The organism is Acinetobacter pseudolwoffii (assembly GCF_002803605.1).
Taxonomy (GTDB): domain Bacteria; phylum Pseudomonadota; class Gammaproteobacteria; order Pseudomonadales; family Moraxellaceae; genus Acinetobacter; species Acinetobacter pseudolwoffii.
The window spans coordinates 1-57,671 of record NZ_PHRG01000007.1; the positions used below are offsets into that span (position 1 = coordinate 1).

Here is a 57,671-nt window from a genome sequence, read left to right on the forward strand (position 1 = left end):
GGTAAAGTAGCAAGCTACTTTTCCCCGCTCGACTTGCATGTGTTAAGCCTGCCGCCAGCGTTCAATCTGAGCCATGATCAAACTCTTCAGTTTAAAATCAGTAGTAGCTTAAAGGCTACCAATCTTGGCTCATCAATTTTCTGACAAATATTTCTCAAATAAACTTCGAGTCATTTCTACCATCAATCAATGAAAATAATTTCGATCGATCAACCAGTAAAAATCCACACAAGTTGTTCTTCATAATCTCTTAATGATCTTCTTGCTACTTCGTCAGCAGCAAGCTAGGTCGGCTATATTACTCTTTATTTCGAAAGAGTCAACAGGTTTAGCTGATTATTTCCAAACTTCTTCAAGACTTCCAGATTTAAACCCTTTGAGCTAAATCCTTGTTTCTCAACAAGTTTTAATCAACATCACCGCCGATGGATGTGCATTCTACAGCATTTCACACCCAACACAACCCCTATTTCTAAATAATTCAGCAAAAAACTAATGACTGTTTATTTATTCTACAAAAAATGCAGGTTTTTCTATTTCCTGAGTAAAAAATATACATTCCAAGGAGGTTTATAGTGTTTATTTACTTATAAAAGCTATTTCTGGTGGATTTCAGATTTATATTGTAATTCATCTTTTCTTTAGTAAGAAAAATATAGATATCAAGACTGATAAATTATTTATATTTCCCTTTTATATAAATGCTGAGGAACGCATACACTTCACCAAAATAAAATAGTATGAAAATGAGAATGCCTCAATATTCCCCATCCTTAAACGCATCATAATCCTTCTTCAGCAAAAGACATAAAATAAAAAACCCATCTCACCTGCATAGCTATATTGAGTGAAAAATAAATTGATATAGAGATACAAGTGATTACATAAACAATTATTAAAAAGGCGACTATAAATAATATTGTGTATTTTTTATACTTATTAAATTTTAGGCATAAAAAAACCGCTTAACGCGGTATCTTTTATCTCGACCATCTTTAAGGAGATGGTCGGAGCAGTAGGATTCGAACCTACGACCCCCTGGTCCCAAACCAGGTGCACTACCAGGCTGTGCTATGCTCCGATTTCAACTTTAAAAGTTGGGGTGAATGACGGGATTCGAACCCGCGACAACTGGAATCACAATCCAGGGCTCTACCAACTGAGCTACATCCACCATCATTTTGATTCTTAACATCAAGCGACCAAATGGCGCGCCTGACAGGATTCGAACCTGTGACCATCCGCTTAGAAGGCGGATGCTCTATCCAACTGAGCTACAAGCGCGTTACTGATGCAAACATCATTTGCCTTGAAGAATTGGTCGGAGCAGTAGGATTCGAACCTACGACCCCCTGGTCCCAAACCAGGTGCACTACCAGGCTGTGCTATGCTCCGATTCATCTCAGCTTTCGTATCGAACATCGTTCGGTACGGTGTGCATTCTAGGCGTGACGCCCGGAGACGTCAACACCTATATTTAAAAAAAACCGAAAAAACGCTTCAAGCGTTTATTTATCAATCGCTTCAGACATTTTTTATACAAATTTTAACGTTTTAGTCCGGCACTAAAGTTCAGCATGCGATCTAGAGGCAGTTTCGCTCGTTCAGCAAGTGCCGGATCGACATAGACTTCCTGATCTCTATGCTGTAACACATGCAAGATACCATCCAGCTCGTTCATGGCCATCCAAGGACAATGCGCACAAGAACGACAGGTCGCACCCTCTCCTGCGGTTGGTGCTTCAATCAGGATTTTATCCGGTACTGCCTGCTGCATTTTATAAAAAATGCCGCGATCAGTCGCCACGATTAAACGCTGATTCGGCAAAGTCTGCGCTGCTTTAATCAGTTGCGAAGTGCTACCCACTGCATCAGCAATTTCAACTACAGACATCGGTGATTCAGGATGTACCAGAACCGCAGCATCTGGATAGAGCACTTTCATATTGGCAATACCGCGTGAACGGAATTCTTCATGCACAATACAGGCGCCATCCCAGAGCAACATCTCTGCATCGGTTTTTTTCTGGATATAACGACCCAGATGCTGATCGGGTGCCCAGATAATTTTTTCGCCCAGACTGTCCAGATGTTCGATAATTTCTACTGCACAGCTTGAAGTGACTACCCAATCGGCTCGGGCTTTCACGGCCGCTGACGTGTTGGCATAAACTACTACGGTATGATCCGGGTGCGCATCGCAAAAAGCGGTAAACTCATCGACAGGACAACCTAAGTCCAGTGAACAGGTCGCTTCCAGGGTTGGCATCAGCACAGTTTTATCGGGTGAAAGAATTTTAGAGGTTTCGCCCATAAATTTCACACCCGCTACCACAAGCGTTGAAGCTGGATGGTCGCGACCAAAACGTGCCATTTCCAGAGAATCCGAAACACAACCACCGGTCAACTCAGCCAGTTCTTGCACTTCAGGATCGCAATAATAATGCGCCACCAAAACGGCATCCTGTTTTTCCAGCTCAGCCTTGATTTGTGCAAATTTGTCTAATTTTTCCTGCTGGCTCATTTGATGTTCTTGAGGAACGCCTAAACGATCTAAATGCGCCTGCACAATCGACTTTGCTTCATTGGCTATTAATTTGGTCGCACTATTCATAACAACTCTTACTCTACCCTAATTATCCGTTATGACACGGACATTTACCCTACACCCTAATCACAATTGGCAAAATGCCATTTTTGACCAGTCATTAAAAATCATAAGATATAAAAAAAGCCCCACAACGGAGGCTTTAGAAACGATCTGAATTATGAACGATAATCTGCATTAATCTTGACGTAATCATAAGACAGGTCACAGGTATAGACCGTGTCTTTCGCTGTACCACGTCCAAGATCAACACGAATCGTCATTTCAGCTTGGGCCATCACACCTGCACCAGCTGCTTCAGTATAGTCTGCCGCCGCACCACCATCTTTACAGATTTGTACATCATCTAACCAAACCTGAATTTTTGCAACGTCTAAATTCGGCACACCAGCATAACCAATCGCTGCCAGAATACGCCCCCAGTTTGGATCAGAAGCAAAAATCGCAGTTTTAACCAATGGCGAATGTGCAATGCTATAAGCCACATCACAGCATTCCTGAATATTAGCACCACCTTCTACCGCAACTGTAATAAATTTGGTGGCACCTTCACCATCACGCACAATCAGTTGCGCCAAGCGTTTCATGGTACGCATTAACACATCAAGCACGACTGCATAACGTGGATCTTCAGTCGAAGTAATTTCAGCCCCCCCGCCTTGACCTGTGGCAATCAAGATGCAGGAATCATTGGTTGAAGTATCACCATCGATGGTAATGCGGTTAAACGACACATTTACTGTTTCTGTTAATAACTGCTGAACCAGTTCACGGCTGATTGGAGCATCGGTTGCCACATAACCCAGCATAGTCGCCATATTTGGACGAATCATGCCGGCACCCTTGGAAATACCGGTCATGGTATAGGTGGCACCATCCAGCTCGAACTGCTCTGAAGCGCCTTTCGGTGTAGTATCTGTGGTCATGATTCCCGTTGCAGCATCGACCCAGGCATCATCACGCAATGAGTCTAGCGCAGGTTGTAAACCGCTGAGCAAACGCTCCATTGGCAATTGCTCGCCAATGACACCCGTAGAGAATGGTAAAACTTCAGCAGCCTGTACCCCTGCCAGTTCAGCCAGCTTGGCACAGGTGGCTTCTGCATTTGCCATGCCTGTAGGGCCGGTTCCTGCATTGGCATTGCCGGTATTGATCACCAGGTAACGCGGATTCCCTACCTGTAAATGCGCTTTAGATACATGCACAGGGGCTGCACAGAAGGCATTTTGAGTAAATACCCCTGCAACATTGGAGCCTGCAGCCAGTTCAAATATCACCAGGTCACGTCGGTTCTGATAGCGCACATAGGCTTCAGCCGAACCAATTTTAACCCCTTTCACCACATGCATCTGTGGCATAGATACGTCACCAACTGCCATTTTAAAGTCCAATATTGAAGTTTCGGAAAAATACAGCTTAGTTGATCTGCAACAAAAAATCGAGCCAAAGCCTGAGTAAGCTTGAGATTTATGATGGATTTTCACAATAAAAAACCAGTCATCAAGACTGGTTTCTGCATTTTAAAAAATCGGGGATTTTAATTTTTCGCAAGTTGCCCTGCTTCATTTAATAAAGCCTGCTTCGCTTGCTGCTGACTCGCAGCAGAAAGTGCCGGATTAGATGCCACAATACGATCTGCATTGGCCGCATTGGCCGGTGCGATCGCAGCGGTCTGCAACACAATCGGGCGATTCTGATTGGCAAAGGTATAACGAATCCCGGTACGCGGGCTGGCCACGGTCACTTGTTCATCTGTACGTTGTACTTGAGCTGTAGTAGAACCCACTGCTTGCTGAACTTTATCAAGTGTCGTGGTGGCTGCAGTTTCTGCAAAACTTAAAGCAGGCATGGCCAAAGCGGCAATCATGAGCGTTTTTAATACTTTTTTCATTCAGGTTATTCCACTTTTCGGTGTTGAATGAGCCATTAAATACCATTTAATCCGCAGGACTGCAAATAGTATTCAGTTTCTGAAAAATCTTTATACATAAAAAGTCAGAGCCATGTGGCTCTGATTTTCAATATCGCTTAGATTCTGCCATGACACTGTTTATATTTCAGGCCTGAACCACATGGACAAGGTGCATTACGGCTTGCCGGCGCTTCAAAGACTGGCGCTACCGGATTTGCCTCAGCATTTTGTTCAGTCGTATTTTCATGTTCATCTGCCAGTAAACCGTCGAACTCATCATGAGATAACTGCAAACGCATTGCCTCAGCCTGTGCCAGCTGCTGCGCTTCCATTTCAGCCAGCTCTTCAGGTGTTGGAACATGAATACGCGATAAATCTGTAACGACATCCGATTTGATGACACCCAGCATATTCACAAACAGGTTATAGGCTTCTTTTTTATATTCCTGCTCTGGATTTTTCTGTGCATAGCCACGTAAATGGATGCCCTGACGCAAGTAATCCATCGCTGCCAGATGTTCTTTCCAGTGACGATCCAGAGAATTCAGCATAAAGTGACGTTCAAGCGATGCTGCAGATTCCGCACCCATTTGTTCACGACGTGAACGGTAACGATTCAGTACTTCATCGCTAATACGCACCACCAAGGCTTCTTCATCGAGACGACGGTCCTGTTCCAGCCATTGTGCGATAGGAAGATCGAGTGACATGTCTTCACGCAAAGCCAATTCCAGACCTTCAATATCCCACTGGTCATGAATCGACTCAGGCGGAATATAATTGGCAATTACACCCTGCATCACTTCACGAATCATTTCTTCAATATAATCTTGCAGCGAATTTTCTGCCAGAATGTCATCACGCTGACTATAAATAATCTTACGCTGTTCGTTATTCACGTCATCGTATTTCAGCAAGTTCTTACGAATATCGAAGTTACGTGCTTCGACTTTACGCTGTGCATTCTCAATCGAGCGAGACACCATTTTGTGTTCAATCGCTTCATCTTCCTGCAAGCCCATGGCACGCATCATACCCACCACACGGTCACCGGCGAAAATACGCATCAAGTCATCTTCAAGCGACAGGTAGAAACGCGATACACCCGGATCCCCCTGACGGCCTGCACGACCACGCAACTGGTTATCGATACGGCGTGATTCATGACGTTCAGAACCGATAATATGCAAGCCACCCGAATCCAGAACAGATTGATGATTAACATCCCATTCCGCTTTCAGACGCGCTTCGTCATCGCTTGTCGGATTTTCAATTTTGGCCAGCAATGCTTTCCAGTTACCACCCAGCAGAATATCGGTACCACGCCCCGCCATGTTGGTGGCAATGGTTACGGCACGCGGCGCACCAGCTTGCGCAATAATATCCGCTTCACGTTCGTGCTGTTTGGCATTCAGTACTTCGTGGGTAATGCCCGCAGCTTTCAGCTTATCGGATAGAATCTCAGATGCTTCGATGGTTGCCGTACCAATCAAGATTGGCGCAACACCGGCTTCATGCACACGCTGAATTTCTTGAATAATCGCGTTATATTTGCCTTCACGATTTAAATAGATTAAATCGTTCTGGTCATCACGGATCATTGGACGATGGGTCGGAATCAGCACCACATCCAGACCATAAATTTCTTTCATTTCCGCGGCTTCAGTATCAGCGGTACCGGTCATACCCGATAATTTTTTATACAGACGGAAATAGTTCTGGAAGGTTGTGGTTGCCAGGGTCTGGTTCTCTGGTTGAATTTCCAGACCTTCTTTGGCTTCTACCGCCTGATGCAAACCTTCAGACCAGCGACGGCCCGGCATGGTACGACCGGTATTTTCATCGACGATAATCACTTCACCATCATTGATGATGTATTGCACGTTACGTTGATATAAATAATGGGCACGAATTGCCGCAGTCACATGATGCAACAGATTCAGGTTCGACGCTGAATACAAGCTCTCGCCTTCAGCCAGCAAGCCCATTTCAATCAGTTCACTTTCAATGGTTTCAAAACCCACTTCAGTGATTTCAACTGAACGCTGTTTTTCATCAATCCAGAAGTGACCACCATCCGGCACTTTCTCTTCTTTCTGTGCCTGTAATTTTGGTGGAATATTATTGATGGCTGCATAAAGCTGTGAAGAATCTTCACTTTGACCGGAAATAATCAGCGGAGTACGTGCTTCATCAATCAGGATCGAATCGACCTCATCAATAATCGCATAGGTTAAACCACGCTGCTTTTTCTCAGCCAGCGAGAACACCATGTTGTCACGCAGGTAATCAAAGCCAAATTCGTTATTGGTACCGTAGGTAATATCGGCACGATAAGCTTCCGCTTTTTCCATCGGATTTTGCATGGAATAAATAATCCCGATGCTTAAACCCAAAAATTCAAATAATGGACGGTTGAGCTCGGCATCACGTTGTGCCAGGTAATCGTTCACGGTAATGACATGCACACCCTGACCGCTGATGGCATTCAGGTAACAGGCCAAGGTACCCATCAGGGTTTTACCCTCACCGGTACGCATCTCTGCAATTTTACCTTCGTGCAAGGTAATACCACCGATCAGCTGCACGTCATAATGACGCATGCCCATGACCCGCTTGGCGGCTTCACGACAGACTGCAAATGCTTCAGGCAATAATTTATCGAGGTTTTCACCCTTATTATATCGTTGTTTGAATTCTTCAGTTTTTGCAGATAAGTCTGCATCGCTAAGGGTAGATATCGTCGGCTCGAGCACATTAATCTTGTCTACGATTTTACGCATGCGTTTGAGTTCGCGCTCATTTTTGGTACCGAAGATTCCTCCGATCAGACTTGCCAACATGAATAGACTCTCTAAATCTTGCTTGTCAAATGAATATGTTCTTAGTCGTTATTATGGTGCTAGAAATTTGAACTACAAGGGTTTTGCTATAAAACCGCTGAAAAAAATCTGATCCTGAGTTCTAGCCCCGAGATCTAAGGCAAAGTAATGTAGCAAACTTTAGCTGTGCAATATAGTCAATTAGACGACTGATTTGTTTGATTCTAGATAGATAAAACAAATGACTTATGTAATTTATTCATAAAGAAAGCTAAAAACACTATTTTTAATCATAAAAAAATTAGTTCATATTAAATCTCATCTCTACATTAAAAGACCAATTGAGGCAAAAGATGAGTTTACGTCTAGGCGACACCGCACCGAATTTTGAACAGCAATCCAGTAAAGGCCTGATTAATTTTTATGATTTTCTGGGCGATAGCTGGGGCATTTTATTTTCACATCCGGCGGACTATACGCCGGTATGTACCACTGAACTTGGCTATACCGCAAAGCTGAAGGATGAATTTGAAAAACGTGGTGTCAAAGCCATTGCCTTATCGGTTGATGATGTTGAATCACATAAGGGCTGGATTAAAGATATCAATGAAACCCAGAACACCACGGTGAATTTTCCGATCATTGCCGATCAGGATCGCAAAGTTTCCGAGCTGTATGACTTTATTCATCCGAATGCCAGCGAAACGCTTACAGTTCGTTCTTTAGTGGTCATCGATCCCAACAAAAAAGTCCGTTTGATTATTACTTATCCTGCATCGACGGGTCGTAATTTCCATGAAATCTTGCGTGTGGTGGATTCATTGCAACTCACCGACAGCCATAAAGTCGCAACACCGGCCAATTGGCAGCATGGCGATGATGTGGTGATTGTGCCTTCCCTAAAAGATGAGACTGAAATTGCACAACGTTTTCCTAAAGGGTATACCGCGGTCACGCCTTACCTGCGCTTAACGCCACATCCTGAGCAAGGATAAGCAGAGCAACGCTCTGCCCTTGCGCAAGGTGAGAAGCTATGCTTCGAGCAACAAATTAAAAGGACTCCTTTTTAATTTTGCGCAAGACAAGCGAAGCGCGTAGTTATAAATAAAGCTTTGCTGTAGTGGTTCGCAAGACAAGCAAAGTAAAAGATAAGAGAAACTCTATTTTCCAGATTTTATGCTTTATCGAATACGACATCGAATAGGACATTGACGTGCCACGGATTCGATTTGTTGATACAGCCTGTCTTTGGATAGGCTTTTTATATTCAAAACCTGATATCCACTTTAAACTTGAAATAACAAAAACAACATCTATGCTCTGTATGAAAATCTGCATATTTCCAATCCTGATGAGCTGCCTCCTGACAGCTTGCATGACTACACCCACTCTGCCTGAACATCAACGTCCTCAGCATTGGGGACAGCCCATTCATCAGGATCATAATTTTCATCAAATCGGCGATTTTGTCTATCGTAGTGAACAGCCTTCAACTGAACTCATTCCTTTATTAAAACAGCATCAAATCGATGTAGTTATTAATTTACGTTCGCGAGATCAAGACAGCATCGTTTTGAGCAATGAAAAATTTCAGTTGCATCATGTACCCATACATACCTGGGCAATTGATCGGAAAGATTTATTGAAAATTATGCTACTGATTCAGCAAGCACAACAAAATCATCAAAAGGTGCTCCTGCATTGTTATCACGGTTCAGACCGAACCGGTGCCAGTGTCGCCATGTACCGGATTATTTTTGAACATTGGCCGATTGAGCAGGCGCTACAGGAAATGAAACATGGCGGTTATGGCTTTCATGCCATTTGGCGTAATATCGAAAATCTATTCACCCCTGAAAATGTAAAATGGATTCGCGAGCAACTCACGAATCCATCTACAGAAACTTTGGTTAATACAAAGAATTAACGCTTATCCAGTGGCACCCAATCATTCACCCAAGCTGATTTCATATTCAGGCTGGCATCAGACGCAATTTTCTTACGAAGTGCATCCGCAGTCTCACGGTCTTTGGATGGCCCCACCATGATGCGTACACCTTTAGAAGTTGAGCTTTTGGTTACTTTGTAACCTTTGGCACGCAGTTTGGCTGCTACAGCATCTGCATTGGCCTCATTTGCGGCCAGTGCCACCTGCACCATCCATTGCTTGTCCTCTTCACCTTCCAGTAACTTACGCGCCTGTTCAGCTTCTGCTTTCTTCTTGGCTTCTTCGGCAGCAGCCTTTTTCTTGGCTTCTTCAGCTTTACGCTTTTCGTCGGCTTTACGTTTTTCCTCAGCAGCTTTACGTTCAGCTTCTTTCTTTTCAGCAGCCTTACGCTCTTCCTCGGTTTTACGTTTTGCTTCAGCCGCCTTACGTTCTGCTTCGGCTTTTTGCTGTTGCTCTAACTTGCGTTTTTCTTCAGCAGCTTTGCTTTCAGCCGCTTTACGCTCTGCTTCTTTCTTGGCTGCATCAGTAGAACTATTGGCTTTTTGTTGTACCAGCTGCTGCTGGGCTAACTTTTTTTCTTGCACCGCTTTTTCTTCAGCCAGACGTTTCTGCTTGACCTGTTCGTCTTCAACCAGTTCTGGTGGAATATTATCGGAACTTTGCTGTCCCAGGCGGTGTGCATTCAGGGCAGCATATTCTTCAGCCGCTTTACGCGCAGCATCTGCTTCAGCCTGCTGTTGCATCGCTAAAAATTCGGCCGCACGCGCCTCCTGTTCTGCAACCGCTTTTTCGCGATCACGGCGTTGCTGTTCAAGTAAACGCTTTTCTGTTTCGACATCGACCGTCAAAGAACCGAGCGAATGATTCACTGCATCCTTAGTTTCCACTTCCGCAACCTGTGCCGGTTTCTGCTGACGGTCCTGCTTGATTTCATCTTGACCTTTCAGGAGTAATGCTGCCAATAAAACACCACCACCGAGTAAAACAACACCGCCCATCCAGCGCTGTTTGTTATTCATTGACATTCTTCCAAATACTCCCATACCGCTTCTAAGGTATGAAATGATCCACATACCAAAATCAGCTGATTATTATCTGTTTGATCCAGTGCTGATTTAAAAGCTAATTTCACATTGTCAAATTGTTCTACCGCCTCACCGCCTAGAGCTTCAGCCAAAACTGTGAGCTCTGCCGCACGTGGGACGGATAATGGTGCAATTTTCCACAATTGAACCGTGTCTTTCAATAACTTGGTGACAGAATTTATATCTTTATCTGCCAACATTGAAAACACACAAACGATATTTTTATAGTTTTGATTGTAATTTAAATAGTTTCGCAACTGTTTCAGCAGAAACTCGACCCCATGCGGATTATGTCCGGCATCAAAAATCACGGTTTTATTCTGGATTTGACAGACTTCAAAACGTCCCGGCAACTTTGCCGTTTGAATCCCTTGTGCAATCGCCTGCTGACTGACGTTTAATCCGCTCAGCAGAATGGTAGCCACAGCGGTAGAAATATTATCTAGCGCCAGTGAACCTGTTGGGAGTTTTAAGGTCGTACCTGAAGAAGCAAATGCCCAGCTTTGCCCATCTTCAAAGGCTTCATAGAAATAATCACGATTCACCGCATATAGGGGCGCGTTGCATTGCTGAGTTTTATCTAAAATGGCTTGTGGAATCTGTTGCTGTCCACCAAACACCACCGGAATATTCGGCCGGATAATTCCGGCTTTTTCAAAGGCAATTTTCTCGATGCTATCACCGAGCCAATCGGTATGATCCAGACCAATATTGGTAATCACTGCTACATCCGGATTAACCACATTGACCACATCCAGACGACCGCCCAGACCGACTTCCAGCACCCAGACATCACATAACTGATCTTTAAAAATCACAAAAGCGGCCAAAGTGGTCGCTTCAAAGAAAGACAGGCTCAAATCACATTCGCGACGAGCCTGGTCCACCTGAACAAAAGCATCCACCAACAACTGATCTTCAACTTCAATGCCGCGCAATTTTACCCGCTCATTGAAACGGTACACGTGTGGAGATTGATACAGCCCGACCTTGAAGCCTTGTGCATTCAAAATCGCAGCCAGTGTGGTGGTGGTTGACCCCTTACCATTGGTTCCAGCCACCGTCAGCACTTTGGCCGCCGGACGTGTCACACCGAGCTTTTCAGCCACCGGAATAACCCGTTCCAGACCTAAATCAATACCCGTAACGTGAACATGGCTCCAATAATCGAGCCATGTACTTAAAGAATCTGTTGCTAGCGGTGCTGTGTTCAATGCAGGTTCATCAATTTCGTAACAATACGGTAAACTGTATCACGTAATGCGTGACGGTGAACAATCTGATCGATTACCCCATGATCAAGCAAATATTCCGCGCGCTGGAACGGTTCTTCCAGTTTTTCACGGACAGTTTGTTCGATCACTCGTTTACCGGCAAAGCCAATCATCGCCTTCGGTTCAGCCAGATGTACATCACCCAGCATCGCCAATGATGCAGTGACACCACCGTATACCGGATGCGTCAATACCACCACATAAGGCAGGCCTGCTTCTTTTAAACGCTGGATAGCAGCCGAAGTACGTGCCATTTGCATCAAGGACAACATGCCTTCCTGCATACGTGCACCGCCTGAAGCAGCAAAGCAGATCAAGGGCTGACGGGCTTCAATCGCACGCTCTGCCGCCTGAACAAAACGGTCACCGACCACTGTCCCCATAGAGCCGCCCATGAAATCGAATTCAAATGCACAGGCAATCATTGGGACATCTTTTAGCAGGCCTTGAATCACGACCAACGCTTCGGTTTCGCCGGTTTTCTTTTGCGCTTCTGCCATACGCTCTGGATAAGCTTTGCTATCGACAAACTTTAACGGATCTTTAGCCTTAAACTCCTGACCCAGTTCAGTCTGTACCTGGTCAAAGAACCAGTTCAGGCGATCACGGGCTTTCATGCGTAAATGCTCATCACACTGCGGACAAACATAGGCATTGAATGACATCGCGGTACGGGTCACCAAAGCATGACATTCAGGACACTCGACCGTAGGCTCGGTAAATGTCGCTTTGTAGATCGTTTGCTCATCAGGTACATGAATGCCTGGAACAATGCGTTCCGTCCATGGGGTCGATGGGCTCAGAATTTTGCCTGATTTCACGGGTTGACTCATACTATAACTCATCGAGCGCTGCTCGAAGCTCCTTGACTTTATTCACCGTCGCAATAACGGCTTGTTCTGGTGCAAGCGTTGCAAACTGCTTTACAAACGCACTTCCCACAATAACTGCATCGGCAGCAACACCCATCGCTTTCGCAGATGCAGCATCGCTGATACCGAAACCTACGCCTACAGGAACATCAGTCACAGCTTTAATCTTTTGAATGCGGGCAGCGGCTTCAGAGACATCTAAAGTTGCTGCACCGGTCACGCCTTTCAAGGATACATAGTAGATAAAGCCAGTGGCCTGTTTCGCTACGTGTTGAATACGTGCATCGGTTGAAGTGGGTGCCAGCAGGAAAATCTGATCCATGTCATATTTTTCCAGTACTTCACCCAGACTTTGTGCTTCCTCTGGCGGTAAGTCCACCAGCAGCACGCCATCTACTCCACATTCGTAAGCATAAGCCACAAACTTTTCATAGCCAATCACTTCGACCGGATTCAGATAACCCATCAGCACCACAGGTGTTTCGCGATCTTTCAAGCGAAATTCTTTCACCATGTGCAGTGCGTCCAAAGTATTGGTTCCGCCTGCCAGCGCACGTTCAGCCGCTAAAGCAATTACGGGACCATCTGCCATCGGGTCGGAGAAAGGAAGACCCAGCTCAATCACATCGACACCCGCCTCTACCATTGCATGGAGCAAAGGTACAGTGACCTCTGGATGCGGATCACCAGCCATCACATAAGAAACTAAAGCTTTACGCTGTTGAGATTTAAGTTGTTCAAATCGTGTGGCTAAACGTGACATAGGGCTGAGCTTTCCTTAACGTGTTTCAAACTTGAGGCATTGACTATGTAAAAATACAAGACGTCGCATTGTAACGCTATTTTTTGTCCAATGAACAGTCTGCGATACCGACCTCGAGTATTTCATTTCCTGTACGAAGATTTCAAAACAATTCGGAAGGGTCTATTTACGATTATTTTGATTTTTTTCACAATGATCAAAGATGCCTAATTTTGCTATTAGCCAAAATCCTGAATATTTAGATAAACTTATTTTTATCATGCAAAAATTAATAAAAATGCAGATGTTAGCGCATTCATTTAAAGTTTTCTGAAATTGCAAAACCTGCTTTATACTAGTCCTATTCTCTTACTTTTTTATCTCCTATGCAGACTGATTCTGAGGCTACAGTGCAGGCACGCGCCATTGCACTGCTGCCGCTTATTGTATTTTTAACCCTATTTTTGGGTAGCGGGATCTATCATTCCCTGATTGGAACCGAATTTGCGTTCTATCAGGTGAAAGCGCCTGTTGCTGCCCTGCCTGCGATTATTTTGGCTGCATTGGTGTATCGCGGCAAACTCAATCAGGGCATTGAAGCCTTTCTAAAAGGGGCCAGTCATCCGAACTTAATTTTGATGTTTATGGTGTTTATGCTGGCCGGTGCCTTTGCCAGTGTCAGCAGTGCGATTGGCAGTGTGGATGCCACGGTACAACTGGGCCTGTCGATTATTCCGCCTGAATTTATCTTGCCGATGCTGTTTATCATCTCGGCATTTATTGCCACGGCGATGGGCACCTCCATGGGCACCATTGCAGCTTGTGCCCCGATTGCCTTTGGTTTTACCCAGGTCACCGATATTAATGTGATCTACGCCATTGGTGCAGTCGTAGGCGGTGCCATGTTCGGTGACAACCTTTCCATGATTTCAGATACCACCATTGCAGCCACCACCAGCCAGCGGGTGCAATTACGTGACAAGTTTAAAGTCAATGTCTGGATTGCTGTACCGGCCTCTATCAGCACCATTGTGATTTATATTTTAAGTACAGGCAGCTCCAGCCCCGTAGAATATAAAGATTTTAACTGGTTACTGGTCTTACCTTATATTGCGGTCTTTGTTTTGGCTTTTAGTCGCCTGCATGTCCTCGCAGTACTGACCATTGGTGTTTTGCTTTCGGGTCTGTTCGGTCTGTTTGCGACGCCTAAATTTAACCTGCTCAAGCTGAATACTTCGATTTATGACGGCTTTGTCGGCATGTTTGAAGTGGCATTACTGTCCATGTTTCTGGGGGGTCTGTCAGCGATCATGCAACGTGAAGGTGGTTTACGCTGGCTAATCGAGCGCATTTATAGCCTGACCCGTCTGTTTAAAGTTGGGCAGCAAAGGGCCGGCGAAATCGGGATCAGCTTTCTGGTGGTATTTTCAAATATCTTTGTGGCCAATAATACCGTCGCAATTATTCTGTCGGGTGATATGGCACGTGAAGTCGCCAAAGAATACGGCGTGGATCCCAAGCGTTCTGCAGCACTGATGGATATTTTCTCCTGCGTGGTACAAGGTCTGATTCCTTATGGTGCACAGTTGCTCCTCGCCTGCTCGATTGCAAAAATCTCACCGGTTGAACTGATTGGCGGCTTGTACTATTGCTGGATTCTGGCCATCTTCGCAATTGCTGCGATTGCGTTGAGATTCCCCAACCTTAAAGCAACCGCTTAATCTCTGTATCATCCTCACATCAAAAAGCGATCTGATTGGGTCGCTTTTTTATTGCTGTGCATGCTTTAACTGTTTCTTGCGCTGGAACAAAGTCTGTCCGGTGGCTGCTTTATAGGCGCGGGCCAAGGCCGACTGGTCGGAATAATCCAGCGCTTCAGCAATCTCGCTCAGACTAAGCCCCTGCTGTAACAAAATCTCACAGCGTTTGATGCGCTGCTGTTGCAGCAGTTTTTTAAATGAGGTGCCATGGGTGCTGAACAAGCGCTGCAAGCTTCGGGTCGACATCCACAACTGACGGGCAAGCTGCTCAATTTTGATCGCCTGTTGCCTGGTTCGCAACTGTTCGGCAATGATTTGCTGTGCTTGCTGCAAGGTATTTTCAACAGGTACTTTTGCTGCAATCGCCTGTTCCGCCTGAAGAGTCAGCAACTGCAATAATATGGGGTCAGCATGCTCAGACCCATGAGCTAACCCCTGTACATCCAGTTCCAGAGCATAATAATCTTGAGAAAACTGAACCTCACAGGCAAAGAATTTTTGATAATGCATTTGTGCCATTTCAGCTGCATGAGCCAGTCGTACACAACGCAATAAAAGTGGCTGCTCTTGCAAAATAACCCGTCCCAGTTGCACCATTGCTGCCATGGTGAGCTCATTTAACAAATTATATTTTTCATCTAAATAGCCCCAATAGAGTTCCATACTGTGTTCATGCTGCTTCAACTGTAAAGGCACGAATTCACTGCCATCAATCACCAGCCGCTGAAAGCGCATGCTATAGCCGATCATTTCCGCGACACTACTGCTACGTGAAACCATATAACCCAGTACACCAAAATGCTCAGGACGAATGACCTGCACGATTTCAAAAATCAGCTGCGGACAGTTCAGATGTTGCCGAGTAGTTAAAATAATATGATTCAACAATTCCAAAGGTACTTGTGTATCAAAAGGCTGATCGATGAGGGTCACAAGCGAGTCACGCACATCTTGCAGAAAGTCGGCAGTTAAGGGTTCAATCCCCACATCACGCAAATAAGTCGCCCAGAGCTGAAGATAACCATTGGATATTTTTATGTCTTGCATGTGCGATTCTCGCTGGCAGCTCTAATCTGACCAGTTTTATTTTCATTTGGCATAAAATGTATAAAAATTGGCAAGCTCTGTCAAAACAATGGCGAGATTCGCCGACATACTGTCAGCATCGTCACAAAAAAGAATCTACAAGATGAACGCCATATTAAAATCCGCCCTACAGCCTGTGGTTCGCACCCAACTTGATTTTAAACTGGATGAAATTCCACGTTACTGGTTCGGCGGCGATCCCTTTATGACACGCATGTTCGATGCCCTGAGCCTGACCTTTCCAGACGGCGAGCGCTATTTTATTCAGAGTGTCCGCCTGTTCCGCGATCAGATCCAGGACCCGGAGCTGCAACAACGTGTCGCGGATTTTATCAGCCAGGAAGCCCAGCACGGCATCGCGCATGACAAAATGAATCAGTTGATGCGCGAGCAAGGCATGCCTGTAGACCAATTTATTGAACGTTTAAATAAAATTTTCAATTATGATCTGAAGCACCGCTCACCCCAGTTTAATATTGCCATTACCGCTGCGGCAGAGCATTTAACGGCGCTTATGGCAGAAACTTTTTATGGACAAAAACAGACCCTGAAAGATGCCCATCCTTTTGTACGGGCATTATTGGCCTGGCATGCCATTGAGGAAATGGAACACCGCGATGTAGCTTTTGATGTGATGAAAAATGTGGCTAAAACCCCAGAATTTACCCGTCGAGCCACCTTAGTCAGCACGACCATTTTAATGTTTAGTTTTACCGTCTACCGTGCCAATGTCATGCTGAAACATGATGGCTTTAGCCTCTTGCAACGCTTGCAGATGAATATCAAGAGCTTACCCTGGTTTTTTGGCCCAAATGGCACATTGACCCGAATGGGCAAACAGTATCGAGACTGGTTTAAAAAAGACTTTCATCCGAGTCAGCACCCAGTGATTGCCCAATACGAGGTCTGGATCAACACCCTAAATGAAACCGGCGATCCGATTCAAGCCGGTGAAGCCTTCTGGCAGGCCGCGAAAGACTAAACGTGAGCATCGCTTAAATCAAAAAACCTTCATTAACTTGAAGGCTTTTTGATTTAAGATGATTTACCATTTGGCATAATGCTGCTCAAGCAAGGCATATTCATTCAGTAAAATAATTTCCTGATCATCCTGCTGAATGGTGCCACAGACTTTGGCCTGCCACTGGCTAAACTGGCTGCCGACCAGACGCAAATTCAGATTTTCATAACGTCGCCAGCCTGTGCTTACAGTCAGATTTAGCTTTTCATCTAGCGATTGAATCGTCCATTGAGTTTCGGATTCCTGCTGAAAGAGCACATCAGCCAATGGATAAATTTTTCCGTTGATCCATAAACAGTTTTCATTACCAAAGCTTTCGTTAACACCGGATGCTAAATTAATTCCAATCCGCTGATTGGTCGCATCCCAAAAGTTACACGACAACCAAAACCAGGCAGTTTCTGGACGTAAAAAGCCACAGGTGTCATCCAGCAAGGCAAAAGTTCGTTCGTTAAATTGAATCTTTTGTTTTTGTTTATTTAAAAAATAGCCTTCGCAACCTAAGGTCGTGAGCTTTTGCGTATAAGTCCAACCATTAATACCAGTTGGGCTACACATACTTAAAGGATCGGTTCCTGCACAAAAGATTCGTGCACTGAGCTGAATTTCGCCGTATTTACTGACATTGATATAGCGCACACCGTTGGCATGCTGAATATCGACCTGAAAAGGCGATTTATGAAAATAACTGTGATTGAATAATGGTTGTTCATCCAGCACAGTATGGCGAGACAGGAGATTAATCGCATTCCATTCCAGAACGTCATTGGTCATATGGTTGTAGACATAGACAAAACTGTGCCCTGCCCATGCAATATCGGCAATCGCCAGCCCAATGGTATAATGTTCGTGCTGAATACTACAAAATTTGAATTTCTTATATTTTAGATGCTTACGCCAGCCTGACAGCACCTGACCATAAGGGTTCTTGTATTGATATGCCTGATAGTCAATACTTTTTGGAAGTTCCTTGAAACGTCCATAGTGCGGTTGTCCATTTGCCTGAATTAAATCCATTTAAGATGTTCCATCTCAGTCAAAAGCTGTTTTTCCTTTCCGGTATTATGCAGATTATTGAACTTTGATAAAGATTTTTTTTAAGTCACTCGTCGAATCCTGACCCTCAGCCACGCTATAGCCCTATGCTTCAGTTTTAAATCGTGAGATAGGTATTTTCCCAGCGATTCGCACTAAAATGTCCCTCCACCAGCTGTACATATCGGCCATACACCTGATCAATCGCAATGCAATCATCGACATCCAGCACCCGGTCAGTATGCTGTTTTTGCCAGTGCTTGGCGAAATAAGCTTTACCGCGCTGTTTTGCCACCATGGCATTCTGTGCCACCACCAGCACATAACGGTGCAGCTCACCAAATTCACGTGCATCATAACCCCCTAAATTAATCAGCCAAAGCTTTTCGGCAGCCTGATTCGGGGCAGCATCGCTAAATTGAACGTGATAATTTTTGCCCTCGAACTCCAGTCCATTAATTTGCGCCCAAGCATCAATATGCAGCCCTTTTTGCTCGGCAAACCAGGCATTTTTCAGTTGAGGATAGGTTTCTTCCAGAGTTTCGCCTACTGCCAGTACCACATCATGAACTTCTGTATTGGCACGGGCATGACGGCCACCAAGCATCACAATAAATAAACTGGGCATCCGATTTCCTTATTTCGCTGCAATTTTAAGAATGATTTGATCAATGCTTAGAAGTATATCGCAAAGTAATTCCATGATATTGAGGTGATGATTCGTCAAGGCAAATTTCCTCAATTGACCCGAAGAAACTGCCCCGAAATAGCATCTGATCACTCAACATTCATTTGTATTTCAGGATCATCACGATCCCGCCCAATGCTCAAAAACTCATCTTCAGTGAATACAATCTGGTAGCATAAAATTTCTTTCCAGCACCACAATGATTTCTAAGCGCCGAAAATTATTTTTTTGTACAAAATACAAACACAGCTAAACCATACAAATCTGTACAAATTTTCGCCCAAATTTCAATCTAAAAGCATATTTCGTTGACTGAAATGCGCTGAAAGACGATACTCTCAATGTTTTTATTTAAGCAAATCGGTTCAATGAGGCTGGACCAAAAGTTCGGTCCTCAGAAACTCAATCCAACGCAAGGGGCTATATATGGCTGGTGGAAAGTCAACTATCATTTACACACTGACCGACGAGGCGCCATTACTGGCGACTTATTCTCTGCTGCCGATCATTGAGACCTTTACTAAGCCAGCTGGCGTTGAGATCGTCAAAAGTGACATCTCTGTAGCTGTGCGCGTGCTCTCTGAATTTACAGATTACCTAAGCGAAGAGCAAAAGGTGCCTGACACTCTAGCTGAGCTAGGTCGTCTTACACAAGATCCAGACACGAACATTATCAAACTCCCAAATATCAGTGCTTCTGTTGGCCAGCTAACAGCGTGTATCAAGGAACTCCAGTCTAAAGGCTATGCCCTTCCTGACTATCCTGAAAACCCGGCCACTGAAGAAGAAAAAGCAATCAAGGCACGTTATAGCAAATGTCTTGGTTCAGCAGTAAACCCGGTACTACGTGAAGGTAACTCAGACCGTCGTGCACCTGCTGCCGTTAAAAACTATGTGAAAAAACACCCGCACTCTATGAGCGAGTGGAAACAGTGGTCTCAAACTCACGTTTCACACATGGACGAAGGCGACTTCTACCATGGCGAAAAGTCGATGACTTTAGACCGTGCACGTAATGTGAAAATGGAATTGATCACCAAGTCTGGTGAAACCATCGTTCTTAAGCCAAAAGTTGCACTTCAAGATGGCGAAATCATCGATTCAATGTTCATGAGCAAAAAAGCGCTTTGCGATTTCTATGAAAAAGAATTAGATGATTGTAAAGAAGCCGGCATCTTGTTCTCACTTCACGTCAAAGCAACCATGATGAAAGTTTCACACCCGATCGTATTCGGTCACTGTGTGAGAATTTACTACAAAGACGCATTTGAAAAACACGGCAAGTTATTTGATGAGCTGGGCGTGAACGTAAACAACGGTATGGCTGGTCTTTATGAAAAGATCGAAACTCTACCAACCTCTGTACGTGAAGAAATCATTGCAGATCTACATGCTTGCCAAGAACATCGTCCAGCGCTTGCGATGGTTGATTCTGCCAAAGGCATAACGAACTTCCATTCACCAAACGACGTGATTGTAGATGCTTCTATGCCTGCAATGATCCGTGGTGGCGGTAAAATGTGGGGCGCTGATGGCAAACCTTATGACTGTAAAGCAGTTATGCCTGAATCAACATTCGCACGTATTTACCAGGAAATGATCAACTTCTGTAAGTGGAATGGCAATTTTGATCCACGTACAATGGGTACCGTACCGAACGTTGGTTTGATGGCACAAAAAGCGGAAGAATACGGTTCACACGACAAAACTTTCGAGATCTCTGAAGCGGGTATTGCCAACATCGTTGATCTTGAAACTGGCGAAGTGTTGATGTCACAAAACGTGGAAGAAGGCGATATCTGGCGTATGTGTCAGGTGAAAGACGCACCGATACGCGACTGGGTGAAACTTGCAGTAACGCGTGCACGTAACTCTGGCATGCCGGCAATCTTCTGGCTTGACCCGTACCGTCCACACGAAAATGAACTGATCAAGAAAGTTGAAAAATACCTGAAAGATCACGACACTGCCGGTCTTGATATCCAGATCATGTCACAAGTACGTGCAATGCGTTATACGCTTGAACGTGTTGCGCGCGGTCTAGATACCATTTCTGTAACAGGTAACATCTTACGTGACTACCTGACTGACTTGTTCCCGATCATGGAATTGGGTACATCTGCAAAAATGTTGTCAATCGTGCCATTAATGGCGGGTGGCGGCATGTATGAAACAGGTGCAGGCGGTTCTGCGCCTAAACACGTACAGCAGTTAGTTGAAGAAAACCACTTACGCTGGGATTCACTCGGTGAATTCATGGCGCTTGCAGTTTCTCTAGAAGAAATGGGTATTAAAGAAGGCAATGACAACATCAAGTTACTTGCTAAAACTTTAGACCGTGCAACTGGCAAATTGCTAGATAACGACAAGTCACCTTCTCGTCGTACTGGCGAACTCGACAACCGTGGTAGCCATTTCTACCTGGCGAAGTTCTGGGCTGAAGAACTTGCTGCTCAAGACGAAAATGCTGAATTGAAAGCGAAATTTGCACCACTTGCAAAAACTTTAGCTGAAAATGAAGAGAAAATTGTTACTGAGCTTGCTGAAGTTCAAGGCAAATCAGTAGACATCGGTGGTTACTACGCTGTTGATCAAGAGAAAGTAAATGCAGTGATGCGTCCAAGTGCTACTTTGAATGCAGCACTTGCTACGATCTAAGCTTTTGCAAAACTGACTTGATCAGTAATGTAAAATAAAAAAACCGGCGTCTAGGCGCCGGTTTTTATGTCTGATTCATATAGCACAATCACAATTCCGAGGATTATTTATTAATTTTCTCCATTTCCAAGAAATTTTTTGCTGCCTCGGGTTTTAAGTAATGCCACAGCACAAATAACGAAATCACAAAAAAGATAATAAAAATAAAAAATAATTCAGTTCATTAGGTATATTAAAATTTTGCTCACTATATCTAAATTTTAAATAAGTAAGAATCAAATACGGACTTAAACCCAATACATTTATTAAGATATATAAAACAGTTCCCAACGATTCATAAAATTTTATTTTCTTTAGCGTGTATTTTTTCTTTAATCTATAATTTTTGCTTTCTGAGTCTTTCTCTAAATAATCTTTGCCAATTTTATATAACCTAACAGCCTTATCCTTTTCTCTACAAGACAAAATATATTTGAGTAAATCTATATCTTTGTTTTTAATATTTAAGTAATTCGCTAATTTAGAAACCTTTAAATGATATTTCAGCTCATCAGAGAATTCTAATAGAGAATCCCCAATTAAAAGATTTTCCTGTTCACTAATGTGTTCATTATGCTTCTTTCGTCTATGTTCACTAAATCTCTTGCGAAAGTTAATTCAAGAGCATCCAATTCACCATTCCAACAATTAAATTCATTCTTAGACCAAATCGTTTCCGTCTATTTCTATAGCGTTCTGTCAATATCCGAAAATGTTTAAGTTTGCCGTTGATATGTTCAATTGTGATCCTACGCCGACTGATTTCTTGGTTGATCTGTTTTGCTATTTTGGGTAATGATAAATTCTTAGGTTTCTTGATTGGAATGAGTAACTTACTCTTAATCTGATGAAATCCTTTATAGGCTAAATCTGCCATAATACAAGGATAAATGATCATCTCCTTAAAATACTTACGCGCAATCGTCAGATCATGTTTTCTGCCACTTTCGACCTGTATACTTACAATTTGCTTTAGTCTTGGGTTAAAAATGACCTGTGTTTTTAGCGTATGTTTCTTCTTTTTACCGCTATAGAATTTTCTTTGTTTTTTTGGGACGCTCAATCTGTGACTCAGTGACATCAACGATCACATAATCACCTTCACTAAACTTTTGATTCCTTTTGGGTAATGCAAAAATCCGTGATTGAATCAGAGCATTTTCAACTTTATGAATAGTACGATTCACATTACTTTCAGCGAGATTATAGTCAGCGGATAATTCAATTTGAGTCCTATAACAGCGTAAGTAGTTTAGAGTTAACAATAATTGATCCTCTAAACACAAAGAATGCGGCCTTCCAGATTTTTTCTTGGCAAGTTCAGCGTGTTGTAACACCGATACCATTTTTAAGAATAATGGACGAGGAACTCCAACGAGTCGCTTAAATTCCCCATCATTAAATCTAGTTAAATTTTCATATTTCATGGTGCCAGTATAAACAATTTTTTACTTTCGCAGGAGATCTACTATATTCCCTTAAACCTGAAATCACCCCTGATTTAGCAATAAAGTAAATACTAGCAACCACAACAATAAAAGAAATGATTATGCATATAAACTCGAATCCATAAGCACTTTCCAATATTTTCAATGCAAATTGATTTAGATTTAATTCAGTATTTAAATTGGCTGCCATACTTCCTCTTTATTATTTATCAATACTTTATTAAATCAAAGTATAGTTTTAAAAATTTTCTTATATTGAGTTCAAAAAATTAAAATATATTAGATCAATTTATTTTCATTAGACAATAAAAAACCCCAAGACTGAATGTGCTTGGAGTTTTCTAGAATTTTGGTCCCGAGGGTCGGACTCGAACCGACACGTCATCTCTGACAGCGGATTTTGAGTCCGCCGCGTCTACCAATTTCACCACCTCGGGAGTGGATGAAAGGTATAATACGCGATTTCTCGGCACTGTCAACGCAGAATATTTACATTTGTTTATTTTTAAAACAAATGGCATTTTTTCGTTTTAAAATCGAGCAATTCCCGCCATAAAAAAGAAAAAAGTTTATACTAGCCGCAGTTTTTTTAGCGTAAATCATCATGCAACTTTCTGATTTTAATTTTGATCTCCCCGATGAGCTGATTGCTCGCTATCCTCTGGAAACACGCAGTGCCTCTCGCCTGCTGCACCTCGACGCACACGGTCAATATCACGACCATCAATTTACCGACATTCTGGACTTGCTTGAAGACGGCGACTTACTGGTATTGAACGACACCAAAGTCATGAAAGCACGTCTAAAAGGCAAACGTGCCTCAGGCGGTGCCATAGAAGTACTGGTTGAACGCATGATGGATCAGTTCATTGCACATTGTCATATCAAGGCCAGCAACTCACCGAAAGCCGGTGCAGAACTGTTTATTGGCCCAGATGCAGTAAAAGTGACCGTGCAAGGTCGTCATGAAAACCTGTTTATTGTGGAATTTTCACAGCCGATTTTAGACGTCTTAGACAAATATGGCGCCCTCCCTATTCCGCCCTATTTCAACCGTGAAGCAGAAGAAATTGATACCGAACGTTATCAAACTGTGTTTAATGATCCAACCAAGCTGGCCAGTGTCGCAGCACCTACGGCTTCTCTGCATTTCGATGAAGACTTATTGAAAAAGTTAGCAGCCAAAGGGATTCAGACCACCTTTGTCACACTACATGTTGGCGCAGGTACATTCTTACCAGTCCGTACTACCGATATTGAAAATCACATCATGCACAGCGAATGGTGCCAGGTGTCCGATGAGTCGATGGAACTCATCAAAACAACTAAAGCGCGTGGCAATAAAGTCATTGCCGTTGGTACAACGGCTACCCGTGCCACAGAAAGTGCGGCGCAGGCCAATGGCAGTGAGCTGAAAGGCTGGACCGGTGATACCCAGATTTTCATTTATCCGGGTTATCAGTTCAAAGTGGTCGATCGTCTGATTACCAATTTCCATTTACCGGAATCTACCCTGTTAATGCTGGTTTCTGCCCTATCTAATCGTGACAACATTCTGAATGCCTACAAGCATGCAGTAGACAGCCAATATCGCTTCTTCAGTTATGGCGATGCCATGCTGATTGATCAGGCACAATAGCGAGAATAGCTGCCCATGCCGATCGAGTCTGTACAACAGTCCATTCATATTCGCCGCAAGAAAAATGCAGTGGTGTTTCAGAATATCGCCCGGCTGTGGGATTTGGGCCGTCAAGCCAAGAGTCATCAAGACCTGCTGGACGGATTGCATCCCTGGAATGGCCCGATAACGCTAAAATTTGAAAATAATCTGCCATTGGCGCTGGCTGGTATTGGTTTGTTGCTCATCGTCAGCATTTTTATTGCACCGGAAAATATCTGGATTCAAAGTGGCGTTTTTCTGGGCGGTCTGCTGCTGTTCTGGGCCTATCTTTGCTATGAGCAACAACAACCATTAGATGAAGTTATTGGCTTTCTGGAAGATGCAGCACTGGCCAAAAAATATCAGCTTGCCTTTCAGCAACAGCCACAGCATATTTCAATTCCTTTAAATCCCCTGCATTTTATTGGACATTTAAAACGTTTATTCCCCTTATTCAATCAAGGTTCTTTGAGTAATGAGATTACACGTTATGCCAGTACGATATGGGAAGATGAAAACGGCCAGCAACATCAGGTGCTGCTGTTTCAATATCACTATATTGATGAAGTACAGGTTCGCAACAAGCAAGGGCAGCCGGTTAAATTAATGCAGGTTCACAAAGACCTGTGGGGCGTATTTGTATTTGATATCCAGATTCAGGGGCTGGCGGTCACGACTTCTCGACGTAAATTTTATTATCCTTATAGCCATCCTTGGCATAGTAGCGATATTCGTACCAATCAACGCTTAAGCTTTTATGGCAGTGATCCGATGCAAACCGCCAAATTACTCAGTCCGGGTTTTGTACTGCGTCTGGCCGATTTTTTTGCACAGCGTCAGGGGGATTTACTGTTTCATCCAGAAAATCGGATGCTCTGCTATCTGGGGCCTCATGATTTATTTCAGGTGTCGAGCAAGCATCGTCATATCAATGATATTTCGACATTGCGCGGCCATCTCAGAACGTTTAAATTAAGACAACTCGAACAGTTACAACATGATCTTGTGCAGTTTTTAAAATAACTGCTTTTTTTTAAATCAATATTTTCAGAATATAAATATGAATTGGGGAGATCTCGCATGGGATTTTTGGTTTTATGTTTGATCATTATTGCGCTGATTGTGCTGATCATTATGATCCGCAACAGTATTGTCCGTCATCACAACGCGACGATTCGCGCCTGGTCGGATGTTGCCAGTTATGAACGGCAGAAACTGAAAATTCTGGATGGACTGCAGCCGCTGGTCGAGCAATATTCTTCTTTTGAAAAAGGCACACTGGAAAAAGTCACCGAACTGCGTCAGAACATCATGAATTTAAATATCAACGATGCCGACATTTCTCAGTTACAGCGCATTGAAAGCCTGAACAAACAACTCATGCATAGCCTCAATGTAGTGGTTGAAAACTATCCCGAGCTAAAAGCCAATGACATTTATCTGAAAATGATGGCTGAAATTGAAGAACAGAATGAAAATGTCGGTGCGGCAATTACCATTTATAATCGCAATGTGGAACTGTTTAATAACCAGATCCAGATTTTCCCACACAATGTGATTAATAATATGCTGTTAGGAAAAAAAGCAGTTCGCCCTTTTCGCGATCAGAGCGCAACCCAGAGTTTTGACTATCGTCCAAATTTTCACTGAGCAACTATCTCATCTGATCGACTTTCTCATCCTGGCGTACTCAACTTATAATAAAATGACCCAGGATGAAGCTACACCTTTATAAAACCAATAAAATAAAGAATAAAAATTATGCTGAATTATGTAGAGCGCTTAGAGCAGACGCTGGTGGAAGAATTTTATCAGCTTTATGACCATTATCAGGACGATGGAATCTATGCCTGTAGTCTGGTCTTTGACGAATTTTTACTGCTGGATGATCTGGCCATTTCGACTGAATGCAGTATTTTTAAAGATCCGGAAGATCAGCGGCAATATCTGGCTGAACAAGATCGCTGGAATGTCCCAAAATGGCGTTATCGGGCACAAGCTGCGCCCGACTCCGGACTGATCCCCTTCAAAACTTTGCTGGCTGATTATTTTAAAACCCAGCATAGTTTTGGTCATCCGCTATTGGCACAGCAAAAACAGCTCCACACAACACATCTGGATTTATTACTGCAAACGTTCAAACAGGCCAAATACCGCCTCTCCGAAGCCTATGGGCTGGATCTGGGCAATATACTTTTTTTCCTGAGCCTGCCGAACCAGGCCGAATTTGAGCGCCGATCTGCACTGGAACTCAACCCAGAAAGCGCCTTATTGCAAAACTTTCTAGCCTCCCGACATGCCCAGCCTTTTTCTGAAATCAGCAAGCGATTAAAACTCTCGCAAAATGACAAGGACATTCTGATTGATCTGGAACAAATGCTGGTGATGGAGCCTTATGATTATCTGCAAGTGGCGCAAGATGCCCATTTGCTGACCTTGGAATCCTACTTTATCGACAGCAATATCTATATCCAGAAACTGATCCAGCATATCGCTGCCATGGCCTCTGAGCCGGATGGCAGCTGTGCTCTTAGCCGGGAAGATATCCAGCAGCGCTTGCAACAGTTTTCTGCAAATTCGACTATTTCACCTGATCTTGCATTTATTCAACGATAAATAAAATTACAGAGCGAATGCTCTACAATGCTGGCGTTTAGCGTAAGAATCAAGGAAAATAGCGCCCTTTAGCTATGAACTAGCAGCGAACTGTTTTTTCGCCTGGATGTGGAACTCCTATGAAGTTTGAAAAATTAGGTCAGTCGGGTCGCGCCCGTCGTGGTCGTTTAACGCTTGAACATGGTGTGGTTGAAACCCCGATGTTTATGCCTGTCGGCACTTACGGTACGGTGAAAGGCCTGTTGCCGCGTGATATTAAAGAGATCAAGTCTCAAGTCATTTTGGGCAATACCTTCCATTTGTATTTACGTCCAGGACTCGATGTGATTCGTGAACATGGTGGCCTGCACGAATTTATGAAGTGGAATAATCCCATTTTGACCGATTCCGGTGGCTTCCAGGTGTTCAGTCTGGGCGCAATGCGTAAAATTAAAGAAGAAGGGGTCACCTTCCGCTCACCCATCGATGGTTCAAAAGTATTTTTATCGCCTGAAATTTCAATGGACATTCAGCACACGCTGAACTCTGACATTGTGATGATTTTTGATGAATGTACGCCGTACCCTGCGACGCATGAAGAAGCGCAAAAATCCTTGCAACTGTCTTTGCGCTGGGCGAAGCGCTGTAAAACCCAACATCACGAGGTTCTGAAAAACCGTAATGCACTGTTTGGGATTATTCAGGGTGGCATGTATGAAGACTTACGTGAAGAATCGTTAAAAGGCCTGCTTGATATTGACTTTGATGGTTACGCGATTGGCGGTCTGTCCGTTGGCGAGCCTAAAGAAGAAATGATCAAGGTACTGGATTATCTTCCAGAACAAATGCCGGCAGATAAACCGCGCTATTTGATGGGTGTCGGCAAGCCGGAAGATATTGTGGAAGCGGTGCGCCGTGGTGTCGATATGTTTGACTGCGTGATGCCAACCCGAAATGCACGTAATGGTCATTATTTTGTCACAGATGGTCTGGTACGGATCCGTAATGCGAAATATCGTCACGATCAAAGCCCGCTTGATCCACATTGCGATTGCTATACCTGTACCAACTTCACTCGTGCTTATTTATTCCACCTCGAAAAATGTGGGGAAATGCTCGGTTCGATGCTCGGTACCATTCATAACTTGCGTTATTACCTGCGCTTGACTGAATCCATGCGTGATGCCTTGGACAACGGTACATTTGATGCGTTTGTGCAGGACTTTTATGCCCGTCGTGGCCTGGAAGTACCCCCTTGCCCGCAAGATTAATCCATCAGCATTTGCGCTGAGGAAAAAGACAATGTAAATTGCAAGAATATGTCAATTTATTATCAAGTTGATCACCAGTTTTTTTATTTTAGGAAAATGTAATGAGCCTTTTTATTTCGACTGCTCACGCTGCAGGTGAAGCTGCACAACAACCCAGCATGATGGCGAACCTTTTGATGATTGCGGTTTTTATTGCAATCTTCTATTTTTTGATCTGGCGCCCTCAATCTAAACGTGCCAAAGAACATCGTGCTTTGGTTGAAAGCCTTGGTGTTGGCAGTGAAGTCGTTTTTGCAGGCGGATTAATGGGCAAAATCACCAAGATTGAAGGTGACTTCGCAGTGGTTGAATTGAACCGTGGCGTAGAAGTTAAAGTTCAGCGTGCGAGTGTGATTTCAGTCCTTCCTGAAGGCACTTTAAATAACCTTTAATCAAAAATAGTCGTGCCCTTGCACGACTTTTTCATTTTAAGAAGAAAATAAATGCGTTACCCAGCATGGAAATATGTACTGATTCTAGTTGTACTAGTCATCAGTACCTTATATGCCCTGCCAAGTTTGTATCCAGATGAACCTGCTGTACAGATTTCGGGTGCCAAAGCCGGTACTCAAATTGATGCAAGCATCGTACAAAAAGCAGAGCAAATTTTAACAACTGAAAATATTGCCACCCATGACAATAGCTTTAGCAACAATGCTGCCTTATTACGTGTAGATTCAAGTGAATTGCAACTTAAAGCCAAAGAAGCTTTACGTCGCGGATTAGGTGATGATTACGTGGTTGCATTGAACCTTGCCCCGACCACGCCGGAATGGCTGCAAAAAATTGGTGCCAAGCCAATGAAGCTGGGTCTGGATTTACGTGGCGGTGTTCACTTCTTACTCGAAGTGGACATGGACAAAGCGATTGCGCAGCGCATGGAAACCTCTGCGACAGACCTACGTCGTCAGTTGCGTGATAACAACCTGAAATTTAATAGCCTGAACTTAAGCAGCAACACCATTGTGGTGCAGTTTGCCAGCAATGATGATCGTGCTGCAGCGATGGACTTCTTGCGCCGTAATGGCAATGAGTTTACCCAGCAGGCTGTTGCGACTGATACCGGCTCGACTTTACGTTTGACTTATACTGATGTACGTAAGCAAGAAATCGAGTCTTATGCAGTCAACCAGAACTTGACCACGTTACGTAACCGTATTAACGAATTGGGTGTGGCAGAAGCACTGGTGCAAACCCAGGGCAGCAACCGTATTGTGGTTGAATTGCCGGGTGTACAGGATACTGCAGAAGCAAAACGTGTCTTGGGTCGTACTGCGAACCTCGAGTTTCGTCTGGTTTCTGATCTGAATGATCAATATATTGATCCATATACCGGTCAGGCGACTGGCACATTGCCACCAGGTACAGAAGTATTCGCTTATGAATCCCTGGACAGTGGTCGTCAGCTGCTTTTGAACCGCAACCGGATCTTGACTGGTGAACGTGTTCAGAATGCATCTTCTGGCTTTAGTCAGGACACCGGCGGTGCTGAAGTCAACATTACGCTAGACAGCGCAGGCGGCAAACTGATGTCGGATGCGACCCGTAATGCGGTTGGCAAACGTATGGCTGTACTGTTCATCGAGAACAAACAGCGCATTAGCTATGTGGAAGACCCTGCGACCGGTACTCAAACTGAAGTTCGTACCCCATATACTGAATCTGTCGTGATTAATGCTGCAACTATTCAGGCGGTACTCGGCTCTCAGTTCCGTATTACTGGTCTGGATTCTCCGCAGGAAGCTGCTGAACTTGCCTTGATGCTACGTGCAGGTGCTTTGGCTGCGCCAATGTACTTTGTCGAAGAACGTGTGATTGGTCCAAGTCTGGGTCAGGAAAACATCGACAAAGGGGTACTTTCAACGCAAATCGGCTTCATTCTGGTGGCGATCTGGATGGTGGTATTCTTCCGTCTGTTTGGTGTGATTGCCAACTTTGCTCTGGTCTTTAACCTGGCCATGCTTCTTACCGTCATGTCATGGATTGGGGCTTCTCTGACCCTTCCTGGGATTGCCGGTATCGTGATTACCATCGGTATGGCGGTCGATGCCAACGTACTGATCTGTGAACGAATACGGGAAGAGATGAAATGGGGTGCCTCGCCGAAACAGGCGATTGTGGCGGGTTATGATCGAGCCTATAACACCATTTTCGACTCGAACCTCACCACCTTCCTGGTTGCATTCATTCTGTTCGCGATTGGTACAGGTCCGATCAAAGGCTTTGCCGTGACCCTGATGATTGGTATCGTCTGCTCGATGTTTACTGCCATTACAGTGACCCGTGCCGTGGTACAGATCATTTATGGCAAAAAACGTAACTTGAAAAAGTTGAGCATTTAAGGAGATCGATGATGACTGAAAATACTCAACTGAATCAGAAACAGTATGGTCGCCCTGAAGACGAACGCGTCATTCCGTTTATGAAGATTGCTTTGCCTGCGGCATTGTTGTCTATCTTCTTAACGGTTGCGAGTCTGTTCTTTATTGCCACTAAAGGTCTGAACCTGGGTCTGGACTTTACCGGTGGTGTGGCAGCCGAGCTGAACTATACCAATCCGGTCAAACCGGAGGATGTTTCCAAGGCACTGAGCCAGGCTGGCTTCAACGATGCCGTGGTGCAGACTTTAGGTTCAGAACGCGACCTGATGGTACGTATGCCCGTTCAGGAAGACATTGAAGCTGAAGACCTGACTAAAGCGGTCACAGCAGCGGTTCAGCTGCCAAATAATGCGGCAGAGGTACCGAAGCTTGATGTAGTCGGCGGACAGGTGGGTAATGAGCTGTATGTCCGCTCTGGTGGCGCGGTGGCACTGGCACTCTTGCTGATGCTGGTCTATGTCACCATCCGCTTTGAGCTCAAACTGGCGATCGGTGCAGTACTGTCGCTATTCCATGACATCGTGGTGACCCTCGGGATTTTTGCCATGACGCAGTGGCCATTTGACCTGACGGTACTTGCGGCACTCCTTGCGATCATTGGTTTCTCACTGAACGATAATATCGTGGTCTCTGACCGTATCCGTGAGAACTTCCGTAAGATTCGGGGTGCAGAACCGCTTGAAGTGATTAACATTGCCCTGACCGAAACCTTACGCCGTACCATTCATACCTCTATGACGCTATTGCTGGTTGTTGTTGCAATGATGCTCATGGGTGGTGATGGCCTGAAATGGTTCTCGATTGCGATGTTTGTCGGCGTTTTTGTCGGTACCTACTCTTCAATCTATATCGGGACTGGATTTGCACTTTGGCGTGGTTTAAACCGTCAGGACTTTATCGTACAAGTCAAGCCAGAATTTGAAGACGAAAACCAGATTCCCTAATCTGAGATCTCATTTTCATCGTTCAGCCCGTCCTAGGATGGGCTGAATTATTTCTGCTGTTTGAATGTTGAAGTAGCCGGCAGAATCGCAATCACTGGATGGATTTTTTCAATATCTGTTTTTTGGAAAATGACTTTCCGATTTTCATCCAGACTTCGAAATTCATAAACATCCTGAGCTTCGGCCAACTCTTCTAAAATGAGCTGCAAGCCGTTGACCAGATACACACAGCACATCCCAAAAACTGGCAACTCTTTATCACAAACCAGCCACCAGTCCGGTTTCAGAATGGGAAAATAATAGTGCTCTGCCACCTGAATCGCATAATGCTGTGCTTGCAGATGAAAAATATCTTGATTGAACGAAACCATAGAATCTATGGGATTGAGTTTAAAGGCCTGCTGCTGTACCACCTGCATCTGAAATAAAGCGACCTGTTCTATAGCTGTAGCAAGTTCAATCTTCGGTTCGACCGTCTGATCCAGAATTAAATGAGCTAAGCCAAGTTGCTGTTCCAGTTCCCTTGCCACCTTCTCTCCGATCTGGCGTTTGCTATTCAGTAACTGCGCGATATAAGCAGCAGACAAGCCAAAATGCTCGCAGATCTCTTTGCCGGTTTTAAATTGCTGGGTGTCAATCAGCTGATCAATCACTTTTGTCAGATGATGTCGTCTTCGTTCAAATATTTCTGGCGCACTCATATCGGTCTGTTGATCTGTTTTTATCCATTTTGTTCAAATACCTTACAATAAAAAAGCCCACAATTGAATTGCAGGCTTTCTTCAGCTTAGAAATAAAGAATTAAGTGCCCTGTACCAGACGGCGGGCGCTGATAATGCCCGGCTGCTGTTCAAGACGCGCCAGCAGTTTGGAAAGTTGCGCCAGACCTTTAACTTCAATCAATAGCTTCATATTGGCAATACCGTCCGCTTCCGAAATAGTATTGACCTGACGGATATTGATCTGGTCGGAAAAAATCACTTGCGTCAGATCTTTGAGCAGACCACGTCGATCATAGGCTTCCACCACAATCTGTACGCTCTGGCCACGTGTTGGCTGCATTTCCCAGTCGGCTTCTACCGCACGTTCAGGCTCTTGGGTGATCATGCGCACATAATCCGGACAAGCCACCTTATGAATGCTTACCCCACGATTCAGGGTGATATAGCCAGCGATCGACTCACCATGCACCGGTTGGCAACATTGCGCGACATGCAGCTCTACGTTATCCAGCCCGTCAATCAGAATACCGTGCGCTGACAGCGTATGACTGGCACGCGGATTCAGCGCTGGCTTCAGCACCAGCTCAGGTTCATCCTGATCCAGATGCATATGACGATTCACCTGATTAATCAAGGCATGCAGGCTGATATCACCATTGACCAGATTCACCAGAATGTCATCACCGGTTTTGACATTAAAATGATTGCAATAATCACTCAAATCGATCGATTTTGGATGAATCGCCAGACGTGACAATTCTTTATTCAGCACTTCACGGCCGACTTCCAGGTTTTTACTGCGGTCCTGTTGACGGAACCAGTGACGCAACTTGTCACGCGCACGTGCAGTCTTGATATAACCCAGAGAGTTAACCAGCCAGTCCCGATTCGGCTCACGGTCTTTTTTGGTCAGAATCTCGACCTGTTCCCCGGTTTTCAGGGTATAGGTCAGTGGCACATAGCGCTGATTGACACGCGCCGCATAGCATTTGTTACCAACTTCGGTATGCACATGATAAGCAAAGTCGAGCACAGTTGAATCACGCGGCAACTCTTTGATATCACCATCACGACTAAACACATAGATTTTTTCGAAGCCTTCGAAGTCTTGAATATGTTCGAAGTTTTCGATTTCATCTTCTGCTTCTTTATGTGCACTGGACTCATTGCGTTCCTGATAATGCTCGAGAACTGCGCGTAAAGAATGCAAACGATGATTAAAAGAATGATCGGTGGTTTTCGAGCCTTCTTTATAATTAAAGTGCGAACACACCCCCAGCTCTGCTTCTTCATGCATGCTGTAAGTACGAATCTGCACTTCAAGTGATTTGTTCTCGGCAATTACAGCCGTATGCAGGGAACGATAGCCATTGGCTTTTGGATTGGTGATATAGTCATCAAACTGATGCGGAATATGTCGCCAGATCTGATGTACAATCCCTAAACTGTGGTAACACTCCGGTACGCTCTTGACCAATACCCTTAAGGCACGAATATCATAGAGCTGGTCAAAACTCAGGCTCTTGCTTTTCATTTTTCGATAAATCGAATAAATGTGTTTTACGCGTCCGTTAATTTCAGCTTCGATGCCATATTCAGACAATTCATTGCGTAATTTATCAATCACGAATTGAATATATTGCTCTCGTTCTAAACGTTTTTCATTCAGTAAAGAAGCAATTTCTTTATAACGTTCTGGCGCAAGATAACGGAAGGCCAAGTCTTCCAGTTCCCACTTTAACTGGGCGATGCCTAAACGGTGCGCCAGTGGTGAGTAGATCGTCAGAATTTCTCGGGCAACCCGCTCCTGACGTTCACGCGAGGAATTGGTCAGCTCACGCAAGGCATAGGTACGCTCTGCCAACTTCACCAGAACCACACGCACATCTTCAGTCACTGAAATTAGCATTTTATAAATGCCGGACAGATGTTCACGCTGATTATTATCGAAATGGTCTTCCAGACGTTTATTTTTTTCGATCAGTTCAGACAGTTTACCCATGGCCAGCGTGCCCTTGACCAGGCTATGCACTTGCTCGCCAAACTTCTCTAACACTTCAGTCAGTGGCATGACGCCTTCACGCACCGAACGATAGAGCATGGCCGCGGACAGGGTATCTTCATCGACATGCAGATGTGCCAAAATATCCGCCATCTCAATACCGGTATAAAAGGTATTGGAACGATGCTGAACCGTACTTTGCAGCTCTCTTTCTAATGTTAAGTGGGCGACTTCTTCGAGCTGCTGTAAAGGTGCCCCATCTAATATGCCACGAACCCGATCCAACCACTCAGTCAGATCGTGGTGTGCTTGTTCGGCATGTTCTACAGTCGTCTCCTGTGACAACTCATTGAGTCGTCCAGGGAGTTGCTCACGTACTGTGACCATACCCTTCTCCTACTTGTAAATACATCATTTCTTCAATCGTTCATTTAATTTTCTTTTTCGAACAATGCAATCGATTCAACATGCCCAGTATGCGTGAACATATCCATCACTCCGGCTTGAGTGAGGCGATAACCCTGTTGTATCAAGAGCCCTGCATCTCTTGCGAGTGTCGCAGGATTACATGACACATAAACGATTCTTTTTGCGCCAAACTGAGGAAGATAATGCATGACTTCTTCTGCGCCAGCACGTGGCGGGTCAATCAATAATGCATCAAAACCTTGATTTGCCCAAGTCTGGTGCGAGAAATCTTTGGTTAAATCTTGTGAATAAAAAGCAACTTGGGCAATACCATTATTTTTGGCATTTTCCGCACCGCGTTGCACCATTTCTTCACTCCCTTCCACTGCAATCACCTGACCAGATGTGCCTACACAGCGTGCCAGTGCTAGAGAAAAATTTCCTAATCCACAAAATAGATCCAGAACCCGCTCACCCTGTTGCAGCTGTAGCAAATTACATGCCAGCGCTACCATTTGCGGATTGATAGTCGAATTCACCTGAGTGAAGTCCACAGGATTAAAACCGAATTTCACATCAAAGTCATCAAGACTATAGTGCAAGCGCGCCGCGGCATCTGGAGCATCAATTCGCGAGAGTGTATCTTTGCCGGCAGGCTGCACATACAGTTGCCAGCCTTTCTGTAACGTAAATTCGCGCAATTGGTTGACATCAGCCACTGATAATTTTGCAGTTTCACGCACCAGTAAGGCAATATCCTGATCCCCCATGGCCAATTCTATATGACCAATGTCAGCCTTGCCATTGAGACTTTGCAGCAATTGTTTAAGGCTTGTAAGCGATCCAAATTCACGATCCAGAATCATGCAGCGATCAATCGAGGTTAATTTATTGCTTTGATTCTCACGAAAACCTACCACCAATGTGTCTTTAGCCGGCAGATAACGCACTCCGATCCGGGCTTTACGGCGATAATCTTCACGCTCGGAACGTAGCGGTGCAAGCCACTGCACAGGCTGGATGCCAGCAAAATGCTGTAAATGCGATTTCAGCACATTCTGTTTTAGTTCAATCTGTGCATCGGCTGCGATATGCTGCATATTACAGCCGCCACAGACCCCAAAATGTGCACAGATCGGCTTGACGCGAATTTCGGAAGCTTCGCTGAGTAATTCAAGACTGTCAGCTTCTTCCAGTTTTTTAACTTCACGGGTAATGCGAGCACGCACGGTTTCACCGGGCAAGGCATAACGGATAAAGACTTTCTTGCCGTGTTTATGCGGTGGATGATCCGGGTGTGAACCATAATGAGCGATGCCACGTCCCTCATGCGAAAGTGACTCAACCTGAAAAATGTACTCGGGTTGCTGGGTAGGACGTGTGTGTGCTCGATGCTTCATGAAAACCTAGGATGTGGGAGTTGGAAAATCAAAACGGGTAAAGTCAGTTCTTTGTGACGTTTCACGCCAAACCGATAAAAAGTCCGCATGCTGCGGTTGGGTATGCAAATATTGAATCGTACTGTGCAGCAAATGCTGATAATCCGGCAATAACAGCTGTCCTTTTAACAACAGCCAGCGGATATAGACCAGCCAGGTATTCAGCACATCGCCTTCACAATAAGAGGTCAGTTCGATCCATTGCTGATTGCGGACATATTCAGGAACCCGATAGGCCCCGTCACCGCGTTTACCCGGATAACCCAGCAAATGTGCAACATCGTCCAGCTTCTGGAAATGACGCGTATGGAACATGGCCATCACATCCATTAAGTCAACATGACGATGATGGTAACGATTCTGGTAGTTATTATAACGCTTTTGCGTGTCAATTTCGCCCTGATCGAATAGACTCGGTGCAGAGAGTCCATGATACATGGCACGGTATAAAATCACCGGTAAATCAAACTGTGAACCATTCCAACTGACCAGCGTCGGATGACGCTTATCAAAAATCGATAAGAATTTTCTTAAAATTTCCGCTTCAGAATGCTGTTCCCGGCTAAAGGAAAACAGCTTCATGCCCTGCTCATCGATCCATAAACCGGAAATACAGACAATTTCATGCAAGGGCGGACGCTGAAAATCAGAGCCTGAATCCTGACGGCGCAGTTTGGTCAAGGCCTGATCCAGATCTGCTTCAGGCAGGTCCAGACCAAATAAATGCGCGCCTGATTTGAGATCGGTTTGGGTTTCAATATCGAAAGTTAAAACAGGCAGGCGCATAACACAGTGCTCAAATAATTATTCAGAATCTTGCACAGAGAATAACCCTGTAGACAAGTAACGGTCACCACGGTCACAAATAATACACACAATGACGGCATCCGGATGTTCTTCCGCCAGCTTTATGGAAGCCCACACTGCACCACCAGATGAAGTACCAGCACTGATGCCTTCTTTCTGCGCCAGCTTACGCATGGTTTTTTCAGCTTCAATTTGTGGAATATCGATAATACGATCCACGCGACTGCGATCAAAAATGGTCGGCAGATATTCTTCCGGCCAGCGACGGATTCCGGCAATGCTTGAACCATCAGATGGCTGTAAACCCACGATCTGAATCTCCGGATTCATTTCCTTCAGATATTTCGAGACACCCATAATAGTGCCGGTTGTACCCATAGAACTGACAAAGTGGGTAATCTTGCCACCGGTTTGCTGCCAGATTTCAGGACCTGTAGTCAGATAATGTGCTTCGACATTATCCGGATTGCCAAACTGATTCAGTACCAGACCCACGCCATCATTTTGCATTTGAGCGGCCAGATCACGTGCACCTTCCATGCCTTGTTCTTTGGTAACTTCAATCAGCTCGGCACCATAAGCACGCATCGCATCCTTACGTTCCTGACTCATATTGTTCGGCATGATCAGCTTCATTTTATAGCCACGCATCGCTGCGACCATCGCCAATGCAATCCCCGTATTTCCGCTCGTTGCTTCAATCAGGGTATCACCCGGCTTGATCTGTCCACGCTTCTCGGCCTGCATGATCATATTATAGGCCGGACGGTCTTTGACCGATCCTGCCGGATTATTGCCTTCGAGTTTCGCGAGTACTGTAGCTTGAGTGTGACTTACCAGACGCTGTAAACGCACCAGTGGCGTTTTGCCGACATAGTGGTCTAACAAAAATTCATCTGCTTGAAAATCGGGGGTGGTATTACTCATTGTGTGCACCTATATCGAGGTGCGGCTATTGTATGAAAAAATGCTTTTCCCTGCATCCATTTAGCACTGCTTTTTCAGGAAACTCTCTAAAACAGACTCAGTATCCTGCTATAAACTTCATTTCCCTGTGATTTAGCAAGATCAAGCAGCTCAGCTGTGAATATAAAAGCGTTATTTTCAGCCCCGGACTTTCAGATGACTGAAGTCTTCATCGCCCGCTTTTCACTGTATTTCAGCAATCATTTAACTGAAATCTCTTGTATTTTTAAAGGTTGATCTGAACCCTTATAAAAATAATGCTTAAATTTTAACTGTCGATTTAAAGCATGCTAATATGCCAGACATAAAGAAAATACTGCTTAAATCATGTCAACGATCAATAAAAAGCTGTTTAAACGCCTACACTTAAATCACGCCTATGGACAGTTGATTGCGCTGATTTTTGTGCCGATTACTATTTTGGCCTGTGTTGGCGCGATGCTGGTGTTGACTGAAACCTCGAATGCCGCACGTGCCCAGCAAAAGCAGATGGCAATTGCCATTATGACGCGTTTTCAAGGCACGTCTGAGTATGCACTGGATATTTTAAGCCTGTATCCCTGGCAATATGATCAGGCCCACAATGCCATGCAGAATATGCTCAATGAAAAACATCTGGTTCGGGCAGCCATTCTGGATGACAGTGGCAAGAATCGTTTAGGTATCGGCTTTCAGGAACAGGCCGCTTGGCCCGATTTTGATAAAAGCGGTAACTTTATTGGCCCGATTCTGCATAAAGACAATCATATTTATGCCATTAAAGTGAATGAAAACAGTTTTTCTAAAGGCTGGCTGGCAATTGAACTGGATAATCAGCCGCTGGCCATTGCCCGCTACCGGGTATTGATCGTATTGATTGCAACGGGTCTATTAACCTTATTATTGTTATTACTCTGTCTGAATTTCTACTCACGGCGCTGGATTGCACCGATGTATGAAATTCGCATGCAGTTGCAACGCCTGAATGCCGATACCCTCGGCCAGCATATGGTGATTAACAGCACCGGAGAGCTACGTTTACTGCAACGGGATATTGCCAATGTGGTAAAACGTCTGCATTTTAGTTTTCTGGAACTGCGCGAACATACTGAACAGACTGAAGATGATTTACGTCGTACTTTAGATACGCTCGAAGTACAGAATATTACTTACCGTCAGGCACGTGACCAGGCGATTTCAGCCAACCAGGCCAAGTCGGTGTTTCTGGCCAATATTTCCCATGAACTGCGTACCCCGCTCAACAGTATTGATGGCTTTATTCATCTGCTCTTGCGTCAGGGCAATCTCAGCAATGAGCAAAGTCTATATTTGCAGACCATTCGTAAATCTTCCGCACATTTACTGGCGCTGATTAATGATGTGCTGGATTTTTCCAAAATTGATGCCGGCAAACTGGAACTGGAAACCGCAGCTTTCGATCTGGAAGAAGCGATTTTTGATGTGATGGACATGCTCTCACCCCTGGCGGCACAAAAACATATTGATATGGCCTTCTACTACGCAGACAGCGTACCGAAACATGTGATTGGCGATACGCTACGCTTTAAGCAGATTCTGACCAACCTGATTTCCAATGCGATCAAATTCACGCCGGATGGCGAAATCATCGTGCGGGCACGTATGGAACATGAGGGGATCGATCGATGTGTCTTGCATTTTAGTGTACAGGACAGCGGCATTGGCCTGAGTGGTACCGATCGTAAGAAGTTGTTTGAATCTTTCTCACAGGGCGATACTTCGGTCACCCGTCAGTTTGGCGGTACAGGACTGGGGCTGGCCATTTCCAAACAGCTGGTCAGCCTGATGCATGGCCAGATTGGTTTTGAAGATAATCAGGAACGTGCCCCAACCGAAAAAGGCTCGACTTTCTGGTTTACTGCGCAATTCCTGGTCGATGAAGATACTGTAATTGAACATCCAGATTTCAATGAATTGACGGTGGTGTCTTATCTGGCCCATCCGGCAACCGCGAACGTCTTGCGTCATTATCTGGAAAATTATCAGGTCAAGCATATTGAATGCGCATCGATTCTGGATCTGTTTAGCCGCCTGAATCATCTACAGAACTCTGAAAACACCTGGCTCATCGTCGATCATAGTGGCGACAGCGAAGTCCTGTTACGCGAGATCCGCTCGCGTTATCAGGGTCATTTGGCCGTATATGGTTATCAGATGCAACTCGATCCAAGCATGCTGAACGACCATCGTGCCCGTGCTCTGCATCAGCCACTCAGCCGCAGTGCCTTGATTCAGCTGCTGGGCAATCAACCGGTCTTCGATCAGGAACAGCATGAAGACTTTAATGGTCAGGGCCTGCATATTCTGGCCGTCGATGATCATTTACCCAACCTGATTGTTTTGGAAGCATTACTCGCTGAACTGAATGTCACCACCAGCAAAGCCCTGAGCGGACAGGAAGCGATTGATATCATCCAGCGCCGTTATGAGCAGAAACAGCCAGCTTTTGATCTGGTCTTTATGGATATTCAGATGCCGGTGATGTCGGGAATTGATACCACACGTGCGATTCGCTCACTGGAATCGACCTTTGAAAACCATAACCGACTGCCGATTATTGCCCTGACTGCACATGCGCTGTCAGATGAAAAACATAAGCTGCTGCAAAATGGCATGGATGATTATGTCACCAAGCCGATCCAGATCGAGCAGATTGTGCAGATTCTGACCCACTGGACCACCGAACATTTTAAACGGCTTCCAGTGCTGGAACGCGCCCATGTGATTGATGCACTGGATCCGAATATTCTGGACTGGCAGCAAAGCCTGCAACTGGCAGCCAATAAGGAAGATCTGGCAGTAGACCTGTTGCGCATGCTGGTCGACAGTTTTGCCGATGAACTCACTGAAATGCAGCAGTTAATTGAACTGGAAGATTTCCCGCAACTGGAACATGTCTTGCATCGTTTATATGGTGCAACCCGCTATGTCGGCGCACCGACTTTGCAGAAAGTCACGGGCGGATTTGAACAGTTCGTTTCAACCCTGCGTAAAGAACGTCGCAAGGCCGACGAAAACTTTGTTCAAGACGTGCTGAAACATTTTGATGAACTTAAAGCCGTGGTCGAACAAGTTGAACAGGCCGCCCAGCAAATTCTGAAACAACATTTGAATTAAAACTTGAAGCTGCTCAGTCCGTGACTTAGAAAGTATGACTGAGCTGTCATGTAAGCTCACGGGCCGCATGTTATGCTCGGCTCAGGAAAATAAGGAAGAATGCCATGTCACTCGTGCGCTTGGAAAAAAATAACGGCATTGCCACAGTTACACTGAATCGCCCGGATAAACGCAATGCCATGAGCTTTGCCCTGCTGCGTGAACTGGTTGCGACTGCGCAGAAAATCAAAAAAGATAAAAGTATCCGTTGCGTCATTTTAACCGGTGAAGCGCAGGTGTTTAGTGCCGGCATTGATCTGGCCGATTTAAATAATCCTAAAAATCGTGCCTATGCGGCCTGGGAGTTAATCCGTCCGGGTCAGAGCCTGTTCCAGAAAGCCTTTCTGGTCTGGCAGGAATTACCGGTGCCGGTGATCGCTGCGATGCAGGGCTTCTGTTTTGGCGCTGGTATGCAGCTTGCTCTGGCCGCAGATATCCGTATTGCACATCCTGATACCAAAATGTCGATTATGGAAACCCGTTGGGGACTGGTACCAGATATGGGGCTCAGCCGTTCGCTGAAAGGCCTGATTGGGATTGATCTGGCCAAAGAACTGACTTTGACTGCCCGGATTTTTGACGGTGCCTATGCCAAAGAGATTGGTCTGGTTACCCATGTGGATCAAGAACCGTTGGCACGCGCACAAGCATTGGCTGAGGAAATGCTGCAACGCTCTCCGGATGCCCTGATGGCCTCTAAGTTTGTACTGGATGCCATGCAGCATCGTCCAAATAAATCTTTACGTATGGAAAAAATCTGGCAGCTGAAATTATTGCTAGGTAAAAACAGCCAGCTGGCTCGTAAAAAGGACAAGAATCCGGAAGTCCAGTTCGTGCCACGCCAATATAACTAAATCGAGTTAGAGTCCAAGCAAGGAATAAGAAAAAGCATGCAGTTAAATCGCGATACTAAGATTGCCTTTTTGGGTATGGGCCTGATGGGACGCCGGATGGCGACCCGTCTACTACATGCAGGTTTTCAGGTTGCGGTATGGAACCGTACCCCGGCGGCTTGCCATCCCTTAATCGACTTGGGTGCAACTGCGCTGTCTTTGAATCAGATTGCGGATTATCCAGTGATTTTGACTTGCTTGGCAGATGATCAGGCGGTGCAATCGGTCTTTGAGCAGATCGCGCCGTATTTGGTTGCCGATCAAATCATTGTGGATTTTTCCAGCCTTTCGGTGCAGCAAACTCACGCGCTTGCAGCACAAGCACAGACCAGACAGGTGAGCTGGATTGATTCCCCAGTTTCAGGCGGTACCGCAGGTGCTGAACAAGGCAGTCTGGTGATTTTTGCCGGTGGTGATGCCGCAATGATTGAACATCTTGACCCAATTTATGCAGCACTTTCACAGCGCGTCACCCGTATGGGCGACACCGGTACTGGTCAGGCGACCAAAATTTGTAATCAGCTCATTGTCGCAGCCAATAGTACCCTGATCGCGGAAGCAGTGGCATTGGCGGGCCTTGCAGGTGTAGATACACGCCTACTGGCACCTGCCTTGGCAGGTGGTTTTGCCGATTCCAAACCTTTCCAGATTCTGGCACCACGTATGGCCACACAAACTTTCGAACCGGTGCAATGGAAAGTGCAGACCTTATCTAAAGATCTGAACAATGCCGTGCAACTGGCCCAAAGCTTTGATCTGAATGTTCCGGTCGCGACTCAGGCCTTATCACAGCTGCAAATCCATCAGGCCCAGGGCTTTGCCGAGGCCGATCTGGCCACTGTGATTCAACAGCTCAAGCACGCATAATTTTTACTTTTGTAATACCCTGAATGTATAAGGAAAATACATGATTAAACTTGCCGTTAACCTGTCGATGATTTTTACCGAAGTGCCACTCATCGAACGCTTCGCGCTGGCTCGAGCACAGGGCTTTAATCATGTCGAAATCCAGTTTCCTTATGAATTGACGATTGGCCAGATTCAAAATCAGCTCAGCATCCATCAACTGAACTTATGCCTGATTAATGTGCCTGCCGGTGATTTAATGCAGGGCGGCCATGGCCTGGCCGGTATCCCGGGGCGGGAAATCGAGTTCCGTCATGCTGTTGAACAAGCTATCCAGTATGCCACGGCCTTAAATGTACCTCGGGTCAATATTCTGGCCGGCAAACAGCCTCTGGATTGTGACCTGTTGCCCTGCCTGAATACGCTGGCAAGTAATCTGAAAATGGCCTGTTCAATGCTGCTCGAGCATCAAATTGAACCGGTCTTTGAAATGGTCAATGGCACCGATATGCCACGTTTTTTGATTCAAAATGTTGCCCAAGCCCAGGAAATGCTGGAAGCAGTCAATCATCCGGCCTTAAAAATGCAGTATGACTGCTATCACATGGCGATGATGGGCGAAGATGTACTGGAAAATTTAAAAGAAAATATTCACCTGATTGGTCATATCCAGTTTGCGGATTGTCCGGGACGACATCAACCCAATACGGCGTCTATTCAATATCATGATATATTTCAGTGGTTAAAACATAGTCAATATCAAGCTTATGTCGCTGCCGAATATAAGCCGATGCAGCATTCCAATGACTCCTTTGTCTGGAAAGCTGAGTTCTTTCCGGAGCATGACTGAGTGGACTGCGGCTTCATTTGAAATTCAGCACTAAAACCGCTATATTAGACCATGCATAATTGTTAGGAAATTACACACCCCATGAATTTAGAACCATCGCCCAGCGCTTCTAATTCTCACGATCTTACTATGAATTCAAATTCTCAAGCTGTACAGGACTGCTTAAAAGTCGTACATGCTGCACTTGAAGATGTAAAAGCAAAAGAAATTGTTGAGCTTGATGTCAGCGGTATCAGTAATGTGGCTGATGCTATGGTCATTGCAAGCGGCACATCGACACGTCATATCAAATCACTGGCCAATAACGTTGCTGAAGAAGCACGTAAAGCTGGCTTCCGTCCGCTTGGTATTGAAGGCGAACGTGATGCTGAATGGATCCTCATCGACCTCGGTTATGTAGTGGTTCATTGTATGCTTCCAACAGCGCGTAAATTCTATGACCTAGAAAGCTTATGGCGCAATCCTGCAGATACTGACTCTGTAGCGTAAAAACCGAATATTCAAAAAAGCGACCTGTATAGGTCGCTTTTTTATTGCCTGTTCATCGGACTTTATAAGCGTTAATACAACTCAAGCTACAGCTATTTTTTTTAATTTTCATCTTGTCTTATGCACCGATTTGATGGGTATTTTAGGATAAATTCATCATAAACATAGACGTTCGATGACCGCTCAATCATCTTTTTTCCAAAATATAAAATAAAAAATCCCCCTTTATTAAAGGGGGACTTAGGGGGATTTAAATGATTAGTGACCCGTACCATTAATGGCTTTGGTCATATCCTCCACCACTTTCTTGGCATCACCGAAGATCATCATGGTCTTGTCGTTATAGAACAAGTCATTGTCCAGACCCGCATAACCGGTCGCCATTGAACGTTTGATTACCATAATAGTACGTGCTTTATGCGCTTCCAGAATCGGCATGCCATAAATCGGCGATGTTGGATCATCTTTGGCTGCCGGGTTGACAACGTCGTTTGCACCAATCACCAGCACCACATCCGTTGCCGGGAAGTCAGAGTTGATCTCATCCATCTCTAAAATATCTTCATACGGCACATCAGCTTCAGCCAGCAATACGTTCATATGACCTGGCATACGACCTGCCACCGGATGAATTGCAAAACGTACGGTTACGCCCTGCTCTTTTAAGATGTTCGCAAGTTCTTTGACCGCATTCTGTGCACGACCTTGCGCCATTCCATAACCCGGTACAATCACCACGCTGTCCGCATTTGACATGAGGAAGCCCGCATCATCTGCTGAACCAGAACGGTGGTTACGTTGTACCTGCTCACCCGCACCTGCTGTCGGCGCAGCTGTACCGCCCATTGCGCCACCAAACAGAACGTTGATGATTGAACGGTTCATGGCTTTACACATGATATAAGACAGAATCGCACCTGAAGAACCGACCAGTGAACCTGCCACAATCAGCATGTTGTTTTCAAGCGTGAAACCAATCCCGGCTGCAGCCCAACCAGAGAATGAGTTGAGTAGCGAGACCACCACCGGCATATCACCACCGCCGACAGGTGCAATCCATACCCAGCCAAAGATCAGTGCAAGTGCTGTCATTGCCCAGAATGCGGTCATATTCCCTGTTGAGAAGAACATGAAACCAAACACCAACATGGCAATAAAGATGATGGCCTGAACAGGTTTTACCCATGCGCCAGAAATGGTTTTTGCCCATTTCTTCGCAGCCAGTTTTCCATAAGCAAAGACTGATGCTGTAAAGGTAATTGCACCGACAAAACAACCCACGAACAGTTCAAATAAATGAACACGGCTCATTTCATGGAAATTGACACCATTGGCCGCCAAAAGGTCTGGACCGAGTTCAATCAGTTTGTTGTTATGAATAATTGCAGCAATCGCAATCAAGACCGCAGCCAGACCCACCAATGAGTGCATCAGCGCCACAGTTTCTGGCATTTGGGTCATAGGGACAGTACGCGCACGGGCAATACCCACCACCGCACCTGCTACCATTGCGCCCACAATCATCCACACCACAGGATTATCTGCAACAAAGAAGGTGGTCAATACTGCAATCGCCATGGCGATCATACCGTAACGGTTACCTTGAATTGCAGTTTTAGGACCTGATAAACCACGTAGCGTCAGGATAAAAAGAACGGCACCAATCAGGTAGAACCAATCCGCATATTCTCGAATCATTTCCATGGATTAACCCTCTTTTTTCTTTTGCTTAGGTTTAAACATTTCCAGCATACGTGCAGTCACGGCAAAGCCACCGAAAATATTGATACTGGCCAGGAACACCGCGATTGCACCCAGCACGCTCACCACGTTAATGGTCTGGAAATCCACGCTGCCTTCAACGCCGATCACCGGCAGACCAACGGTCTGGATCATCGCACCGACAATAATGATCGATGACAAGGCATTGGTGACCGCCATCAACGGCGTATGCAATGCTGGTGTTACACCCCACACCACGTAGTAACCTACGAAAATGGCAAGGACAAAAATCGTAATTGTTTCAACCATGAGTCTTCTCCTTAACCACGTTTTAGCAGCACTTGGCCGGCATGAGTGACAAGTAGGGCTTTTTGAATTTCTTCTTCTGGATTCAGGACAAAATTCTTGTCGGCATCAAACAGCGTTTCGACAAAATTAAACACGTTACGTGCATATAAAGCCGATGCTTCAGTCGATACAGTCGAAGGAATATTGGGAATACCCAAAATTTTGACGCCGTTGTCGGTATGCACAGTTTCACCGCATTTCGAACCTTCAACGTTACCGCCCGATTCCACTGCCATATCTAAAATGACTGAACCCGGTTTCATTTTCGCAACTGTTTCAGCACGGATTAAACGCGGTGCATCACGGCCGGGTAAAAGCGCTGTGGTAATCACAATGTCAGCATTTGATACGGCTTTATCCACAATGGCAGCCTGATCGCGGATGTATTCCTCACCAGGCATCCAGCCATAACCATTCTTGGCCGCATCCGCCGCTTTTTGCTGCTCTTCCGCAGACATCGGCACATCCAGCCATTTACCGCCCAATGATTCCACTTGGTCTTTTGCTGTTGGACGCAAGTCTGTGGCTTCCACAATAGCGCCTAAGCGTTTTGCAGTGGCAATCGCTTGCAGACCCGCGACCCCGACCCCCATGATCACCACACGGGCTGGTTTGACCGTCCCCGCAGCCGTCATTAGCATCGGGAACATGCGCTGGTATTCAGCCGCAGCCAGAAGGACTGACTTGTATCCTGCAAGGTTGGCTTGAGAAGACAAGACATCCATATTCTGCGCACGAGACAAGGTCCGTGGCAAAAGCTCCAATGCAAATGCAGACACGTTCTGTGCCGCAAATTGGTCAAGCTCAGTATTACGGTAAGGATCAAACATCGCCACGATGGCGATGTTCGGATTGAGTTTTTGAATTTCCTCACCTTTCGGTGCACGAACTTTTAAAATCAATTGACTGCCGGTGTAGGCATCATCCGTAATTTTGGCACCAACTTGTTCATAGGCGCTATCGATATAGGCAGCTTTAAGCCCTGCACTACGTTCGATAATCACGCTATGTCCTGCGCTGATCAATTTCTTTACTGTCTCTGGCGTCGCAGCGACGCGATTTTCACCGACAACAGTTTCGGCTGGAATTCCGATCTGCATGAGCGTTCCTCAAGCTAATTTTTCTTAAGTAAACATCGCTTAAACGATGCTTCCCCTCAGGATGTGTTCTTGTTGAATTTTTGGATTCTAATCAAACTGTTTGAAATTACCACCTACTATTTATTTAATAAATGCCTATATATTGAACTGATGATTCATAAAAATGTTGCTGTACTGGTGCATGGCTTATATACGCCAAATATTTATATTTGATTATTTTATAAACGATATTCATTTACCTGAATGAAAACCTGAAAATGCGCTCGGCTGATAAGCCGCCTACTTGAGATTTTTTTTGTTACATTGATCTTTCTGACCAAAATTCCTGTTTTGGTTCTTTATGCTACCCGTTTCTGAATAGGTCTCTCTGCTAAGGACAGCGGCACTTTAGCTCTCCAAGTTTTCTAAATTTGACTTTATTGACAAATAAAGAACTTATTCCAGATAAGCTATCTGATCTGTAAAGTAATACCTTTTATTCAATTTAGTTATGATTTAGCACCCATCAGGCTGAGGTTGAATTGATGGATGTGACACAACGAGATCTGTGGGTCTAAAGGTCACTTATCTCTAAAATGATCAGACCAAGAGGAACAAAAATCTTGCTGACCATTTATTATATTAATGTCATAAACCGAATAAGTGACTAAAATAAAGTTTATGCACCATATCTGCGCATAAAATGAGAGCCATTATTTAATTTTTTTCATTTTCAGGGGATTTTCCGTTCTTTCTTTGTCCTATGCGTTGTAATAAAGCCAGCTATTGATCAAAAATCTGGCAACCTGATCATTCCTGACTGGTTTTCTAATTCAAGTCTTGTGTAGTCCTTGCGATCTAAGATCTTTTCATTGAGTCATTGTAATATTTTTCTACTTTTAAAGCCTAAAGTTCTCACTTATAGTGCCTTTCATTCCTGCATCAATGCGCTGCTTGTTTTAAATTCTCCTCGGCTTAGATAAGGTTGCTGCTATGAACACGCCCCTCGATATCAGTCAAAACAAGCCCTTATTATGGCTGATGGCGATTGCCTGTGGTTTATGTGCCGGCGCCAACTATTATTGCCAGCCACTGATTTCATCGATTCAGCAATATTATCAGGTGCCGGAATCACAAGTGGCACTCACCGTTACCTTTGCTCAAATCTCTTATGCATTAGGCCTGCTGTTTATTGTACCTTTGGGCGATATGCTGAATAAAACCAAGCTGATTCCCTTTCTCATGCTGGGTGCAGCTGCAGGTTTATTTATTTGTGCCAGTGCGATAAACCTGCCGATGCTGTGGGTTGGCACCATCATTGCCGGACTGTTTTCCGTGGCTGCACAGATTCTGATTCCCTTGGCCACCATGGCAGTCAAACCGGAAAAAACTGGAGAAGTAGTGGGTTTCCTGATGAGCGGCTTGCTGGTCGGTATTCTGCTCTCGACCAGTATTGCGGGATTATTGTCCGACCTGTTTCACTGGAAAATGATCTATATCGTCAGTGGCATCAGCATGCTGGCTTTAAGTTTTTATCTGCGAGGAAAATTACCGAGTCTGCCACGCCTAAGAATCAGCTATGCAGCGATTTTCAAATCTATGGCGAGCTTATTAAAACATGAACCACGATTGGTCTTGCGCTCTCTTACCGGTGCCTGTGCTTTTGCCGCCATGAGCATGCTGTTCTCGACCATTGCCCTGCTGCTGACCCAAGAACCTTTCCAGCTGTCTGATGTCATGGTCGGTCTGGTGACACTGGTCGGCGTCTTTGGCGCATTGTCGACTCAATTCATTGGTAAATGGGCCGATCGGGGCCATATCAAAACCTTGAGCTGGATTGGCTGTTCGATCCTGATTGGGAGCTGGCTGTTCCTATATTTTGGTGCGGTATCGCTGCTGAGCTATATTCTGGGCTATGGACTGATTAATCTGGGGTTGGCGATTACGCATAGCTGTAATCAGAATGTGATTTTCCGCCTGCGCCCGGATGCCAAATCACGGGTCAATTCACTGTATATGACCCTGTACTTTATTGGCGGTGCCTGTGGTTCAGCCTTAGGGGTTTATGCCTGGCATCATGGGGGCTGGAGCATGACCTGTATGGCAGGACTCGGGCTGGCCCTAGGCGCTACCCTATTCGCCTTACTGGATCAATGGCATCACGCCCGGACAGCAGCCTAGATGCTTAACTATACTTAGCTGACTTGAGCCGCTGGATAGAAAGGTTTATTTAAATCTAGAGCAACTGAATTTTCCAATAAAATACAGATAAAGACCGGCAGCAAAGCGGCCAGAATCCGGCAGCTTTCCTCGAGTGACTTGTGGTTCAGGGAACTATGATAGGTAACTCCGCCCTGCATGAGCTGATGGTGTAATGTATATAAACGACGAAACACCCCGACTAAAATTTCGACAGAATTTCGCTCATTTAAAGCATGCTGTATGATTTTTTTCTGTGTTTCCAGTTCAGCATTACAGCGTTCCAGACTAATTTTCTGGTGACGATAATCCCAAAAACTTTGTTCCATATAGGGGTTCACTAAGAGTGAGTGGATTGGCTGACTGTACTTTTCCCAGACAATATGATTAATCTTCTGGTCCAGATCATTTTGGCAAAGTATTTCTAGAAATTGACGCAGCTTATCCTTTCCCTGAACCCGATCATCCTCTTCTGCATAAATAGCCTGAAAACCAATCCATAGACTGATGAATTTAAAATCCAGATCTTGATCCAAGTCTAGCGCTTTTTTAAACCAGCCTAAGCCACGATGAATTTTTAAGTTAAAATGTGCTGAATTTTGTGCTTTATGGCTTTTATAAATCTCCTCCAATAACAGCATAATTATTCTCCTTATTTCTATCATTTTTTATATTGGTGTTTCTACTATCAAAATATACCATTCTGGAATGACTTGGAATTCTAATTTTATTTCTTGTTTCATGTCCTGGACTTACTGGCTTGACTCAAGTTCGCCGGGTTGTTCTGCTGATTTTATGCTAGTATTACGCCCTCTTTTTTTGCAATATTGGCCTAGCGGGCTTGGGCAAAAAAATAATCTTTGGGCGATTTATTCATCCCTTCTTCTTCCATTTCGTTAAGGCGTAATTTTGAATGACTGATCTGACCACCATTGAAAATAAACTTCAACCACGAATCAGTGTGGCGCCGATGATGGATTGGACCACCAAAGACTATCGCTTCTTTGCCCGTCTGTTTAACCCAAATGTGATTATGTACACTGAAATGGTCACCACAGGTGCCATCATTTATGGGGATGCCAAACGGCATTTGGACTTTAACACCGAAGAACAGCCGATCGTACTACAACTTGGTGGCTCGAATCCTAAAGATCTCGCGACCTGTACCAAGATGGCACAGGATTGGGGTTATAACGAAGTCAATTTAAATGTGGGTTGCCCGAGTGACCGGGTACAGAATAATAAAATTGGGGCCTGCCTCATGGCTGAACCCGATTTAGTCGCAGAATGTATTGCTGAAATGCAGCATGCGGTGGATATTCCAGTGACTGTAAAACACCGGATCGGGATTGATGATATGCAGTCTTATGAAGAAATGCTGCATTTTGTCGATACCGTGGCCAAAACCGGCTGCAATAATTTTATCGTACACGCGCGAATTGCCTTATTAAAAGGTCTATCGCCTAAAGAAAACCGCGATGTGCCGCCCCTGCGTTATGAAGATGTTTATCGCCTGAAGCAGGATCGTCCTGATCTGCTGATTGAAATCAATGGCGGGATCAAGACCTATGCCGAAACGCTGGAACATCTCAAACATGTCGATGGCGTGATGATTGGTCGCGAAGCCTATCATAATCCGTACTTATTGGCTGAACTGGGCCAATTGTGGAATCTGGATGCACCTGATCGTTTCGAGATCATGCAACAAATGCTGCCTTATATTGCCCAGCGCATGGCAGAAGGTGCACCATTGTCAATTATTAGCCGTCATATTTTAGGACTGTTCCAGAACTTGCCGGGTGCACGTAAATGGCGTCAGGCACTAAGCGGTGGCAATGCCAAAACCTTGAAAGATGTGGAAACTGCGCTGTTTAATATTCAAGAAGCAATGCAACGTACTGAAGACTATGTGCGTGAACATCAGCAAGTTGAATCCTAAATACGAATTTAAAAGTCTAATCGATATAAAAAAGCACCGATCATCGGGGCTTTTTTATAGAGATGAGCGAAGACGTTATTGAGTATATGCGGTGATATTACCGACCGGAACCGGTTCTTCCTGATAAGAAACACCTTGAAATTCTGGCTCGGCAATGGATGTGACCAGAGAACCGCGCTCATGCTCTTTTGACTCATTTACAGGTTCCAGGTCATCTAAGGCTGCAGCCAGTTGCTGTAACTCCCGATCCAGTTGCTGCCGGTATTGCTCTATTTCAATTTCATCAATAAAAGCAAAGGCATCCTCTTCGATCGCCCACCTATAGCCTCCATCGACCTTAAAGATTTTGACATTGACCGGATATGCCTCCCCCTGATAATTCAGATGAGAAATCGCTTTAAATTGATTGCCCTGCCGCTGGACAATTTTGACCTTCTGCACAGTAAAACGATAGCGTTGATAATCCTGATTGGAATTAAATTCCTGTTGCATCTGCGCTTGAATATTTCTGGCCAATTCATCCATCGAGACAAAGTAACTGCATCCAGCCAGACAGGCGATCATCCATAACACAATGATTGTTCTCATAGCGCCTCCTTCTTTTTCTTTCCTGTTCCTGCTTATAGCTGATATATGCAGTATTGTTATGCTTGCTTATTCTGTGACCTATTTTATGCTTTTTTGAAAAAACAAGAAATAAGCAGTGCATGAATCATGACTAAATTATTTAAGATTTCTACAGCTTTTTGAATAAATGATAAAAATTTACTCATAAAAAAGCCCTGAGTCTAACAGGGCTTTTTTTTTGTGAAGATTCTTTTAAAAATCGTCATCACTGGATGGATCACGATGCAAGGCATCATGAATCGCTTCAATCAGCTGCTGGGCAATTTCCTGCTTGGAGGCTTTTTCCAGATCACGCTTATCCATCTGATACTGTTCGGCAAAAAATACGGTCATGGCATTTTCATCCGACGCAAAACCGATATCGGCACGTGAGACATCATTGCAGGCAATCATATCCAGTTTTTTCGCGACCAGTTTGCCCGCGGCATATTCTTCAATATTGCGGGTTTCCGCCGCAAAACCGACCATAAACGGACGTTTCTCTTGCTGGGCGATGGTCGCAACAATATCCGGATTTTTCACAAGCGCCACATTCAGCTCATCGCCAGATTTTTTAATTTTGTGTTCCGCAACTTCGGCCACGCGGTAATCCGCCACCGCAGCAGTTGCAATAAAAATATCACAGCCATCTTCCAGCATCTGCATGCTTTCATTGAGCATTTTTACGGCAGAACTGACATTTTTGCGTTTGACGCCATTTGGTGTATCCAGAGTCACTGGCCCTGCAATCAGGGTCACATCTGCCCCAGCGGCATAACAGGCAGCTGCCAGAGCAAAGCCCATTTTACCGGTACTGTGATTGGAAATATAACGTACCGGATCAATCGCTTCACGGGTTGGACCGGCGGTGATGGTGACACGTTTACCCGCAAGCTGACCAAATTTTTCTGCGATCGCACGCTGTGCTTGATGGAAATATTCTGTGACTTGTCGTGCCAGATCTTCCGGCTCAGGCATACGGCCTAAACCCACATCGCCACAGGCTTGAGATCCGGCATCCGGCATGATCACATGCACACCATCTTCAATTAAAGTGGCCAAGTTGCGTTGTGTTGGCTTAGCTGCCCACATTTGCTGGTTCATGGCAGGCGCTACCCAGACCGGTGCCTTGGTCGCCAGATATAAAGTACTGAGCAAATCATCTGCCAGACCTGCTGCAAACTTTGCCAAGATGTCACAACTTGCAGGTGCAACCAGTAACAGATCCGCCCAACGTGCCAGCTCGATATGCCCCATACCTGCTTCCGCTTCAGGATCCAGTAATGCCGTATGGACCGGATTGCCTGATAAGGCTTGAAACGTTAAAGGTGTAATAAAAGCCTGTGCCCCTTGGGTCATCACCACCCGCACATTAAATCCGGCATCTTTCAGACGACGAACCAGAATCGCACTTTTATAGGCAGCAATGCCGCCAGTCACAGCTAAAATGATATTTTTATGAGGAATTACACTTACGTCGAAGCTCACAAACAGGCTACCTTTCTGTTGCAGTGGGGCTCACAATAGCATTAAATAATGGCATTCCCAAGAGATCAGCTTCAGGGAAAACTCATAATTCATAATAAATAAGTCTAATAACTATGCAATTTTCTATTAAAAACTGGCCTGAACAAGAACGCCCGCGCGAACGCTTAATTCAATATGGTGCAGAAAGTTTATCCGATGCCGAACTACTGGCAATTTTCCTGCGTTCCGGCTCACAGCAACATTCCGCAGTCGAACTTGCCCGACTCTTGATTCAGCATTTCGGTCATCTCACTGCCTTACTGGATGCACCCTTAGAGGACGTCAGTCGCTTTCATGGCATGGGCATTAGCAAATATACCCAGCTCATGGCGGTCAAGGAATTAGGACGGCGTTATATTTCCGAACATCTGAAACAGGATGCACTGGAGCTCAATAATTCCAAACGGTTACGGGATTATTTACGTTTTGAACTGCTCGGTGAAACTCAAGAAGTGTTTGCCGTGCTGTGTCTGGATGCCAGTCTAAGAAAAATTGCCTTTAAAAAACTGTTTTATGGCTCCATCAATGCATGTGATATTTCCATTAATCAATTGTTGCGTTATGCCATTAGCCAACAGGCTACTTCCATTGTGATTGCACATAATCATCCGCTGGGCCGGCCCTCTCCATCCAAGGCTGACCTGGCATTGACCCGTCAGATTCAACAAGCCTGCCAGCTGGTAGATATTCATCTGATTGACCATTGTATTATCGCTTTGGAGGGCAGTTTTTCCTTTGCTGAGCAGCAACTCATCAAACCGGAAATGCAGTATTGAATAGCACTTGACAAAGCAGGCACAACTCCACAAGATCATGAAAAAAATTGTGATGATTCCAATAAATGATCGTACGTGACCAGCCAACTGTTTTTAAACTGCTGTTTTCCTGGCGAGGTACAATTTTGCCGAAAGTTTTGCCACCTTTAGGCGTAGTGATGTTGATCTCGGCCATTATCGGTGGCTTGTCACATATTGGCTCTTTTCATTTTCCAGAATTACCTCTGGTCGGCTTTACCCTGATTGGAGTGGTACTGTCGATCTTTCTCGGATTTAAGAATTCGGCCTGTTATGACCGCTGGTGGGAAGCCCGCAAACTCTGGGGTATTCTGATTGCCAATTCACGACATTTTGACCGGGATTGCCGGATGCTGTCCCAAGGTCGCCGTGAACGTGTGATTCAGCACGTGATTGTCTTTGCCAATGTTCTCCGTGACCGGCTACGCCATCAGACAGCCAATCCGACCGAACTGGTTGAAACTAGCGGCATGAGCCAGCAAGCTGTGACCCAGCTCTATCAACAGGCCAACGCGCCGCAATATACCTTAAGCCTGATTCAATGGGAGTTAATGCAGGCGCTCAAAGAAGGTGAAATCTCAGACATCATCTATATGCAGATGAATAATCACGTGGCGGAGTTGAGTATTGTCCAGACTGGTTGTGACCGGATTGCGACGACGCCTTTACCTTTTGCCTATTCGGTCTTGCTCAATCGTACCGTCTATTTTTTCTGTTTTATTTTGCCCTTTAGCCTGGGTTCAACATTAGGTTTATTTACGCCCTTACTGGTCGGTATTTTAGCTTATACCTTTTTAGGACTAGATGCCTTAAGCTCAGAAATTGAAGAACCTTTTGGCACGCAAAGTAATGATTTGCCACTGGACTCAATGGTACGTACCATTGAAATTGAACTCTTAGGCACGCTGGGCAAACCAACCCCACCACCGATTCAGGCCAAAGATCATAACCTACTGTAATTTATTCTTCTCTTGCCCTTTTCTATCAGCAAAGGGCCCTTCTGCTCTGCAAGAGCAAAGTTCGAGTAAAGCACTCAATCAACAAAACTTTCCCAAATCCCGACTTGTTCCGATTTTAGGCTCGGCACATTTCCGAGCCTGATCCATGGCATATGGTCGCCATGAAAGTCACTGCCAATCGAAACTTTCAGACGATGCTCCGCAATCATCCGATCGACCATCTGGCGAGTAGAACTTGGATCTACCGCTGGCGGCAGTTCAACGGCGTCGCCACCAAACTTGGCAAAGATCTCGATCAGGTAACGAATGTTGGTCGCAGATAGGTCATATTTGGTCGGATGTGCCAGCACTGCAAAGCCGCCACTTTCATGAATCACCTGAACCGTGTCTTCAAGACTCAAGCCATCAAATTTGACATAGGCTTTCTTACCTTCCTTGATGTACTTATCAAAAGCCTGTTGCGGGCGAGTCACAATGCCCTTTTCTACTAAGGTTTTGGCAATATGCGTCCGTGTTACCCGATCAGGGATATTATCGACTTTGACCAGTACATCGGCATAAATATCCTGACCAATTAAAGGAATCAGTAAGTCACAGATCTGTTTCGAGCGTTCCGCCCGGATTTTCTTCTGCTGATTGAGGGCTTTTTGTAAAGGCTCAGGATTTTGCATATTCAGTGCAACAATATGCACGCCATAATTTTTCTTGGTGGCTGGACGTGACCACTGGCTGGAGATTTCCACCCCAGAAATGATCTTAATCTCATGATTTTTAGCGGCTTCTTGTGCCAGTTCCAAGCCATCCATAGTGTCGTGATCTGTCAATGCCAAAGTATGCACCGATTTCTCTACGGCAGCCTCGACCAATTGCTGTGGAGTTAAAGTTCCATCAGAAATATTGCTATGTGTATGTAAATCTACGCCGTGCATCTCTATACTATGACATTTATTTAATCAGATTTAGATACTCTAACATGAAAGCACTTTTAGACTTTGTGCCACTCATTATTTTCTTTTATTTATATAAAACTGTAGATCCAAAAGACACTGACCATCAACTTTTGCAATTGATCGGTTCTGCGGGGGGTGTCGACAATAATAATATTCTTGTGGCAACCACTGGTCTGATTATTGCTATGCTGGTGGTCTATGGTGCGTTATTTGTCATGCAAAAATTCCGCCTGGATAAGCAGCAATGGATTGTACTGTTTATGACCGTGATTTTTGGTGGGATCACTCTGATGCTGAGCGACGATTTCTATATCCGTTTAAAGGCGGTATTGCTGAATCTGGTCTTTGCCGGCGTATTCCTGCTGTCGCCTTGGTTTAGTAAAGATAAAAAGCCACTGATTCAGCGTCTGTTTGGCCCGGTTTTCAACTTAAGTGAAAAAGGCTGGATCAAACTGAACTATGCCTGGGTCGCCATGTTTGCACTGATGTCATTTTTACATACCTTCTTTGCCTACTTGTGGCTGGATGGAAAATATTGGGGCGAATTTACGGCATTCGGTGACATGATCGTGATGTTTTCCTTTATCATTATCCAGTTTATTGTATTGCGTAAATACTTTAAGACTGCTGAATAAATCCAACTACAAACGATTGAGAATCATCATGCCGTTATTTGTCGTTAGCTGTACCGATCAGGAAGGTACAGTGGAGAAACGTCTTGCCATTCGTCCACAACATCTTGCCCGCTTGCAAAAGCTGAATGATGAAGGCCGTCTGATTGTTGCAGGCGCGATGCCGAAAGATCCGAGTAATCCACAAGCCGGCTTTTATGGCAGTACCATCATTGTCGATTTTGACAGCCGTGAAGACCTGGATACCTGGCTAGAAGATGAACCCTTCCTGAAAGAAGGTGTATATGCACAGATTGATGTGAAACCGTTTAACAAAGCATTCCCTCAAGGATAAGGTTTATGCGTGTTGTTCTTGCCAGTGTTATTGGCCTCTGTTGTACCTTTCATTCTGTATGGGCAGTAGAAGTTGCCACAGTTCAGACAACACCAAAC

Annotated in this window: 51 protein-coding genes, 5 tRNA genes and 1 rRNA gene (1 of these 57 running past the window's edge); 26 read left to right on the forward strand and 31 right to left on the reverse strand. The window is 44.9% G+C overall.

The annotated features are described in order from the left end of the window. The 9 genes from CWI32_RS12100 to secA form a co-directional block, all read right to left on the reverse strand. Positions 1-93: ribosomal RNA gene (locus tag CWI32_RS12100) — 16S ribosomal RNA — on the reverse strand; the annotation flags it as partial. A 911-nt stretch (positions 94-1,004) separates the two neighbouring features. Then, a tRNA-Pro gene (locus CWI32_RS12105) sits at positions 1,005-1,081 on the reverse strand. Between the two features lie 17 nt (positions 1,082-1,098). Beyond that, positions 1,099-1,174 (reverse strand) — tRNA-His (locus tag CWI32_RS12110). Between the two features lie 33 nt (positions 1,175-1,207). Further along, a tRNA-Arg gene (locus CWI32_RS12115) sits at positions 1,208-1,284 on the reverse strand. 34 nt (positions 1,285-1,318) lie between these two features. After that, positions 1,319-1,395: transfer RNA gene (locus tag CWI32_RS12120), tRNA-Pro, on the reverse strand. Positions 1,396-1,546: 151 nt separating this feature from the next. Continuing rightward, the gene (gene nadA, locus CWI32_RS12125; RefSeq protein ID WP_100535399.1) at positions 1,547-2,614 is read right to left on the reverse strand and encodes a quinolinate synthase NadA; all 1,068 of its coding nucleotides are present in this window, start codon (positions 2,612-2,614) and stop codon (positions 1,547-1,549) included. A gap of 152 nt (positions 2,615-2,766) precedes the next feature. Further along, complete coding sequence (gene argJ / locus CWI32_RS12130) at positions 2,767-3,987, reverse strand: bifunctional glutamate N-acetyltransferase/amino-acid acetyltransferase ArgJ (RefSeq protein WP_074383508.1); 1,221 nt, start codon at positions 3,985-3,987, stop codon at positions 2,767-2,769. A 158-nt stretch (positions 3,988-4,145) separates the two neighbouring features. Further along, the gene (locus CWI32_RS12135; protein WP_005098054.1) at positions 4,146-4,499 is read right to left on the reverse strand and encodes a hypothetical protein; all 354 of its coding nucleotides are present in this window, start codon (positions 4,497-4,499) and stop codon (positions 4,146-4,148) included. Positions 4,500-4,636: 137 nt separating this feature from the next. Then, the gene (gene secA, locus CWI32_RS12140) at positions 4,637-7,363 is read right to left on the reverse strand and encodes a preprotein translocase subunit SecA (RefSeq protein ID WP_005098055.1); all 2,727 of its coding nucleotides are present in this window, start codon (positions 7,361-7,363) and stop codon (positions 4,637-4,639) included. Positions 7,364-7,695: 332 nt separating this feature from the next. Here secA and CWI32_RS12145 point away from each other — a divergent pair, with 332 nt between their 5' ends. Both CWI32_RS12145 and CWI32_RS12155 read left to right on the forward strand, forming a co-directional pair. Beyond that, positions 7,696-8,337, forward strand: a complete 642-nt coding sequence (locus CWI32_RS12145) for a peroxiredoxin (protein ID WP_100535400.1) — start codon at positions 7,696-7,698, stop codon at positions 8,335-8,337. A 329-nt stretch (positions 8,338-8,666) separates the two neighbouring features. Beyond that, entirely contained in the window at positions 8,667-9,269 is a 603-nt protein-coding gene (locus CWI32_RS12155; protein WP_100535401.1) for a dual specificity protein phosphatase family protein, read from the forward strand. On the opposite strand, the gene CWI32_RS12160 is transcribed toward CWI32_RS12155, so the two are convergent. From CWI32_RS12160 to trpA, 4 genes are read right to left on the reverse strand one after another with little or no spacing between them, the layout of a single operon-like run. Next, on the reverse strand, positions 9,266-10,309 hold the full coding sequence (locus CWI32_RS12160) for an SPOR domain-containing protein (RefSeq protein ID WP_100535402.1): 1,044 nt from the start codon (positions 10,307-10,309) through the stop codon (positions 9,266-9,268). The genes CWI32_RS12155 and CWI32_RS12160 overlap by 4 nt on opposite strands. Further along, positions 10,306-11,589: a bifunctional tetrahydrofolate synthase/dihydrofolate synthase gene (gene folC, locus CWI32_RS12165; protein ID WP_100355751.1), complete on the reverse strand. Its 1,284-nt coding sequence runs from the start codon at positions 11,587-11,589 to the stop codon at positions 10,306-10,308. Before folC ends, CWI32_RS12160 begins: the two co-directional genes overlap by 4 nt. Continuing rightward, positions 11,586-12,482, reverse strand: coding sequence for an acetyl-CoA carboxylase, carboxyltransferase subunit beta (gene accD, locus CWI32_RS12170; RefSeq protein ID WP_034608357.1), 897 nt, complete (start codon positions 12,480-12,482; stop codon positions 11,586-11,588). The genes folC and accD overlap by 4 nt, the downstream gene beginning before the upstream one ends. A gap of 1 nt (position 12,483) precedes the next feature. Continuing rightward, complete coding sequence (trpA, locus tag CWI32_RS12175; protein WP_005098062.1) at positions 12,484-13,284, reverse strand: tryptophan synthase subunit alpha; 801 nt, start codon at positions 13,282-13,284, stop codon at positions 12,484-12,486. A gap of 365 nt (positions 13,285-13,649) precedes the next feature. On the opposite strand from trpA, the gene CWI32_RS12180 reads away from it, so the two are divergent. Then, positions 13,650-14,984: a Na+/H+ antiporter NhaC family protein gene (locus CWI32_RS12180; RefSeq protein WP_100535403.1), complete on the forward strand. Its 1,335-nt coding sequence runs from the start codon at positions 13,650-13,652 to the stop codon at positions 14,982-14,984. Between the two features lie 48 nt (positions 14,985-15,032). Here the strand turns inward: CWI32_RS12180 and CWI32_RS12185 are convergent, their stop codons facing one another. Next, on the reverse strand, positions 15,033-16,070 hold the full coding sequence (locus CWI32_RS12185; protein ID WP_100535404.1) for a helix-turn-helix transcriptional regulator: 1,038 nt from the start codon (positions 16,068-16,070) through the stop codon (positions 15,033-15,035). Between the two features lie 142 nt (positions 16,071-16,212). Here CWI32_RS12185 and CWI32_RS12190 point away from each other — a divergent pair, with 142 nt between their 5' ends. Then, positions 16,213-17,091, forward strand: a complete 879-nt coding sequence (locus tag CWI32_RS12190) for a metal-dependent hydrolase (RefSeq protein ID WP_100535405.1) — start codon at positions 16,213-16,215, stop codon at positions 17,089-17,091. A gap of 63 nt (positions 17,092-17,154) precedes the next feature. Here CWI32_RS12190 and CWI32_RS12195 read toward each other — a convergent pair whose 3' ends face one another. Together CWI32_RS12195 and CWI32_RS12200 are read right to left on the reverse strand one after the other, a co-directional pair. Next, positions 17,155-18,147 (reverse strand): DUF2804 domain-containing protein, encoded by a 993-nt coding sequence (locus CWI32_RS12195; RefSeq protein WP_100535406.1) that lies wholly within the window; start codon positions 18,145-18,147, stop codon positions 17,155-17,157. A 136-nt stretch (positions 18,148-18,283) separates the two neighbouring features. Continuing rightward, positions 18,284-18,793, reverse strand: a complete 510-nt coding sequence (locus CWI32_RS12200; protein WP_005098068.1) for a DUF1543 domain-containing protein — start codon at positions 18,791-18,793, stop codon at positions 18,284-18,286. A 486-nt stretch (positions 18,794-19,279) separates the two neighbouring features. Here CWI32_RS12200 and CWI32_RS12205 point away from each other — a divergent pair, with 486 nt between their 5' ends. After that, positions 19,280-21,511 (forward strand): NADP-dependent isocitrate dehydrogenase, encoded by a 2,232-nt coding sequence (locus tag CWI32_RS12205; RefSeq protein WP_005168597.1) that lies wholly within the window; start codon positions 19,280-19,282, stop codon positions 21,509-21,511. Positions 21,512-22,163: 652 nt separating this feature from the next. On the opposite strand, the gene CWI32_RS12210 is transcribed toward CWI32_RS12205, so the two are convergent. The 3 genes from CWI32_RS12210 to CWI32_RS12220 form a co-directional block, all read right to left on the reverse strand. Further along, positions 22,164-22,977 (reverse strand): IS5 family transposase gene (locus CWI32_RS12210; RefSeq protein ID WP_100354842.1). Its coding sequence is split into 2 segments (ribosomal slippage): positions 22,164-22,589 and positions 22,591-22,977, totalling 813 coding nucleotides; the frame shifts between segments, so codons are not numbered across the junction. Next, positions 22,967-23,188: a hypothetical protein gene (locus CWI32_RS12215; protein WP_100535407.1), complete on the reverse strand. Its 222-nt coding sequence runs from the start codon at positions 23,186-23,188 to the stop codon at positions 22,967-22,969. Before CWI32_RS12215 ends, CWI32_RS12210 begins: the two co-directional genes overlap by 11 nt. 160 nt (positions 23,189-23,348) lie before the next feature. After that, positions 23,349-23,435: transfer RNA gene (locus CWI32_RS12220), tRNA-Leu, on the reverse strand. A 167-nt stretch (positions 23,436-23,602) separates the two neighbouring features. Between CWI32_RS12220 and queA the strand changes: the two genes are divergently transcribed. The 8 genes from queA to secF all read left to right on the forward strand — a co-directional run bounded on the left by queA (position 23,603) and on the right by secF (position 31,888). Continuing rightward, positions 23,603-24,637, forward strand: coding sequence for a tRNA preQ1(34) S-adenosylmethionine ribosyltransferase-isomerase QueA (queA, locus tag CWI32_RS12225; protein WP_100535408.1), 1,035 nt, complete (start codon positions 23,603-23,605; stop codon positions 24,635-24,637). A 15-nt stretch (positions 24,638-24,652) separates the two neighbouring features. Beyond that, positions 24,653-25,681 carry a hypothetical protein gene (locus CWI32_RS12230; RefSeq protein WP_005098073.1) on the forward strand — a complete coding sequence of 343 codons (1,029 nt, stop codon included), beginning with the start codon at positions 24,653-24,655 and terminating at the stop codon, positions 25,679-25,681. Positions 25,682-25,738: 57 nt separating this feature from the next. Next, the gene (locus CWI32_RS12235; RefSeq protein ID WP_005098074.1) at positions 25,739-26,308 is read left to right on the forward strand and encodes a LemA family protein; all 570 of its coding nucleotides are present in this window, start codon (positions 25,739-25,741) and stop codon (positions 26,306-26,308) included. Positions 26,309-26,419: 111 nt separating this feature from the next. Then, positions 26,420-27,274: a DUF4303 domain-containing protein gene (locus tag CWI32_RS12240; RefSeq protein ID WP_100535409.1), complete on the forward strand. Its 855-nt coding sequence runs from the start codon at positions 26,420-26,422 to the stop codon at positions 27,272-27,274. Positions 27,275-27,393: 119 nt separating this feature from the next. After that, positions 27,394-28,524, forward strand: a complete 1,131-nt coding sequence (gene tgt / locus CWI32_RS12245; protein ID WP_005098076.1) for a tRNA guanosine(34) transglycosylase Tgt — start codon at positions 27,394-27,396, stop codon at positions 28,522-28,524. A 101-nt stretch (positions 28,525-28,625) separates the two neighbouring features. Then, a complete protein-coding gene (yajC, locus tag CWI32_RS12250; RefSeq protein ID WP_005098077.1) occupies positions 28,626-28,955 on the forward strand; it encodes a preprotein translocase subunit YajC in 330 nt (109 codons plus the stop codon). A 51-nt stretch (positions 28,956-29,006) separates the two neighbouring features. After that, positions 29,007-30,905 (forward strand): protein translocase subunit SecD, encoded by a 1,899-nt coding sequence (gene secD, locus CWI32_RS12255; protein ID WP_005168609.1) that lies wholly within the window; start codon positions 29,007-29,009, stop codon positions 30,903-30,905. A gap of 8 nt (positions 30,906-30,913) precedes the next feature. After that, a complete protein-coding gene (gene secF, locus CWI32_RS12260; protein WP_171255744.1) occupies positions 30,914-31,888 on the forward strand; it encodes a protein translocase subunit SecF in 975 nt (324 codons plus the stop codon). Positions 31,889-31,935: 47 nt separating this feature from the next. On the opposite strand, the gene CWI32_RS12265 is transcribed toward secF, so the two are convergent. The 5 genes from CWI32_RS12265 to cysM form a co-directional block, all read right to left on the reverse strand. Then, positions 31,936-32,589: a hypothetical protein gene (locus tag CWI32_RS12265; RefSeq protein ID WP_100535410.1), complete on the reverse strand. Its 654-nt coding sequence runs from the start codon at positions 32,587-32,589 to the stop codon at positions 31,936-31,938. Between the two features lie 100 nt (positions 32,590-32,689). Next, on the reverse strand, positions 32,690-34,999 hold the full coding sequence (locus CWI32_RS12270) for a RelA/SpoT family protein (RefSeq protein WP_005098082.1): 2,310 nt from the start codon (positions 34,997-34,999) through the stop codon (positions 32,690-32,692). A gap of 44 nt (positions 35,000-35,043) precedes the next feature. Then, on the reverse strand, positions 35,044-36,420 hold the full coding sequence (rlmD, locus tag CWI32_RS12275; RefSeq protein ID WP_100535411.1) for a 23S rRNA (uracil(1939)-C(5))-methyltransferase RlmD: 1,377 nt from the start codon (positions 36,418-36,420) through the stop codon (positions 35,044-35,046). Between the two features lie 6 nt (positions 36,421-36,426). Then, positions 36,427-37,245, reverse strand: a complete 819-nt coding sequence (locus tag CWI32_RS12280; protein ID WP_100535412.1) for a 3'-5' exonuclease — start codon at positions 37,243-37,245, stop codon at positions 36,427-36,429. A gap of 18 nt (positions 37,246-37,263) precedes the next feature. After that, complete coding sequence (gene cysM / locus CWI32_RS12285) at positions 37,264-38,193, reverse strand: cysteine synthase CysM (protein WP_005098086.1); 930 nt, start codon at positions 38,191-38,193, stop codon at positions 37,264-37,266. A gap of 366 nt (positions 38,194-38,559) precedes the next feature. Here cysM and CWI32_RS12290 point away from each other — a divergent pair, with 366 nt between their 5' ends. The 5 genes from CWI32_RS12290 to rsfS all read left to right on the forward strand — a co-directional run bounded on the left by CWI32_RS12290 (position 38,560) and on the right by rsfS (position 44,484). Then, entirely contained in the window at positions 38,560-41,367 is a 2,808-nt protein-coding gene (locus CWI32_RS12290) for a GacS-like sensor histidine kinase (RefSeq protein ID WP_100535413.1), read from the forward strand. A gap of 104 nt (positions 41,368-41,471) precedes the next feature. Beyond that, a complete protein-coding gene (locus tag CWI32_RS12295) occupies positions 41,472-42,260 on the forward strand; it encodes a crotonase/enoyl-CoA hydratase family protein (protein WP_100329837.1) in 789 nt (262 codons plus the stop codon). A gap of 36 nt (positions 42,261-42,296) precedes the next feature. Then, positions 42,297-43,166, forward strand: a complete 870-nt coding sequence (locus CWI32_RS12300; protein WP_100535414.1) for an NAD(P)-dependent oxidoreductase — start codon at positions 42,297-42,299, stop codon at positions 43,164-43,166. Positions 43,167-43,206: 40 nt separating this feature from the next. Beyond that, positions 43,207-43,995, forward strand: coding sequence for a hydroxypyruvate isomerase family protein (locus CWI32_RS12305; protein ID WP_100329839.1), 789 nt, complete (start codon positions 43,207-43,209; stop codon positions 43,993-43,995). Positions 43,996-44,076: 81 nt separating this feature from the next. After that, positions 44,077-44,484, forward strand: coding sequence for a ribosome silencing factor (gene rsfS, locus CWI32_RS12310; RefSeq protein ID WP_071851619.1), 408 nt, complete (start codon positions 44,077-44,079; stop codon positions 44,482-44,484). A 258-nt stretch (positions 44,485-44,742) separates the two neighbouring features. On the opposite strand, the gene CWI32_RS12315 is transcribed toward rsfS, so the two are convergent. The 3 genes from CWI32_RS12315 to CWI32_RS12325 are packed head-to-tail and all read right to left on the reverse strand — an operon-like array spanning position 44,743 to position 47,654. Further along, a complete protein-coding gene (locus CWI32_RS12315; protein ID WP_100357992.1) occupies positions 44,743-46,188 on the reverse strand; it encodes an NAD(P)(+) transhydrogenase (Re/Si-specific) subunit beta in 1,446 nt (481 codons plus the stop codon). A gap of 3 nt (positions 46,189-46,191) precedes the next feature. Next, positions 46,192-46,515 carry a proton-translocating transhydrogenase family protein gene (locus CWI32_RS12320; protein ID WP_004281642.1) on the reverse strand — a complete coding sequence of 108 codons (324 nt, stop codon included), beginning with the start codon at positions 46,513-46,515 and terminating at the stop codon, positions 46,192-46,194. Positions 46,516-46,526: 11 nt separating this feature from the next. Further along, on the reverse strand, positions 46,527-47,654 hold the full coding sequence (locus tag CWI32_RS12325) for a Re/Si-specific NAD(P)(+) transhydrogenase subunit alpha (protein WP_005098096.1): 1,128 nt from the start codon (positions 47,652-47,654) through the stop codon (positions 46,527-46,529). A gap of 69 nt (positions 47,655-47,723) precedes the next feature. Here CWI32_RS12325 and CWI32_RS12330 point away from each other — a divergent pair, with 69 nt between their 5' ends. Both CWI32_RS12330 and CWI32_RS12335 read left to right on the forward strand, forming a co-directional pair. After that, entirely contained in the window at positions 47,724-47,867 is a 144-nt protein-coding gene (locus CWI32_RS12330) for a hypothetical protein (protein WP_252146112.1), read from the forward strand. A gap of 759 nt (positions 47,868-48,626) precedes the next feature. Next, positions 48,627-49,814, forward strand: coding sequence for an MFS transporter (locus CWI32_RS12335; protein ID WP_005098097.1), 1,188 nt, complete (start codon positions 48,627-48,629; stop codon positions 49,812-49,814). Between the two features lie 14 nt (positions 49,815-49,828). Here CWI32_RS12335 and CWI32_RS12340 read toward each other — a convergent pair whose 3' ends face one another. After that, complete coding sequence (locus CWI32_RS12340) at positions 49,829-50,473, reverse strand: hypothetical protein (protein ID WP_005168642.1); 645 nt, start codon at positions 50,471-50,473, stop codon at positions 49,829-49,831. Positions 50,474-50,745: 272 nt separating this feature from the next. Between CWI32_RS12340 and dusA the strand changes: the two genes are divergently transcribed. Further along, the gene (gene dusA, locus CWI32_RS12345) at positions 50,746-51,771 is read left to right on the forward strand and encodes a tRNA dihydrouridine(20/20a) synthase DusA (protein WP_100535415.1); all 1,026 of its coding nucleotides are present in this window, start codon (positions 50,746-50,748) and stop codon (positions 51,769-51,771) included. A 75-nt stretch (positions 51,772-51,846) separates the two neighbouring features. Here the strand turns inward: dusA and CWI32_RS12350 are convergent, their stop codons facing one another. Beyond that, complete coding sequence (locus CWI32_RS12350) at positions 51,847-52,359, reverse strand: hypothetical protein (RefSeq protein WP_100535416.1); 513 nt, start codon at positions 52,357-52,359, stop codon at positions 51,847-51,849. Positions 52,360-52,590: 231 nt separating this feature from the next. Continuing rightward, entirely contained in the window at positions 52,591-53,865 is a 1,275-nt protein-coding gene (gene coaBC, locus CWI32_RS12355) for a bifunctional phosphopantothenoylcysteine decarboxylase/phosphopantothenate--cysteine ligase CoaBC (protein WP_100535417.1), read from the reverse strand. 113 nt (positions 53,866-53,978) lie between these two features. Between coaBC and radC the strand changes: the two genes are divergently transcribed. Next, positions 53,979-54,680 (forward strand): RadC family protein, encoded by a 702-nt coding sequence (radC, locus tag CWI32_RS12360; RefSeq protein ID WP_100535418.1) that lies wholly within the window; start codon positions 53,979-53,981, stop codon positions 54,678-54,680. A gap of 65 nt (positions 54,681-54,745) precedes the next feature. Next, entirely contained in the window at positions 54,746-55,657 is a 912-nt protein-coding gene (locus CWI32_RS12365) for a bestrophin family protein (protein ID WP_100535419.1), read from the forward strand. A gap of 74 nt (positions 55,658-55,731) precedes the next feature. Here the strand turns inward: CWI32_RS12365 and CWI32_RS12370 are convergent, their stop codons facing one another. Beyond that, a complete protein-coding gene (locus CWI32_RS12370) occupies positions 55,732-56,586 on the reverse strand; it encodes a PHP domain-containing protein (protein ID WP_100535420.1) in 855 nt (284 codons plus the stop codon). Between the two features lie 44 nt (positions 56,587-56,630). Between CWI32_RS12370 and CWI32_RS12375 the strand changes: the two genes are divergently transcribed. The 3 genes in view from CWI32_RS12375 to CWI32_RS12385 are tightly spaced (at most 28 nt apart) and all read left to right on the forward strand, a layout consistent with a single transcriptional unit that may run on beyond the window. Then, complete coding sequence (locus tag CWI32_RS12375; protein ID WP_005168649.1) at positions 56,631-57,242, forward strand: septation protein IspZ; 612 nt, start codon at positions 56,631-56,633, stop codon at positions 57,240-57,242. A gap of 28 nt (positions 57,243-57,270) precedes the next feature. After that, positions 57,271-57,573 carry a YciI family protein gene (locus CWI32_RS12380; RefSeq protein ID WP_005098111.1) on the forward strand — a complete coding sequence of 101 codons (303 nt, stop codon included), beginning with the start codon at positions 57,271-57,273 and terminating at the stop codon, positions 57,571-57,573. A gap of 5 nt (positions 57,574-57,578) precedes the next feature. Further along, positions 57,579-57,671, forward strand: the 5' end (the start) of a protein-coding gene (locus tag CWI32_RS12385; RefSeq protein WP_100535421.1) for an SH3 domain-containing protein. Its footprint extends 414 nt past the window's final position; only the first 93 of its 507 coding nucleotides appear in the window; its start codon is at positions 57,579-57,581; the stop codon falls past the right edge of the window.

What these genes read in the sequence shown, in the direction of transcription:
- nadA (WP_100535399.1), bottom strand. Translation starts at nt 2,614, where the DNA reads ATGAATAGTGCGACCAAATTAATAGCCAATGAAGCAAAGTCGATTGTG.
- argJ (WP_074383508.1), bottom strand. Translation starts at nt 3,987, where the DNA reads ATGGCAGTTGGTGACGTATCTATGCCACAGATGCATGTGGTGAAAGGG.
- CWI32_RS12135 (WP_005098054.1), bottom strand. Translation starts at nt 4,499, where the DNA reads ATGAAAAAAGTATTAAAAACGCTCATGATTGCCGCTTTGGCCATGCCT.
- secA (WP_005098055.1), bottom strand. Translation starts at nt 7,363, where the DNA reads ATGTTGGCAAGTCTGATCGGAGGAATCTTCGGTACCAAAAATGAGCGC.
- CWI32_RS12145 (WP_100535400.1), top strand. Translation starts at nt 7,696, where the DNA reads ATGAGTTTACGTCTAGGCGACACCGCACCGAATTTTGAACAGCAATCC.
- CWI32_RS12155 (WP_100535401.1), top strand. Translation starts at nt 8,667, where the DNA reads ATGAAAATCTGCATATTTCCAATCCTGATGAGCTGCCTCCTGACAGCT.
- CWI32_RS12160 (WP_100535402.1), bottom strand. Translation starts at nt 10,309, where the DNA reads ATGAATAACAAACAGCGCTGGATGGGCGGTGTTGTTTTACTCGGTGGT.
- accD (WP_034608357.1), bottom strand. Translation starts at nt 12,482, where the DNA reads ATGAGTCAACCCGTGAAATCAGGCAAAATTCTGAGCCCATCGACCCCA.
- trpA (WP_005098062.1), bottom strand. Translation starts at nt 13,284, where the DNA reads ATGTCACGTTTAGCCACACGATTTGAACAACTTAAATCTCAACAGCGT.
- CWI32_RS12180 (WP_100535403.1), top strand. Translation starts at nt 13,650, where the DNA reads ATGCAGACTGATTCTGAGGCTACAGTGCAGGCACGCGCCATTGCACTG.
- CWI32_RS12185 (WP_100535404.1), bottom strand. Translation starts at nt 16,070, where the DNA reads ATGCAAGACATAAAAATATCCAATGGTTATCTTCAGCTCTGGGCGACT.
- CWI32_RS12190 (WP_100535405.1), top strand. Translation starts at nt 16,213, where the DNA reads ATGAACGCCATATTAAAATCCGCCCTACAGCCTGTGGTTCGCACCCAA.
- CWI32_RS12195 (WP_100535406.1), bottom strand. Translation starts at nt 18,147, where the DNA reads ATGGATTTAATTCAGGCAAATGGACAACCGCACTATGGACGTTTCAAG.
- CWI32_RS12200 (WP_005098068.1), bottom strand. Translation starts at nt 18,793, where the DNA reads ATGCCCAGTTTATTTATTGTGATGCTTGGTGGCCGTCATGCCCGTGCC.
- CWI32_RS12205 (WP_005168597.1), top strand. Translation starts at nt 19,280, where the DNA reads ATGGCTGGTGGAAAGTCAACTATCATTTACACACTGACCGACGAGGCG.
- CWI32_RS12215 (WP_100535407.1), bottom strand. Translation starts at nt 23,188, where the DNA reads ATGGCAGCCAATTTAAATACTGAATTAAATCTAAATCAATTTGCATTG.
- queA (WP_100535408.1), top strand. Translation starts at nt 23,603, where the DNA reads ATGCAACTTTCTGATTTTAATTTTGATCTCCCCGATGAGCTGATTGCT.
- CWI32_RS12230 (WP_005098073.1), top strand. Translation starts at nt 24,653, where the DNA reads ATGCCGATCGAGTCTGTACAACAGTCCATTCATATTCGCCGCAAGAAA.
- CWI32_RS12235 (WP_005098074.1), top strand. Translation starts at nt 25,739, where the DNA reads ATGGGATTTTTGGTTTTATGTTTGATCATTATTGCGCTGATTGTGCTG.
- CWI32_RS12240 (WP_100535409.1), top strand. Translation starts at nt 26,420, where the DNA reads ATGCTGAATTATGTAGAGCGCTTAGAGCAGACGCTGGTGGAAGAATTT.
- tgt (WP_005098076.1), top strand. Translation starts at nt 27,394, where the DNA reads ATGAAGTTTGAAAAATTAGGTCAGTCGGGTCGCGCCCGTCGTGGTCGT.
- yajC (WP_005098077.1), top strand. Translation starts at nt 28,626, where the DNA reads ATGAGCCTTTTTATTTCGACTGCTCACGCTGCAGGTGAAGCTGCACAA.
- secD (WP_005168609.1), top strand. Translation starts at nt 29,007, where the DNA reads ATGCGTTACCCAGCATGGAAATATGTACTGATTCTAGTTGTACTAGTC.
- secF (WP_171255744.1), top strand. Translation starts at nt 30,914, where the DNA reads ATGATGACTGAAAATACTCAACTGAATCAGAAACAGTATGGTCGCCCT.
- CWI32_RS12265 (WP_100535410.1), bottom strand. Translation starts at nt 32,589, where the DNA reads ATGAGTGCGCCAGAAATATTTGAACGAAGACGACATCATCTGACAAAA.
- CWI32_RS12270 (WP_005098082.1), bottom strand. Translation starts at nt 34,999, where the DNA reads ATGGTCACAGTACGTGAGCAACTCCCTGGACGACTCAATGAGTTGTCA.
- rlmD (WP_100535411.1), bottom strand. Translation starts at nt 36,420, where the DNA reads ATGAAGCATCGAGCACACACACGTCCTACCCAGCAACCCGAGTACATT.
- CWI32_RS12280 (WP_100535412.1), bottom strand. Translation starts at nt 37,245, where the DNA reads ATGCGCCTGCCTGTTTTAACTTTCGATATTGAAACCCAAACCGATCTC.
- cysM (WP_005098086.1), bottom strand. Translation starts at nt 38,193, where the DNA reads ATGAGTAATACCACCCCCGATTTTCAAGCAGATGAATTTTTGTTAGAC.
- CWI32_RS12290 (WP_100535413.1), top strand. Translation starts at nt 38,560, where the DNA reads ATGTCAACGATCAATAAAAAGCTGTTTAAACGCCTACACTTAAATCAC.
- CWI32_RS12295 (WP_100329837.1), top strand. Translation starts at nt 41,472, where the DNA reads ATGTCACTCGTGCGCTTGGAAAAAAATAACGGCATTGCCACAGTTACA.
- CWI32_RS12300 (WP_100535414.1), top strand. Translation starts at nt 42,297, where the DNA reads ATGCAGTTAAATCGCGATACTAAGATTGCCTTTTTGGGTATGGGCCTG.
- CWI32_RS12305 (WP_100329839.1), top strand. Translation starts at nt 43,207, where the DNA reads ATGATTAAACTTGCCGTTAACCTGTCGATGATTTTTACCGAAGTGCCA.
- rsfS (WP_071851619.1), top strand. Translation starts at nt 44,077, where the DNA reads ATGAATTTAGAACCATCGCCCAGCGCTTCTAATTCTCACGATCTTACT.
- CWI32_RS12315 (WP_100357992.1), bottom strand. Translation starts at nt 46,188, where the DNA reads ATGGAAATGATTCGAGAATATGCGGATTGGTTCTACCTGATTGGTGCC.
- CWI32_RS12320 (WP_004281642.1), bottom strand. Translation starts at nt 46,515, where the DNA reads ATGGTTGAAACAATTACGATTTTTGTCCTTGCCATTTTCGTAGGTTAC.
- CWI32_RS12325 (WP_005098096.1), bottom strand. Translation starts at nt 47,654, where the DNA reads ATGCAGATCGGAATTCCAGCCGAAACTGTTGTCGGTGAAAATCGCGTC.
- CWI32_RS12335 (WP_005098097.1), top strand. Translation starts at nt 48,627, where the DNA reads ATGAACACGCCCCTCGATATCAGTCAAAACAAGCCCTTATTATGGCTG.
- CWI32_RS12340 (WP_005168642.1), bottom strand. Translation starts at nt 50,473, where the DNA reads ATGCTGTTATTGGAGGAGATTTATAAAAGCCATAAAGCACAAAATTCA.
- dusA (WP_100535415.1), top strand. Translation starts at nt 50,746, where the DNA reads ATGACTGATCTGACCACCATTGAAAATAAACTTCAACCACGAATCAGT.
- CWI32_RS12350 (WP_100535416.1), bottom strand. Translation starts at nt 52,359, where the DNA reads ATGAGAACAATCATTGTGTTATGGATGATCGCCTGTCTGGCTGGATGC.
- radC (WP_100535418.1), top strand. Translation starts at nt 53,979, where the DNA reads ATGCAATTTTCTATTAAAAACTGGCCTGAACAAGAACGCCCGCGCGAA.
- CWI32_RS12365 (WP_100535419.1), top strand. Translation starts at nt 54,746, where the DNA reads ATGATCGTACGTGACCAGCCAACTGTTTTTAAACTGCTGTTTTCCTGG.
- CWI32_RS12370 (WP_100535420.1), bottom strand. Translation starts at nt 56,586, where the DNA reads ATGCACGGCGTAGATTTACATACACATAGCAATATTTCTGATGGAACT.
- CWI32_RS12375 (WP_005168649.1), top strand. Translation starts at nt 56,631, where the DNA reads ATGAAAGCACTTTTAGACTTTGTGCCACTCATTATTTTCTTTTATTTA.
- CWI32_RS12380 (WP_005098111.1), top strand. Translation starts at nt 57,271, where the DNA reads ATGCCGTTATTTGTCGTTAGCTGTACCGATCAGGAAGGTACAGTGGAG.